This window comes from Exiguobacterium sp. E4787 (genome assembly GCF_018618375.1).
Lineage (GTDB): Bacteria > Bacillota > Bacilli > Exiguobacteriales > Exiguobacteriaceae > Exiguobacterium > Exiguobacterium chiriqhucha.
Genome location: NZ_JACSLY010000002.1, coordinates 401,825 through 456,879 on the forward strand (window position 1 = coordinate 401,825; position 55,055 = coordinate 456,879).

The window sequence follows — 55,055 nt, forward strand, 5'->3', positions numbered from 1 at the left end:
GCGGAACGCGGAGAAATCGAATATTGGGAACCAGAAACAATTGGTAACGTCATCTTCCATTATTGGGACTAACAAAAAGCGCCTCTCGCAAACACTGCGAGAAGCGCTTTATTGATTTAGTTACCGAGCAGCTCATCCATTTTCGCTTTCGCCTCAAAGGCGAGCGCATGGTCCGGTTGCAACTCGAGCACGCGTTCAAGCTCGGCGTACGTCTTGTCTTGTTCTCCGAGGAACGCGTAAGCGATCGCCAAGTTGTAGCGGGCGTCCGTATGGCTCGCGTCGAGGTCGAGCGTATGCCCGAGCGCTTCGACGGCCATATCGAGCTGTTCGTTCTGTGCGAGCGCGAGCCCGTACTGGAACGAAATCTCGACGTCTTCTGGCGCCTGCTTCATCGCCTCGCGAAGACGTGGCAACGCCCGGACGAAATCGCCCATCGCCTTGTACGTCAAGCCGAGCATGAAATGAAGGTCGGCGTCGTCCATCCCGGCAAGGAGCGCCTGACGAAGCGAAGCCTCCGCCAAGTCGAGCTGTTCGAGCTCATAGGCGAGCGCTCCCTTCGCATAATGCGCCGCGCCGAACGCGTTGTCGAGTTCGAGCGCCTTATCGTAAAAGACGATGGCCCGTTCATGGTCACCGATTGCTTGCAGGAGCGTACCCATATTGACGTAACCAGTCGGGTCGGTTGAGTCCGCTTCGATGGCAGCGTTGAACTGCTTGGCCGCCTGTTCGAACTCACCTTGTTGCATCGCTTGGATGCCTAATTCGTTTGCGTTCAAAATCATCACCTCATCCGATATAGTCGAGTCGTTTTCCGTTTCGATACGCTTCGTCAATCGTCGCACCGCCGAGGCAGATGTCGCCATCATAGAAGACGACCGCTTGGCCTGGTGTGATGGCGCGTTGCGGCTCATCAAATTTCACGAGCACTTCGCCATTTTCAAGTGGTGCGATCGTCACGGGTACGTCTTGTTGACGGTAGCGGAATTTCGCCGTAGCCCGGAACTCACCTGTTGGGACGGCACCTGTCCATGACAACTTCGAGGCGAGCAGCGCGTCCGAATAGAGCGCGTCATGATGGAACCCTTGGCCGACGTAGAGGATATTTTCTTCGACGTTCTTGCCGACGACGAACCATGGGTCCCCGTCGCCGCCGATGCCGAGACCGTGGCGTTGACCGAGCGTGTAATACATGAGCCCGTCATGGTTTCCTTTTTGTTCCCCATCGAGCGTCTGCATGATGCCTGGTTGTGATGGCAAATACTCCGAGAGGAACTCTTTGAAGTTTCGCTCTCCGATAAAGCAGATGCCCGTCGAATCTTTTTTCTTCGCTGTCGCGAGTCCCGCTTCTTCGGCGATGACACGGACGTCTTTCTTGTCCATATGACCGATCGGGAACATCGTCCGCGCGAGTTGGTCTTGTGACAACTGGTTCAAGAAGTACGTTTGGTCTTTATTGTCATCTTTCCCACGAAGGAGTCGATGCTCACCGTCGACATACTCGACCCGTGCGTAGTGCCCGGTTGCGACAAAGTCGGCGCCGAGACGAAGCGCGTGATCGAGGAACGCCTTAAACTTGATTTCCTTGTTACACATGACGTCCGGGTTCGGCGTCCGTCCGAGACGGTACTCGGCCAAGAAGTATTCGAATACGCGGTCCCAATATTCTTTCTCAAAGTTGACCGCGTAATAAGGGATTCCGATTTGGTTCGCGACCGCGATGACATCTTCATAGTCTTCGGTCGCCGTACAGACACCGTTCTCGTCCGTATCATCCCAGTTTTTCATAAAGATTCCGATGACGTTATAGCCCTGCTCTTTCAGCAGATGGGCCGTCACCGATGAATCGACGCCGCCTGACATCCCGACGACGACCGTCGTCTCAGCAGGGGCTTTTGTGCGTAAGTTCATTCGTTATCTCACTCCGTTCGTGAATGTCGAGACGACCTCAGAGAGTCGTTCGGCGAGCCGTTCCACGTCTTCGACCGAGTTGCCGTGTCCAAAGCTGATGCGGACGGACTGTTTCGTCCGTTCCGACGTCCCGAACATCGCCGTCAATACGTGTGACGGTTCGATCGACCCGGCAGTGCAGGCACTGCCGCTCGAGATGGCAAAACCGCGCATGTCCATCATGATCAGGAACGGTTCGAGCTCGATGCCCGGGAGATACAAGTTGACGATGTGCGGCAAGCGATTCGCCCCGTTCACGTCATACTCGACTCCAAGTTCATCGAGTCGCCCGAAGAGCGCCTCAGCCATTTGCTGATACGTGTTCACCCGTTCGGCCCGTTCGATTTTGGCCAGTTCGGCTGCTTGTTGGAACCCGACGGCACCCGGAACGTTTTCCGTGCCGGCTCGACGTTTCCGTTCTTGTTGTCCTCCAAAAGAACGCGTCGCTAATTTTACACCTGTTTTCATAAAAAGAAAACCGATACCTTTCGGGCCGTTGATTTTATGGGCCGAGGCCGACAATAAATCGACACCGAGCGCCTTAACGTCAATCGTTTCCGTGCCGAGCGCTTGGACCGCGTCCGTATGGAAATAGGCCTGATGGTCGGCGAGGAGCGCCCCGATTTCCGCAATCGGTTGCAATGTGCCGACCTCGTTGTTGCCGTACATGACCGAGACGAGAATCGTATCGTCCCGGAGTGCGGATCGGACTGATTCAAGCGTCACCGCACCCGTCGCGTCGACATCGAGATACGTCACGTCGAAGCCTTCCCGTTCGAGTTGCTCCATCGCGTGCAGGACGGCGTGGTGTTCGACTTTCGTCGTAATCAAATGTTTGCCTTTATGTTGATTCGCGTACGCCGCGCCGAACAACGCATAATTGTCCGACTCGGTCCCACCCGACGTGAAGACGATCTCGTTCGAGGTCGCCCCGATCCACGTGGCGAGTGTCCGGCGTGAAGCGTCTAACGCGGCGCGGGCCGTCCGTCCGATGCCGTGGATGCTCGACGGATTGCCGTATTGCTCGAGCAAATACGGCGTCATCGCCTCGAGCACCTCCGGACGCATCGGCGTCGTTGCGGCATGATCAAAGTAGTTCATGTTCGTTCACCTCACCTTTAAATATAGAACATATAGCCGTCTGAATTTTCTTCAGCAAGATCGGCAAGTGTCGTCTCTTCGAGCACTTTCTCGATCGCGGCTTTAATCTTATCCCATAGCTTCCGTTTCACGGCATCGTCCGCTTCCGAGTCTTCGACGATCGTGAGCGGGCCTTCGAGCAGACGGATGATTTCTCCCGCCGTGATGTCAGTCGCCGGTTTGACGAGCTGATAGCCGCCATACGCCCCGCGGACGCTCTTGACGAGACCACCGTTGCGGAGTGGACCGATCAATTGCTCTAAGTAATGTTCCGGCAGTTCATGCCGGGCCGCAATCTTTTTCAAGCTGAGCGGTTTGTTGTCCGTTTCCCGAGCCAGTGCGATCATGATCGTCAATCCATAACGACCTTTTGTAGATATTTTCATCTTCATGTCTCCTTCTGCTATACTAATCGAACAAACGTTTGTCGAAAGGAATGTGTACGTATGAGTGATTTATTTCAGCAATCGAATAGCGGCCCACTCGCCAATCGGATGCGGCCGGAAACGTTAGACGAAGTCATCGGTCAACGCCACATCATCGGCGAAGGCAAATTGTTGCGCCGGGCCATCGAGGCAGACCGTCTCGGCACGATCATCCTGTATGGACCGCCGGGAACGGGCAAGACGACGCTCGCCCGCGTCATTTCAAATTATACGAAAGCGACGTTCGTCCAATTGAACGCCGTCACGGCCAAACTTGATGAACTACGAAGTGTCATCCGTGAGGCCGAGTCCCGGTTCGACTTCGAACAAGAACGAACGATTTTATTTTTAGACGAGATTCATCGTTTCAATAAATTGCAGCAAGACGCCCTGCTCCCGGCACTCGAGGCCGGAAAGCTCATCTTGATCGGGGCGACGACCGAAAACCCGAGTTTCGAGGTCAACGCGGCGTTGCTGTCGCGCGCGACCGTGTTTCGGCTCGAACCGCCTGGACCAGACGAACTTCGTGTCGTTTTGGAACGGGCTCTAGCTGATAAAAAAGGACTTGGCAATTATCCGGTCAAGATTGAGGAAGCCGCCGTGGACCATTATATCAAAATGGCGGACGGTGACTACCGCGTGCTGTTGAACGCGCTCGAACTGGCCGTGTTGACGACACCCGAGATTGACGGCAAAATCGACATCACGCTCGAAGTCGCCGAAGAGTCGATTCAACAAAAAGCAATCAAGTACGACAAGACGGGCGACCGGCATTATGACGTCATCTCGGCGTTCATCAAGTCGATTCGTGGCTCAGACCCGGACGCGGCTCTATACTGGCTCGCCGTCATGATCGAGGCCGGTGAATCACCGCGCTTCATCATGCGCCGGCTCTACGTCCATGCGGCCGAAGATATCGGGCTCAGTGACCCGAACGCGCTCGTCATCGTCGATGCGGCCGCCCGCGCGAGCGAACATGTCGGTTTCCCGGAAGCGCGCATCCCGATGGCACAGGCCGTCCTTTATCTTGCGACGGCACCGAAATCGAACGCGGTCATCACCGCCATCGACAAGGCGATTCATCACGTCCGTACCGTCGAGGGCGGTCCGGTCCCGATCCATCTCCGCGACGCCCACAGCCCGGGTGCCCGTGAGCTCGGCAACGGTGCCGGCTACAAATACCCGCACGACGAGAAAGATGGCTACGTCCCGCAAAACTATTGGCCCGAGAATCTGGCCCGGAAACGTCCTAAATATTATACACCGACGAGCCGTGGCTTCGAGCAACAGCTGCAAAAACGGCTCGACTATTGGGAAAAACGACGCTGACTCTAATGAGCCGGCGTCGTTTTTTCATTTCTGGATGCGGTTGATCTCGACACCCGCTGTCTCGAGCATTTGATTGATGACATAGCCCGCAGCGACGAGGCCTGCGACCGAAGGGACGAACGCGTTCGAACTCGGCGGCATCTTCGCTTTACGGATCGGGGCATCTTTCTTTCCGACGACCTCGTTCACGTCTTCGCGTGTCACGATCGGTGACTCGTCCGAGAAGACGACCGGGACGCCTTTATGGATACGCTCTTTACGGAGACGTGTCCGGACCATCTTGGCGATCGGGTCGTACGTCGTATCCTTGATGTCGACGACTTTGATGCGCGTCGGGTCCATCTTGTTGGCCATGCCCATGCTCGAGATGACCGGGATGCCCCGGCGTTTGCACTCGACGATCAAATGAATCTTATAGATAATCGTATCCGAGGCGTCGATGACGAAATCGAGGTCTTGGGCGAAGAATTCTTCGAACGTCTCTTCTGTATAGAACATTTTCAGTTTGACGAGCTCGAGCTCCGGGTTGATGTCGAGGAGACGTGTTCCCATCGCTTCGACTTTCGGTTGCCCGACCGTCGACAAGAGCGCGTGGATTTGGCGGTTGACGTTCGTGATGTCGATATCGTCCTTATCGACGAGAACGATGCGTCCGACTCCGCTCCGGGCGAGTGCCTCGGCCGCGAACGACCCCACACCGCCGACACCGAGAATGGCGACCGTCTTACCTTTTAATGCTTCTAAACCTTCTTGACCGATGGCCAACTCATTACGTGAAAACTGGTGTAACATACTCTTCCTCCAAATGAATCCTATTTTCTCACACTATTTTACTCGGAATTATAATCAAAAAAAAGACGTCTAGCGACGTTTTTACAATAAAATCGATAGGACCCGGAGTGCCGTGACGATGCCCTGCTTTTGAACCTGCTTAAGCAGGTGGGTGACCTAGCGTCCCCTTCACAAGTCCTCCTGCACGTGATGAGGCAGTTGATCTGGATGGCAGTTCGGTCTCCCGTATTCAAAGTGTTGGCTCAAAATAACGAAGGCGGCTCTCGTACACCTCAGGTATCCCATCTGTTGCCCTTACTATAGCACTGTCTGTAAAAAGAAGTCAATCAGAAACGACGACTTCTTATGACAGTTTCGTCACAACCAGCTGTTACGAAACGCACCGGTCGGGTCGTACGTATCTTGTTGCCGCGTGACGTTGAAACGGCGATCTCGCGAGTCGTTGCCGACGCCGGCCTGATACGCCCAATTACCGGTATTGCTGGCCACATCATAGTCAATCAGCATCGATTCGAAATACGACGCACCGATGCGCCAGTCCTGTCCGAGCTCTTTCGCAAAGTAACTCGCGACGATTTGACGACCCCGGTTCGACATCCATCCCGTCGTGTTCAATTCGCGCATGAACGCATCGACAAATTCGACGCCCGTCTCACCCGCTTGCCAACGGCCGATGACGTCATCGTCTACGCGCCATGTCTTCTGTTTTGAACGGATGCCTTGGGCGCGGAACAGTCGTTTTCCTTGCTCGAGGGCGACCCATTGGAAGAACTCGCGCCAAAGCAGTTCGAAATAGAGCCAATACGTCGACTCGTTCGCCCCGTGTGACCGCTCATATTGCTCGAGCTCGTGCAGCACCCGGCGCGGTGACAACGAGCCATTGGCAAGATAAGCCGACAGTTTCGATGAGTCGTCGACCCCGAAGCCGTTCCGTGTCTCTTTATACGTCCGGACCGGACCGGCCAAATAGGCTGCGAGCCGTTCCCACCCCGCCCGTTCCCCGCCTCGAAACGGAAACGCAGTCCGTGCGTCATGCTCCGGCTGATCATAGGTGACCGGAAAATCGACCGCACGCAGTTCCTTCGCAGGTGAGCGCTCAATCAAGCGGTCCGGTCTTGCATCGGCTTCCATCGCTTTCCGAAACTCGGTGAAGAGGAATGGCATTTTCTCGAACGGAATCTCGTCGCGTGGATAGAGCGTGAAACCGTCGAACGCCTGACAATCCCCCCGCCACGCGGTCATGACCTCACGTTCGCGTCTCCGTTCGTTATAGCCGATCGACCGTTGGAACAACAAGCGGTCAGTCGGTTCGAACATGTCGAGCGGATGACCGACATGGACGAAGAGCGGGATGCCGAGCGCTGCGAGCGAACCGGCCAAGTCGTCGAGTGACTCGTTCAAAAACTGAAGTCGCCGTGGTCCGCGCGGCGTATGGCCGAACCGGTTTTCAATGAGTTCTTCTTGTGGAATGATGTAGTGACCTTCAATCGGATCGTCATGCCGGAGCGCCTCCTCGAGCGGACGATGGTCGTCGACCCGTAAATCATTTTGATACCAGATAATCGTCTTCATATAGTTCGCCTCCTCCCCTCATTATGGAACATGAATCCCGGTGTTCGCTTAGACGAAACTGTACGAAACATGTTTTCATTTCTGGAACGGGTGGAATATACATCATTAGAACAGAAAGGGGTGCAGCAACATGGCTAGAAAAGGTAAATTTGGTACACTCATTAAAGTCGCGACGGCGGTCGCACCGTTTGTCTACGATTACTATAAAAAGAACAAAGCAAAAAAAGCATCGACACCTAAAAAGTGAGCCAAGCGCTTCGGACCTCGTCCGAGGCGTTTTTTTCTTGTCGTGAAACCAGATATGATATGATGATGGAACATTTTAGGGAATCGAGGCGACCATCATGCACGCGGTATGGGTACAATCTTTACGAATCAGTTTGAAGTGGGCGTTATTCATGGGTGGTCTATTCTTGCTCGCCCTCGGATCTTCGATGATGATCACGGCCGATCTCGGCGTATCGACATGGGACGTGCTCCATCTCGGGCTCGCCCGTCACACCCCGATTTCTGTCGGGACGATCATCTTGCTCGTCGGTCTCCTGCTCGTCTTCTGCAAGTACATACTGGACCGGATTCGGCCCCAGTTCGGGACGCTCGTCAACGCCGTCTTCGTCGGCGTGTTTATGAACTTGATTCTCGACCATCAGTGGTTGCCGCAACTTGACGGCATCGCACTCAATATCGCCTGGCTTATCCTTGGCATCTTCGTCATCGGGATGGGTGCCGGCTTGTACGTCGCCATCGGCTATGGGGCCGGCCCACGGGACGGGTTGACGCTCGCTTTGGCCGACCGATTCAACACATCGGTCCGTATGATGCGGACATGGATGGAACTGACGGCTTGCCTCATCGGTTGGGTGCTCGGCGGACCGGTCTTTTTCGGAACGGTGCTGTCAATCTTCTTGATTGGCCCGTTCTTCCAGTTTTGGCTTGAACAGTTCCGGCGCCTCGTCTCGGTCATCGACCGGGCGAAAGTGGCCGCATAAAAAGAGAGGAAATCGGACACAGTCCGGTCTCCTCTCTTTTCTTTACGTTATGGGACGAGGACGATTTTTCCGAACTTGCCCCGTTGCTTGAAGTACGTCTGCGCGTCCCGTGCCTCAACGAGCGGGAACGTCCGGTCGACGAGTGGCCGAATCTTCCCGGCTTCAATCGCCTCGAGCATCGCTTGGAACTCGGCCCGCGTACCGAGCACGGATCCATACATGGTGATATGTTTCAAATACATCGTCCGGAAGTCGAGGTTCGTCTGTTGCCCACCGGCCGATCCGGAAATACAGAACTTGCCGCCATTTTTCAACACCTCGAGCGACGTCGTGAACAAGGCGTCGCCGACGACATCTAGCACGGCATCGACCGGCCCGCCGTTCGCCTCAAGAATCTCATCGGCGAGTGTCTCGGAGCGATATGAAAAGACACGGCTCGCTCCAAGTTCTTTCAGCTTCGCTTCATCTTTCAAATCGCCGACGATAGCAAATACGTTCGCGCCATGCACGTTCGCCGCGATTTGGACGTTGAACGAACCGACCCCGCCGCTCGCAGCGGTGACGACAATCGTCTGCCCCGGCTGAATCTCAATCTGTTCATTCATATGCCACGCCGTCAACCCGCTCACCGTGAAGACGGCGCTATCGACGAAACTGTCGAGCGGCATATCGTAACAGAGTGCGGCCGGCCAAGCGACATATTCGGCATAATCGCCATCGTACTCGGAACCGATGAACGACATATCGTCAGCGATATGCTCTTCCCCGTCCTGCCCGCTCGATGTGAACGGGAACAGGATGACACGACGTCCTACCATCGTCTCCTCGACCCCGCTGCCGACTTTCACGACTTCCCCGGTGATATCTGAACCCGGGACCCGTGGGAACTGGACCCCTTCCGGCCGCCAGCCTGACTCTTTGTCCGTCCCATACGCCCCTTCTCGCATCCAAATCTCGGTATTGTTAATCCCGCACGCCTTCACACGCACGAGCACTTATCCTTGTTTTAGGCTCGGAATCGCGACATCGACGACTTGTAATTGATCGACGTCACCGTAACCGATGACCTGTATTGCTTTCATCACTTGTTTTCCTCCTCATCACAACTATATTCCTGTCTATACCCCACTAACGCACGACAGCCACCAAAAATTATTGGTGGCTGCCCATTCCTTATAGTTGTTGGCGTCTGAGCAATCCGGCGAACACGCCGCCTTTCATGCTCAATTCATCGTGCGTCCCGTCCTCGACGATGCCGTCAGCGGTGACGACGAGGATACGGTCGGCATTTTTCACCGTCGCTAAGCGGTGGGCGATGATGAGCGTCGTCCGGTCGGCCGCGAGTTCATTGAGCGAGTCTTGAATGATCGCTTCCGTCTCCGTGTCGAGCGCGGACGTCGCCTCGTCCAAAATCAAAATCGGTGGATTTTTGAGGAACATCCGGGCGATGGCAATCCGTTGTTTCTGTCCGCCCGACAGCTTCAAGCCCCGTTCCCCGATTTGCGTATCGAGGCCGTACTGCAACTCGTCGACGAGCGAGTTCAGATGTGCTTTCTCGACCGCATGCATAATTTCCGCGTCGGTCGCGTCCAGCTTCCCGTAAGCGATATTCTCACGGAGTGTTCCCGCGAACAAGAACACGTCCTGTTGCACGATTCCGATTTGGCGTCGCAGACTCTCTTTCGTCATATCGCGGATGTCCATACCGTCAATTGTGATGGCGCCACTCGTCACGTCATAGAAACGCGGGATGAGCGAACAAATCGTCGTCTTCCCGGCCCCGCTCGTCCCGACGAGGGCGACCGTCGTACCCGACTTGATGTCGAGGTCGATGTCGGTCAACACTTGGCGATAGTCCGAGTAGCCGAACGAGACGTTTTGGAAGGCGATGTCGCCTTTCAGTGCCGTGACGTCGACGGCGTCCGGACGGTTCTCGATGTCCGGCGCCTCGTCCAATAGTTGCGTGAATCGTTTGAAGCCGGCCATCCCTTTCGGATACATCTCGAGGAGGGCTGTGATTTTCTCGATCGGCTTGATGAGCAAGTTCATATAGAGGATGAACCCGACGAGTTGCCCGTAAGACAGTTGACCTTGATACGTCAAATAGGCGCCGTAAACGAGTACGAGCAGCGTCATGAGCCGCGTCGTAATATAAATGCCCGCAAGCGATTTACTCATGACTCGATACGCCTCGATTTTCGAGCCGCGGTAGAAGTTATTGTCTTTCTGGAATCGGTTGATTTCGAACGTCTCGTTCGTGAACGATTGGACGACACGCGCGCCGGAGACACTGTCCTCGACACGGGCGTTCACTTCACCGATGTTCGTATACATCTTTTGCCACGCCTTGTTCATGTTTTTGTTGGCGTACGTGATCATGATGACAAGGAATGGCACGGCGACGACCGTCACGAGCGCGAGTTGCGGGTCGATCGAGAACATGATTCCGAACGCACCGAGCAGTGTCATGATGGCGATGAAGAAATCTTCAGGACCATGGTGCGCCACTTCGCCGATATCGAACAAGTCGTTCGTCACCCGACTCATTAGATGGCCGGTCTTATGATTATCGAAGAACCGGAACGACTGTTTATGGATGTGGGTGAACAGCTCTTCCCGCATATCGGTCTCGATATTGATGCCGAGCTTATGCCCCCAATAGTTGACGACGTACTGCATCATCATGGCGAGTATGTAAAGAATCAATAGGCCGATGCTGATGATGATAATCCAATTCCATTCCCCACCCGGCAACAGGTCATCGATGAACCATTGCACAGCGAGCGGAAAGCCTAGCTCGAGCAGGCCGACGAGGATGGCGAACGAGAAATCGAGAATGAATAACTTCTTATGTGGACGGTAATAACTAAAAAAACGTGAGATCATGTCGTTTCCCCCTTCTAAACAAATAGTTTACGCCTTTTTTGCAGGAAGTGGAAAACGGGAAGCACGTCTTTTTCAATCTTTTTTCCAGCGAGGTATAATAGACATAAGGAGTGATACCCATGAACGTACAAATTACAGAACGCGCTCAGGCGCGGATTGATGCCTTAAAAGGCGACCGTGACGGACAGATGCACTTGTTTTATGAGACGGAAGGTTGCGGCTGTGGCAATAGCGGCATCTTCGAGATTCGCTACGTGACCGAGACGACACCAGAAGATGTCGAGATTGATTCGAACGTCGGCCCGATTCTCATTAAGAACTGGACGAAAATCTTTTTGGACGAGGACATGATCATTGACTATCGTGACGATAAACGGACGCTCGTCTTGAAGAGTAACGGCCAAGTGTTCAACTCGAACTTACTCGTGACCGATGGGACCGGTTGCCAGTTGAACGTCCCGAGCCGATGAAGCAGGCGTTACGCGATCATCCGAGCCTCTGGCTTTGGTTTATCCTCAGCTTCGGGCTCGGCCTGTCCGGCATTTACCTGGCGTTCGCGGACTCGGTCTACACGATGACGGCCGTGATCGCCTCGCTGTTCGCCTTCGGATTCGCGCTTCAGCGAACGGCGAAAAAGATGAATGACCAAGAGGAAAACTAACAACAGATAAAGAAATGAAGAGAAGGTGTCGGACAATTCGGTCGACCCTTCTTTTTTAATACATACGATTTGGAGGAATTTGAAATTGAAACGCTATATGATTCATTGCCAGGACATCGATGTCCGCGTCACCGAATGGGGCGAACGCGACAAGCCAGTCATCTTTTGTTTGCACGGCCTCGGCAGTACAGCACTCAGTTTCATCGAAGTTGCGGACAAACTACAACACCACTTCCGCATCCTTGCGATTGATGCACCGGGTCATGGGATGTCCCAATCTTTTCAGGATGACCATGCATACGACTTCCCTCGCTTTTGTGAGTGGCTGAATCAAGTGCTCGACATGCTTGATGTGAACCGTTTTTATTTCCTCTCCCATTCCTGGGGGTCTTTCATCCACCTCTACTATTTGATCGATCAAGGCGACCGCGTCGACGGTTCAATTTTGATCGATGGTGGGTATCAAAGTAAGCGGCTGCGCGGACGCTCTTCAGAGAAAGAGGCGGCGTATTACGAAACAGATTTTGAAGTTTTCTGTGAGACGTGGGGCGAATTCGAATCGATGGCGGTCTACGATGGGATCTCGAGACGTTCCCCACTCCTAGATTTGGCCGCGCAAGACCTTGCCGTACATAGAGACAACCGCTACTATTGGCACGCTCGCGGAAAAACTGGTGCAGCCATCATTCGATCGATGTATCGCGATGAGGTGCTCGATTTTTCAAGCCGGGTGCAATCGAACTCAATCATCTTGTTGCGGGCGACGCTTCCAGAAGCAGATGGGTCATTTAAAATCGATGCATCGAATCAAATCGCCGAATTGACCGGTGCCGTCGTCAAAGCCGTCCCATCCGCTTCACACATGCTCCATTGGGAAAATCCAGATCGTGTCGTTCAAGAAGTCAAAGAAAACTGGGTCACATCTGTTTCCGTGTAAGTAAAAGGAGGTTCGCCGCGGCGAACCTCCTTTTGATTGCTTATTTCTTCTCTTTCAATGCGGTACGAATCGACAACTCCTCGAGTTGTGCATCCGCGACCGGGCTTGGTGCTTGTGTGAGCAAGTCGCTCGCCGACGCCGTTTTCGGGAAGGCAATCGTGTCACGAAGGTTCGAACGACCCGCGAGGATCATGACGAGACGGTCGAGACCGAGGGCGATACCTGCGTGCGGCGGTGTACCGTATTCGAACGCTTCGAGCAAGAAGCCGAACTGGTCGACCGCTTCTTGTTCTGTGAAGCCGAGCAATTTGAACATGCGCTCTTGAATGTCGCGCTCATAAATCCGTTGCGAGCCGCCGCCGAGCTCATACCCGTTCAAGACGAGGTCATAGGCGAGTGCGCGTACGCTCGCTGGGTCCGTCTCAAGCAAGTGGAGGTCTTCACGGTTTGGCATCGTGAACGGGTGGTGGTTGGCATAGAAACGGCCGTCTTCTTCTTCGAACGTGACGAGCGGGAAGTCCGTCACCCAAAGGAAGTTGAACTTCGACTCGTCGATGAGCCCGAGCTCATGACCGAGCTTGACGCGAAGCGCGCCGAGGCTGTCGGCGACGACAGTCGGTTTTGACGCCACGAAGAGGAGCAGGTCGCCCGCTTCCGCGTTCGTCGCTTCCATCAACTTCTGGGCGTACGTCTCATCGAAGAACTTGGCGATCGGTCCGTTCAAGCCTTCTGGCGTCACTTTGAGCCAAGCGAGGCCTTTCGCGCCGTAGACGGCCGTGAATTCTTGAAGCTTGTCGATATCTTTACGCGAGAACTTGTCCGCCTCGCCTTTGACGTTGATTGCTTTGACTTGTCCGTTCGACTCGAGCGCCATGTCGAACACTTTGAAGCCGGCCCCTGTGACGGCGTCCGCGACGTCGATCAGTTCAAGACCGAAACGTGTGTCCGGTTTGTCTGAACCGAAACGGCGCATCGCTTCTTCGTGTGTCATCCGTTCGAACTTGGCTGGCGTGTCGGTGCGACCGAGCGTCGCTTCCATGACTTGCGCCATCATCGATTCCATCATCGCCATCAAGTCTTCAACGTCCATGAAGCTCGTCTCGATATCGACTTGTGTGAATTCCGGTTGACGGTCGGCCCGAAGGTCTTCGTCACGGAAGCAGCGTGCGATTTGGAAGTAACGGTCGAACCCGGCCACCATGAGGAGCTGCTTGAACAACTGCGGTGATTGCGGGAGCGCGTAGAATTCGCCGCCGTGGACACGGCTTGGGACGAGATAGTCACGCGCGCCTTCTGGTGTCGACTTCGTCAAGATCGGCGTCTCGACTTCGAGGAACTCCTCTTCCGTCAAGAAGTTACGGATCGTGTTCGACGCCTTCGAGCGGAGACGGAACGTCTCTTGGAGCGCTGGACGACGGAGGTCGAGGTAACGGTATTTGAGACGGAGGTCTTCCGATACGTTCTCGGCCTCGTCACCGATTGGAATCGGCGTCATCTTCGCCGCGTTCAAGATGTTGATTTCAGAGGCGATGACTTCGATGTTCCCGGTCGGCATATTCGGATTCTTGTTCTCACGTTCGAGGACAGTTCCCTTAATATCAAGTACGTATTCGCTGCGGATCGACTCGGCGAGCTTGTGCACCGCTTCGTTTTCTGGGCGAACGACGACTTGGACGATGCCTGTGCGGTCACGAAGGTCGATGAAGATGAGGCCTCCGAGGTCGCGACGTTTTTGTACCCATCCTTTAAGTTGTACGTCTTGGCCGATGAGTGATTCTGTCACGCGGCCGTTCATATGTGTGCGTCCAATCATTGTCCTGCTCCTTCCGATAGTTCACGAATTTTGTCTGCGACAGCCGATAGCGGCACGTCGACTTGTTCCCCGGTCGCCATGACCTTGAGGGAAGCCGATCCGCGCTCGACTTCATCGTCTCCGAGGATGACGGTGAACTTCGCGTTCAAGCGGTCGGCTTGTTTGAATTGTCCTTTGAACTTGCGGCCGAGATAGTCACGGTCCGCCTTGAAGCCTTCGATGCGAAGCAGTTGCAACAGGCGTGTCGCCGTCACTTCGACTTCTGATCCGCCTTGGGCGACGACGAAGACGTCAAGTCCCGTCTCGAGCGCTGGGAGCACCCCTTCGTTCTCGAGAGCGAGGATAAGACGCTCGATCCCGATCCCGAAACCGATGCCCGGCATGTCCGGTCCACCGATGTCTTGGACGAGACCGTTATAGCGTCCACCGCCGCATAGCGTCGTGATGGCGCCGAAGCCTTCTGCCTCTGACATAATCTCGAACGCTGTGTGCGTATAGTAGTCGAGTCCGCGGACGAGCGTCGGGTCAACCACGTAGGCGACACCGAGCGCGTCCAAGTGTGCGAGGACTTTCTCGAAGTACGTCTTCGACTCTTCGTTCAAGAAGTCGAGAATCGACGGCGCCGACTTCATCGACGGGTGGTCGCGGTCGACTTTACAGTCGAGGACGCGAAGCGGGTTCTGGTGAAGCCGCGTCTGGCAATCTTGGCATAACTCGTCTTGGACCGGCTCGAAGTGACGGATGAGCGCTTCGCGGTGAGCGTTGCGGCTCTCGGCGTCACCGAGCGAGTTGACGACGACTTTGATTTTTTTGAGGCCGAACGATTTGTAAATCGTGTAGGCGAGGCTAATGACCTCGGCGTCAACGGCCGGGTCGCTACTGCCGATCGCCTCGACACCGTATTGGTGCAGTTGGCGGAACCGTCCTTTTTGTGGACGTTCGTAGCGGAACATCGGTCCCATGTAGTACAGTTTCGTCGGCTGGTCAGGGCTACCGAACAGCTTGTTCGTGACGAAGGCGCGGACGACCGAGGCCGTCCCTTCCGGACGGAGCGTATACTCGTCCTTGCCTTTCTTTACGAGTGTGAACATCTCTTTTTGGACGATGTCCGTCGTCTCGCCGACGCTTCTTGTGAATAGGTCGGTCGTTTCAAAAATCGGGGTACGAATCTCTTTATAGTTGTAACGGGCGCTGATGTCGCGTAGTTTCTCTTCGACATACTGCCACGTCTCGACCGTGCCCGGAAGCAGGTCTTGTGTGCCGCGTGGTGCTTTCATCCAATTTCCCTCCTTAGAATACAAAAAGGCCCTCGTCCGCAAAGGGACGAGAGCCTGTTAAAGTTTCCCGTGGTACCACCCTCGTTGCAGAGCCAATACTTGAAACTCTGCCACTCGAAATCGGTTAACGCCCGATGAAACGGCTCCCCCTACTAAGCGTTCAAGGAAGCACCTCCAAAGTGTCGTTCGGGTCATCATCCAGTCGATGCTTTCAGCCTAGGCATCGCTCTCTTTGCTGGTGGGGTGACCGTACTCTTCTTTATCGCAGGTGTTAGGTTATATGGTTCATGATGCCGAATCGTGCCCGCTTCTGTCAAGCGTTTTTTTCGAGCATGAGCGTGACCGGTCCGTCATTGACGAGCGCGACGTCCATCATCGCCCCGAACTGCCCGGTCTCGACGACGAGCCCGTGCGTCCGCAAACGATCGTTGAATTTCTCGTAAAGCCGTTCCGCGATGTCCGGCTTCGCCGCTTGCGTGAACGCGGGACGACGGCCTTTCTGCGTGTCGCCGTACAGCGTGAACTGTGATACGGACAATACTTTCCCGTCGACGTCTTGAATCGATAGGTTCATCTTCTCGTCCGCGTCCTCAAAGACACGGAGCCCGGCCACCTTGTCGGCGAGCCAGTTTACTTCCGTCTCGGTGTCCTCGTGGGTCACCCCGACGAGGAGCAGATAGCCGGCCTCGATTTGGCCGACCGTCTCCGCGTCGACGGTGACCGAGGCTTGTTTCACTCGTTGCAACAATACACGCACTGAAATCTTCCTTTCGTTACGTCATCATGACTCGGCTGACCGAGTACACGTCCGAGATTTGCTTGATCCGGTCGACGACTTTTTGCAGATGGTTCACGTTCGGAATCGAGATTGTCATCGAGATGCGGGCCTGTTTGTTCTGGTCTCCGCGTCCACTCACGGCCACGATGTTCGTGTTCGTCGCCGAGACGGCTTGAAGCACGTCGTTCAAGAGCCCTGAACGGTCGTAGCCTGTGATCTCGATGTCAACGTTATAGTTTTTCTCTTTTGCTTGCCCGGCTTCCCACTCGACCGTGAGGAGCCGCTCCGGATGCTGCTCATTGATGATGTTCAAGCAGTCTTTCCGGTGAATCGACACGCCGCGTCCGCGCGTGATATACCCGACGATTTCGTCGCCCGGTACCGGGTTACAGCACCGGCTCATGCGGATGAGCATGTTGTCGATCCCTTTCACCGAGACGCCGGCCTCGGCCGTCTTCTTCTTCGGTGACTGACTGACTTTCAATTCGTTGATCGCGTCCGACAGCTCGAGTTTCGGTTCTTTCCGCTGCTTCTCCGTCAACTTGTGGGCGACTTGCGCCGCCGTGATGCCATGATACCCGACCGCGGCGTACATCTCTTCTTCGTTCCCGAAGTTGAACTTCTCGACGACGACGGCAAGCGACTGGTCATCGATCACTTCTTTCGGTTCGAAACCGAGCTTCTTGATTTCGACGTCGACGAGCTCTTTGCCTTTCTCGACGTTCTCTTCACGCTGTTGGCGCTTGAACCATTGGCGAATCTTGTTCTTCGCCTGGCTCGAGACGGCGAGTTTGAGCCAGTCCTTGCTCGGTCCATAGCTATGTTTCGACGTGATGATCTCGATGATGTCACCTGTCTCGAGTTTATGGTCGAGCGGCACCATCCGTCCGTTCACTTTCGCCCCCGTCATCCGGTGACCGATCTCGGTATGGATGCGGTAGGCGTAATCGATCGGGACCGAGCCTTTCGGTAACTCGAAGACGTCCCCTTTCGGTGTGAAGACGTAGAGCATATCGCTGAAGAAATCGACTTTGAGCGATTCCATGAACTCCTCGGCGTCAGTCGTATCTTTTTGTAGCTCTAAAATCTCGCGCAGATGGGCGATTTTTTCATCGAACCCGTTCGTCGCGACACTCTTTCCTTCTTTATAGGCCCAGTGCGCGGCAATTCCGAACTCGGCGATAAAGTGCATGTCCTTCGTGCGGATTTGCACTTCGAGCGGCTCACCCTTCGGTCCAATCACCGTCGTGTGGAGCGACTGATACATGTTCGGTTTCGGCATGGCGATATAATCCTTGAACCGGCCCGGCATCGGCTTGTATTGCGTGTGAATGATACCGAGGACGGCGTAGCAGTCACGAATCGAATCAACGATGATGCGGACCGCCATCAAGTCATAAATCTCATTGAACTCTTTCTTATGCTTCACCATCTTGTTGTAAATCGAGTAGATGTGCTTCGGACGACCGTTGACGTCGGCCTCGATGCTCACGTCCTCAAGGACGGTGTTCACTTCCGTGATGACCGAAGTGACGAGCGCTTCGCGTTCGGTCCGCTTCTGTTTCATCATCGAGACGATTTTATAGTATTGCTGCGGGTTGATATAACGTAACGAAATATCCTCGAGCTCCCATTTAATCGTCGAAATCCCCATCCGGTGGGCGAGCGGCGCGAAGATCTCGAGCGTCTCTTCCGCTTTTTGAACTTGCTTCTCTTTCGGCATATGTTGAAGCGTCCGCATGTTATGCAGACGGTCGGCGAGTTTGATCAAGATGACACGCACGTCTTCAGCCATCGCGAGAATCATCTTACGGTGATTCTCGGCGAGTTCTTCTTTTTTCGATTTATATTTGATTTTACCGAGCTTCGTCACACCGTCGACGAGCATGGCCACCTCGACCCCAAACTCGTCAGCGAGTTGTTTGAGCGTGATGTCCGTGTCTTCCACGACATCATGAAGAAGCGCACCGATAATCGTCGTCGCGTCTAACCCGATATCAACGAGAATACCGGCCACTTGGACCGGATGCAGAATGTAGGGTTCGCCGGAACGTCGGAACTGACCGGTATGATGCAGTTTTGCGTATTCGTAAGCGCGTCTCACTTCGGCAATCTCGTCTTCACCCATATACTCCCCGAGCGCGTCGAGAAGGTCCTCAATACTTACGATTTGTTTTTTGGTCATAACATTCGACACCCTTTTTCTTACCGCTCCAATCGACTTGGACTCGTCGCAGCATGGTAGTAGTTAACGTGCATGAGTAATGTAATTTTACTTACTATTATCGAAAAAATCTGACGACCTGTCAAAGGTTGTGGGTTATTTTCCTCAAAAACTATTCAAAAACGGGAAGCTAATCGCTTCCCGTCTAGGTCAATCTTCGTAACGGATGAGTGAGAACACGTCGTATCCTTCGAGACGCTCACGTCCACCAAGTCCATCAAGTTCAATTAAGAATCCAATCCCGGCAACGACGCCGCCGAGTTGTTCAATCATTTTGATTGTCGCTTCAATCGTGCCGCCTGTTGCGAGCAAGTCATCCAAGATGACGACTTGTTGGCCCGGTTTGATTGAATCTTTGTGCATCGTCAAAATGTCTGTGCCGTATTCGAGGCCGTATGCGACGCGAACTGTCTCACGTGGCAACTTGCCTTCTTTACGGACCGGGACGAACCCGAGTTCAAGTGCGTACGCTGCCGGGCAACCGACGACGAATCCGCGTGCTTCCGGACCAGCGATGAGTTCAGCACCACGCTCCTGGGCGTAAGCGATGAGCTCGTCGACCGCTTTTTTGTAAGCCGGTCCGTCTTGCATGAGTGACGTGATGTCCTTGAAGCTGATTCCTTCTTTCGGGTAATCCGCTACTTCTTTAATATGCTGTTTGAAATCCATTTTATGTGTAAGCCTCCTGCATCTTGTTCGATCGCAATGATTGTAACCGCTCTTTCAGTTCTGCCAATGACGCATAAATGAAACGCTCCTCGAGTTGGACTCGTCCGACCCGGCGCTTATAACATGGCGCTTCGGTCAAATCACGTTTCGGCGCTTCTGGATTCACTCCAGGCAGTCCGTCTTCCATTGTAACAAGAAATTCGAGTTCAGAGAATACTTGATGCATAAATTGAATCGTATTTTTTGACCATTTTCGTTCGATTGACAATCGAATCAAGTTTTCGCGCAGGTTTTTCCGTTCGCATGTCGCCATATGGACGTAGTATGTTCGGAAATCTTCTCGAGTCGGCAACTTCTCAAAAAACGAGCCGCCTTGTCCGAATGCACAATAGACGCGTTCGACGTCCTCTGTTAACAAGTTCGCCAATACGTCTTCCTCGTCCGGCAAATCGAGCAAGACGACGAACGGCTTGAGCGGAATGTCGAGATCATGAAGTGGGAAGTCGTCGCGACCTTGAAACGATATGAACGACGTCGTGTCGCCCGGCAGTCGTTTTAATTCGTCAAGCGAGTTTTTCTTACCTCGATAATCGAACACTTGAAATCCGTCGACACAGATGTCTTGAATCATAAGCTGCGGTTTACGCATCCCGTTCCATTCATTCACTTGCAAACTGCCCATGACCGAGACGTTTGCCATCTTCGAGATTTCAGAGACGACGTGACCGAAACCGAAGCCGATGCCATCAAGTTCCCGTTTGTCCCCGGCGAGCTGAACCTTCAAATGGGTGTTGTCGCGCCCGATTTGACGGATGTCGCGAAGTCTCGCGTCTGCCACGACGACACGCGGTGACGGATTGCCCATCCCGAACGGGGCGAGCTTGCCAATCTCCGAAATCAAGTCGAGCGACACATCGTTCACATCGAGCTTCAAGTCGACGTTGACGCGGGCGACGAACGTCTCGTCTGGAATCGATTCGGCTTGTTCGTTCAGACGACGGCGCAATTCGGCCACATTCTCCGATAACAGCGTCATCCCGGCTGCGGCCGGGTGGCCACCGAAGTGCGGCAAGATGTCTTCGTTCTTCGATAGTTCTTTGAACAAGTCGAAACCGTCGATTGAACGGCCCGATCCCTTCGCCTTCCCTGTTTTCGGGTCATGGCACAAGAGGATGACCGGACGATAATACGCCTCGACGAGCCGTGAGGCGACAATCCCGACGACGCCTGGGTTCCACCGTTCACTGGCGACGACGAGGACGCGGTCGTTCGTCATCGAGGCTTCGACAAGTTCTGTCGCTTCCTTGGCGATCGTCTTGACGATGTCTTGGCGTTCTTTATTCTGTTTGTCGAGCTTCTGGGCCAGTTCGAGCGCTTCCTCGACATTCTCGGCAAGCAACATCTGGAGCGCCGGCATCGCCGAGTCGAGACGACCAGCGGCGTTGATGCGCGGACCGAACGCGAACCCGACCGATTCCTCGTTCAATGTCCCGTCCGTCAACGCACACACTTCACGGAGCGCCAAAATACCCGGGCGTTTCGAATCATCGAGCGCCTTGAGTCCGAGCTTGGCGAGCAGACGGTTCTCCCCATCGAGCGGGACGAGGTCGGCGATCGTGCCGAGGACGGCCAAGTCGAGAAGCTCGTCCGGCATCCGGTCGAGCACGGCGTGCGCCACTTTGAGGGCGACGCCTGCCCCGGCGAGTTTGTCGTACGGATACGACGGGTCGATATGAGGATGGATGATAGCGAACGCATCCGGTAACGTCTCTTTCGGTTCGTGGTGGTCGGTGATAATCAAGTCGACCCCGAGCTCTTTTAAGAGCGCTGCTTCTTCAATCCCCGAGATGCCGCAGTCGACCGTGATGATGAGGGTGAACCCTTCACCAGCGGCCCAGCTGAACGCCTCTTTGTTCGGTCCATATCCTTCGGTGAACCGGTTCGGGATATAGCATTCCGCCATGACGCCAATCTCCGTCAAGGCGTGCCACATGACGGCCGAGGCGCTGACGCCATCGACGTCATAGTCGCCATAGATGAGCACCATCTCGCCTTCGTCGGCCGCCCGTTTCAAGCGTTCGACGACTTTTGGCATCTGTTCAAATAAAAACGGGTCGTGGAACGTCAATTCATCCTCGACGTATAAAAACGCCTTGGCCGCCTCGACGTCGCGGTGTCCCCGTTGTGTGAGGAGCGTCGCGAGCTGCTCCGATATATTCAATTCTGTCTGTAACTGTTCAACCGCCTCTGCATCCGTCTCCGGATACACCCAACGTTTCTTCGCATGATACATAATGCCTCACTCCAATCAATTGTAAATTATATCAGAACGAACGAGTGAAGTGCCGTCTTGACATTCAAAAAGGTCCCCCGATTGATTCGGGAGACCAGTGGTTACGCCTCTGGGGCAGCTGTTTTCTTTTTGTTGAGCGACATGCCTTTGATGAGCAACCAAAGGTATGAAGCGATGAAGATTGACGAGTACATCCCCATGACGAGACCGATCAAAAGAGCGAGCGCGAAACTTTGAATCGATTCGGCACCAAAGACATAGAGCGCCACGACTGTAAAAATAACTGTTATGACGGTATTAATGGACCGGACAATCGTCTCTTGAATCGCTTTGTTCACGAGCGTACGATATTCGTCCATCGACTTGATTTTCCGTTCTTTCTCATACGCTAGAATGTTCTCGCGCACCCGGTCGAACGTCACAATCGTGTCGTTGACCGAATACCCGATAATCGTCAAGATGGCGGCGACGAAGTACAAGTTGACTTCGATGCCAAAGATTGAGAACGCCACGAGCATGAAGAACGCATCGTGAAGCATGGCGACGACGGTCGCGACACCGTAGGAGAACTCGAAACGGAACGTGATATACAGGATAATCCCGAGCGAGGCGAGCGCGACGGCGTAAATCGCGTTACGAGCGATGTCTCGGCCGACTTCGGCTGAGACGGTACTGATGTTCGGGTCGTTCCCGAACGTCTCTGTGAATACAGTCTTCACCGATGCGACTTCCTCTTGGGTGAGCTGCCCGACGAACGTCACGTTCGCGAGCGTCCCGCCTTGCGCATATTGAACAGAAGAAATGTCTTCGTCCACGCCTGCCTCTGTGAAGGCGGCCGCTAACTCGTCTTGCGATACTTGCGACTCGGTCTGAACTTCGACACGCGTTCCAGATGCGAAGTCGATTCCGAGGTTCAACCCGCGGAATAACAAGATGCCGAGTCCGATGATGACGACGGCACATGAGATGAGGAACAACGTGCGCATCGGTTTAATATAGTTTAATTCAGTGAGCTTAAAGTTCACGGATTTCACTCTCCTTCACACCAAACCAGCCTTTGCGCTTGTCGAAGAGACGACTTGCGACGAGGAGGTGCATCAAATAGCGCGAGATGAAGACGTTCGAGATGAACGTCATCGCGATCGAGATCATGAGCATGAGCGCGAACCCTTTGACGGAACTCGTTCCGAAATAGAACAAGACCGCTGCCGAGATGAGCGTCGTCAAGTTGGCATCGATGATCGTACTGAGCGAGCGACGGTTACCGGCACGGAACGCCGATAGGACCGACTTCCCTGAGCGGAGTTCGTCTTTAATTCGCTCGGCCGTGATGATGTTGGCATCGACTGCCATACCGATACCGAGGACGAGACCGGCAATCCCCGGGAGCGTCAAGACGGCGTTAATCCCGTTAAAGAACAACATAATCAAATTGATATACAAAATGAGTGTGATGATCGAGACGAGACCGGGTAAACGATAGAAGAACAACATGAACAAGAAGATAGCGACGACACCGATGACCGAAGCGAACACGGTCTTCTCAAGTGCATCTTGACCGAATTGGGCCGAGACCGATGTCGAGTAAATCTCTTCAAGTTTGACCGGGAGTGCCCCGGCGTTCAAGATGTCAGCGAGACGTTGACCACTCTCGGCGTCGATATCCCCACCGGAGATGATGGCTTTATCCGAAAGAATCGGTCCGTTGACCGAAGCGTCCGAGACGATTTTCGAGTTCTCTTTTTGAATCTCTTCTTCGTACGAGTCACCTTCCTCATAATCGAGCCAGATGACAAGGCGGTTTTCCGGTGCCGGGCGCTGAGCAATCTCAGACGTCACTTCACCGAACTGTTCTGCCGATTGGAGCGTCAATTCAACGACCGGGTTGCCTTGCTGATCGTAGCTGATTGAGGCACCGCGCGGCGCGAGATCTTTTCCGTCGAGCAGGACGTTGTCATCGATGTCGCGGAACGTAAGCTGCGCCGTCGACGAGAGCACTTCTCGGGCATCGTTTTGGTTCGATACACCCGCGAGTTGGACACGGATCCGGTTATCATCCTCAATCCGAATGTCCGGTTCAGACACACCGAGCACGTTGACCCGGTTGTTGATAGCGCGAACGGTTGCATTCATCGCAGATTGATCGATGACATCGCCGTCTTCAAGCGGCTGGACTTCGTACAGCACTTCAAATCCGCCTTTGAGGTCAAGGCCAAGGTTCGTGTTCTTCACGACCCATGGTGTCGTCAAGACGGCGAGTAGGATCGTTGCAATCATGATGACCGCAAAGATCGCGATATTCCCTTTTTTGTACATACGACAAATTCCTTTCTAAACACATGTTCTCGTAAAAAAACTTCTCTCGTTAACATTACAAATATTCTAAACATTTATCAATCGTTTTCCTAAAATTGTAACACGGGAGCGTTGATTTCCCACGCTTTTTTGCGTATGCGACTAAAAGTTGCATTAGGGCAAAACTTGAGCTATGATGTGATTATCAACTTACACTACACGTAAAGGAGTCCTTTTCAATGGATAGCACGATTATCTATGCCTTTTTACTGACGTTGTTCGCTGGACTCGCGACGGGGATCGGAAGTATGATCGCCTTCTTCGCCAAACGGACCAATACAGCTTTCTTGTCGGTGTCCCTTGGCTTCTCAGGCGGGGTCATGATTTACGTATCCTTTATCGAGATTTTCCCAAAAGCGCTCGATGAACTCGTCGGCGCCCATGGCGAGCAGACCGGGACACTTTATACGGTCCTCGCGTTCTTCGGCGGTATGCTGTTGATCGCCTTGATCGACAAGTTCATCTCGACTCCCGAGAACCCGCATGAAGTCAAATTCGTCGAGACGATGCAAAACGACCCGTCGTCCCAAGAACTCGCGACGACGGCGACCGAACGCGTCCCATTGAATCACGAGACGAAACAGCGGCTTCATAAGATGGGAATCTTCATGGCACTCGCCATCACCATCCATAACTTCCCGGAAGGTTTGGCCACGTTCATCTCGGCTCTCGATGACCCGGCCGTCGGTTTAGCGATCGCCATCGCTATCGCACTGCACAACATTCCGGAAGGGATCGCCGTCTCGGTCCCGATTTACTACGCGACCGGCTCTCGGAAGAAGGCTTTGAAACTGTCCTTCTTGTCCGGACTCGCCGAACCGCTCGGAGCGGTCGTCGGTTTCCTGTTGTTGATGCCGTTCTTGAGTGACACGGTGTTCGGCCTCTTGTTCGCGGCCGTCGGCGGCATCATGGTGTTCATCTCGCTCGACGAGTTACTCCCAGCTGCCCGTGAATACGGACGGGCCCACCATGCGGTGTACGGCATGGTCGCCGGTATGATGGTCATGGCAGCCAGTCTGATTTTGTTAATGTAACGAACTGAGTAATTCGCGAAATTTTATGAGGCCGTGGACACGAATTGATTGTGTCCACGGCCTCTTTTTATAACTTAAGTTCAATTAGGTACAAAAATTATGAAATACAAATCTACTATTCCATGTTTTCACTTTTTATCATGCTTATCGCTTCTAACAAAGCGACTCCTGTCAGTAATGCTAACTTCTCACGACTTACTTGGTTATGTGCAATCCAGATTTGCGCCAACGATTCTCCGCAGCTTGCTCGGATCATTTCATCAGTCTTTTCGTCATTGGCAACTGTCAACAGGGCGGCTTCCACATCCTCATCTTCTGAGATATAACCCAAATCGATGGCAGCGTCATCTCGCTCTGCATCACTCGCCGTTTTATCAAGTAATATCTCAATCAATGCAAGTGTATGGTTCACCTTTAGACTTCTTGAGATGGTGAAGTCGACGTCTTAAACAAGTGGACGAGGTCTTTCAACTCGACCGACATATGACTCATCGTCTCGGCGATGCCGTTGATTTCTTGAATCGCGGCGAGTTGCTCTTCGACGTTCGCGCCCGCCTCTTCGACGCTTCGTTGCGTTGAGACGGCGTTCGTTGACATATCTTCGACCGAGACGGCGACCTCGGTCGTGTTCGCACTTACTTCTTCTGTCGCTGCCGCAATCTCACTCATTTGACGGGACGTCTCTTGAATGACGGTGACGATTTCACGGAACGCACCGGCGACTTCGCCCATTTGGATCACACCGCTTGTCACATGCTGGCTCGTGACATCGAACGCCGCCTCGACTTCCGACGTGTCGCGCTGAATATCGACGACGACCGCTTGAATCTGTTTTGCCGACTGTTTCGATTCTTCGGCCAGTTTTCTGACCTCGGCCGCGACGACGGCAAACCCTTTGCCGTGTTCCCCGGCCCGAGCCGCTTCAATCGCCGCGTTCAAGGCGAGCAGGTTCGTCTGTTCCGTGATGGCCGTGATGGAACGAGTGATTTTCTCAATCTCGAGCGATTGATTCGATAAGCGCTCGACCATCTGTTGCGTCAAGTCGTTCGCTTGTTGAATCTCCCGCATCTGCTGCTCGGCCAACTGAATTGTCTCCAGTCCCCCACTCGCCGCTTCGAGTGTATGAATCGTCTGCTCGTTCACGCCTTGCGAGGCAGCGGCGATTTGGTTCAAGCCGACGACGGCTTGATTGACGCCGGACGTCCCTTCTTCGGCCCGTTTCGCCGACACTTGGGCGGCAAGGTTCATCTGTTCAAATAGACCGGCTACACCTTGCGTCGTCGTGGCGACGTGGTCCGTGCTAGCATACAGTTCTTCCGAGTAGGCCGTCACTTTGTCTGAGGCCGCCCCGACTTGACGAATCAAGCCGACAAGGTTGCGTTTCATATCGTTGAACGCCGTGACGAGGTCACCGAGCTCATCGTTCGAACCGACCTCGATATCACCCCCGGTCAAATCACCTTCGGCGACGACGCGCGCTTCGTTCACGAGTCGATTGATCGGCTTCAAGAACAACTTTTGGAGTGCTACTAATGAAAGTAGACCGACAGCGACGCCGATGATGCTGATGACAACCATCCAGATGATCGACTGCCCGGCACTCGCCTGGACCGCTTCCGACTCAGCTGCGAGCGCTTCGCCTTGATACGTGACGAGGTCGGTCACCGTCATCCGGACGCGATCCGTCGTCGGTGTCACGCTCGTATTGAGCACCGTCTTGTATCCGATCTCGTCTTGTTGTTGACGGAGGTCGATGACGCGCGCCATTTCCGTGTCGAGATGTTGATTGAACTTCTCAAGATCACCGATCCAGGCGATGACTTTCGAATCTGACGACGACTGCTTGAGCGTATCCATCAGTTCGTCACGTTTTGTCTGCGCCGCTTCGAGACTAATCAGTGTCTTCGGGTTCGAGACGAGCAGATAGTAGTTCAAATAACGCTCGGCATCGGTCACGGTCAACGCCAAATCTTCGGCGACGAGCATATCTTGGAGCCGCTCGTTCAAGACGCGGTCATACTCTGACGTCGCATTCTGTAATTGATACGAGCCGAGCGCACCGACGATCAATAAGGCGATCAGTGTCGGCACGAGCGCCATCGCCATCTTACGGCGCATCGACGAGCGTCCTTTCACGCGGTCAGGGCGACGTCGTACCTTCCAATTTTTGAGTGGGCGTAGCAATCGTTTCACATCCATGTCTTCTTCTCCTTCTTTCCAATTCTTCTCAACTTGACGATAATGCAAACGTTTTCACGATTCAATTTGATTTTTGGAAATAAGGTGGATGATTCATCGGATTGACGAAGTTTGTCAAAAATAAATCATTTTTCAAAGTATGACAAAAAAAAGACGCCTGACCAGGGATGGTCAGGCGTGGTTTGGTTACTCAGCGAATGATGAGTTGCCTTTTTTCGTCACTTCAGCAATCGCACTGCGATTGAACTTGAGGAGTGACTGGTCACATTTCAATGTGACTTGTGTGTCTTCGATTTGGTGGACGACGCCGTGAAGGCCGCCGATTGTTACGACGTGATCCCCACGCTCAAGCGCGTTTTGCATCGATTGTACTTCCTTCTGACGTTTCGTCTGCGGACGGATCAACAAGAAGTAGAACACGACGAAAATAAGGATCATCGGTAATAGTGCTACGAGAGTTTCCATGCGTAAAATTCACCCTTTCCTTCAATATCAGGTTCATTATACCGTGAAACTGAAACGTTGTCACATAATCGCTGTTAGAACAATTAGAAATTCTTGGCGTTTGGTTTGTTATACCCATATTCTTCGAAAAACTCTTCCTTGAAGTCCAAAAGACGGTCTTCGCGGATGGCTTGACGTACTTGACTCATCAAGTTCACGAGGAAGTGAAGGTTGTGTGTCGAACAGAGGTGGAGACCGAACATCTCGTCGGCACGAATCAAGTGGTGGACGTACGCACGTGAATAGTTCTTACACGTGTAGCAGTCGCACTTCTCGTCGATTGGGCCGAAGTCCGTCTTATGTTTCGCATGTTTGATCGTGACACGGCCTTTCGATGTCATGAGCGTCCCGTTGCGGGCGATTCGGGTCGGCAAGACGCAGTCGAACATGTCGATGCCGCGAATCGAGCCTTCGATCAACGCATCCGGTGAACCGACGCCCATCAAGTAGCGCGGCTTGTTCTCCGGCATGAACGGTGTCGTGAACTCGAGCGCGCGGTACATGACATCTTTCGGTTCGCCGACCGATAATCCACCGACGGCATAACCTGGGAAATCAAGCGAGACGAGGTCGGCCGCACTTTGACGACGGAGATCTTCGTACTCGCCGCCTTGGATGATACCGAACAATGCCTGGTCTTCCGGACGTTCGTGTGCCGCGAGGCAACGCTCAGCCCAACGGCTCGTCCGCTCGACCGATTTCTTCATGTACTCATGTGTCGCCGGGAACGGCGGGCACTCGTCGAACGCCATCATGATATCCGAACCGAGCGCGTTTTGAATCTCCATCGCTTTCTCCGGTGACAAGAACAACTTGTCGCCGTTCAAGTGGTTGCGGAAATGGACGCCTTCTTCTTGGATGTTGCGCAGATCGGCGAGCGAGAAGACCTGGAAGCCGCCCGAGTCCGTCAAAATCGCGCCGTCCCAGTTCATGAACTTATGAAGGCCGCCGGCTTGTTTGACGACTTCGTGTCCTGGGCGAATCCAAAGGTGATACGTGTTCGAGAGGATGATGTTCGCTCCCATCGCCTTGACTTGTTCCGGGGCCATCGTCTTGACGGTCGCCTGCGTGCCGACCGGCATGAAGACAGGTGTCTCGAACGAGCCGTGCGGCGTATGGACGATTCCGTGCCGCGCTCCCGTCTGTTTACATGTGTGGATATGTTCGTATGTGACTGCGTGTTTGGTCATTTGTTCTCTTCCTTCCTCGTGATGAGCATCGCGTCTCCAAAGCTGAAGAAGCGGTAACGTTCTTGTACCGCCGTGCGGTACGCGTTCAAGATGATGTCGCGCGACGCGAACGCCGAGACGAGCATGACGAGTGTCGACTTCGGCAGATGGAAGTTCGTGATCAGTCCATCAATCGCCTTCAACGCGACGCCTGGGTAGATAAAGATGTCCGTCCAGCCCGATGACTCGACGAAATCCCCATGGTCGCGCACGATTGTCTCGAGCGTCCGGGTCGATGTCGTCCCAACTGCGAAGACGCGTCCGTTATTTGCACGGATGTCACGGAGTGCCTCGGCCGAAGCGGCCGACAGCTCGAAATACTCACTGTGCATCGTGTGTTCTTCAATCGTATCCGCCGTGACGGGACGGAACGTACCGAGCCCGACGTGGAGCGTGAGCGGAATCAACTTGACGCCTTTCGCCTCTGCCGCTGCGAGCAGTTCTTCCGTGAAGTGAAGACCTGCCGTCGGTGCGGCCGCACTCCCGCGTTCACGGGCGTACACCGTCTGATAACGGTCTTGGTCGTCGAGCTGTTCACGGATGTAGGGCGGGAGCGGCATCGTGCCGAGCTCATCTAAAATCTCATAGAAGATACCGTCGTAATCGAACTTGAAGCGGCGTCCCCCTTCCGGCAGCTCTTCGACGCATTCGGCCCGGAGCAATCCGTTGCCGAACTCGACGATGGCGCCGACGCGGACTTTCTTCGCCGGTTTGACGAGCGCTTCCCAGACATCATCTTCCGTCTGCTTCAAAAGAAGAAGTTCGACTTTCCCGCCCGTCTCTTGCTTCGCCCCGAACAGTCGAGCCGGGAGCACGCGCGAGACGTTGACGACGAGGGCGTCGCCTGCCTGCAAATAGTCGAGCACGTCGCGGAAGTGACGATGCTCGATGTCGCCCGTGTCGCGGTCGAGGACGAGCAGTCGTGAGCTCGTCCGATCGAGGAGTGGTACTTGGGCGATCAGTTCTTCCGGTAAGTCAAAATCATAATCGTTTACGTTCAATTGAATGTCTTGCATATCGTTTACTCCTCTTCATAGCCAAAATGCGTCTTTGCGTACTGGGTGATCATGCGGCCGCGCGGCGTCCGTTGCAGGAAACCTTGTTGCAACAAGTACGGCTCATACACGTCCTCGATCGTTTGGGCATCCTCCCCAATCGTCGCGGCGAGCGTCTCGAGTCCGACCGGTCCACCGCCGAACCGTTCGACCATCGCCCGTAACAGCCGGTGGTCGACTTCATCGAGCCCGAGGGCGTCGACGTGTAACCGGTCGAGCGCGTCCGAGGCAAGCACCGGATCGATTTCTTTCGTTCCTGCCACTTGGGCGAAATCACGAACCCGGCGTAACAGCCGGTTGGCAATCCGCGGCGTTCCGCGTGCACGTTTCGCGATGGCACCGCTCGCCTCTGGTGAAATCGACAGGCGGAACAGTTGGGCCGTCCGACTGACGATGGCGGCGAGCTCATGCGTCTCGTAGTATTCGAGCTTTAAGGTGACACCAAAGCGGTCACGGAGCGGGGCCGACAACATGCCGGCCCGCGTCGTCGCGCCGACGAGCGTGAACGGTGGCAAGTCGATGCGGACGCTTCGCGCCATCTCGCCTTGTCCGTAGACGATGTCGAGACAGTAGTCCTCCATCGCCGGATAGAGAATCTCTTCGATCGTGCGGCTCAAGCGATGAATCTCATCGATGAACAGGACGTCGCCCGGTTCGAGCGTCGACAGAATCGCGGCCAGGTCTCCCGGACGTTCAATGGCCGGGCCGGCCGTCGTCTTGATACCGACGCCCATCTCATTGGCGATGATTTGGGCGAGCGTCGTCTTTCCGAGTCCCGGGGGACCGTAGAGGAGAACGTGGTCGAGCGTCTCGCTTCGTAGCTTCGCGGCTTGGATGAAGATCGACAAGTTACCTTTCGCCTTCTCCTGTCCGATATATTGCTCGAACTTTTGCGGACGCAAGCTCCACTCTTCAGAGTCTTCATATTGTTGATGGGATTGTGACAACAATCGTTCGTCCATGGTCTCCTCCTTATTTCAATAGCAATTGCAGGGCGCGCTTTATGTAAGCGTCTGTCGTCAATATTTCTGAATTCAGTTCCTTGCGGACACGGGTGATCTCACGCTCTGAGTAACCGAGCGCAACGAGCGCTTCGCACGCCTCGTCGAGTTCGGACGCGCCTTGGGCGAACAGTCCGGTGTTCGGCACGTAGTCCGGAGCGAGCTCGGATAATTTGCCTTTCAAGTCGAGCGCCATCTGTTTGGCCGTCTTCTTGCCGACTCCTGGGAACTTCATCAAATACTTCTCGTTCTCGGTCTCAATCGCGTCGATGAGCGCATCCATATCACCCGAGGCGACGATGGCGAGCGCGCCTTTCGGTCCGATGCCGTTGACGCCGAGCAGTTTATTGAACAGTTCGCGTTCACGACGTGAGCGGAAACCGTACAACGTCTGTTGGTCTTCACGCACGTAATGATGCGTAAACACGATTACATGTTCGTCTTGTTCACGATAAAAAAACGGGTTAGGCACATGTACTTTGTAGCCGACGCCCGAAACATCCAACGTTATATATTCCGCGCACACATAGGCGACGGAGCCTTTTACGAATTCAATCACGGTCATATCTCCTCTTCATGGGAAAACTGCATTCATTGTACCATAACCGTCGCCACGAAAAAAGGACAGGCGATTGCCTGTCCTTAGCGTGCGAGCATCCGCTCGAGGGCGAGTGTCGCCCACTTCGTCGTCTCTTCGTCGACGCGAATAATATTGACGGGATCGGTCTCGAGTGACTCGAGCGCCCAGAGCAAATGAGGCAAATCGATTCGGTTCATCGTCAAGCACGGGCACATGTACGGGTTGAGCGAATTGATGTCGAGCTCAGGGTGCGTCGCCGCAAGTCGATTGACCAAGTTCATCTCGGTGCCGACGGCCCACTTCGTCCCCGGCGCGCTCGCCTCGATTTGGTCGATGATATATGACGTCGACCCGGCCTCGTCCGCCGCCTGCACGACATCGAACGTGCACTCGGGATGGACGATGATGCGTCGTTCCGGGTCGTTCTTCCGTAACGCCTCGATTTGGGCGACGTTGAACTTCTCATGGACCGAGCAATGCCCTTTCCATAGAATGACGCGGACGTCCTCAATATCGCCTTCATAGACGAGTCGTTCCCGGAGCGGGTCCCAGACGGCCATCGCCTCGAGCGGCACGCCCAAGTCATATGCCGTGTTGCGTCCGAGATGCTGGTCCGGTAAGAACAAGATCCGTTCGCCCGCTTCGAGTGCCCAACGCACGATGTCATGGGCGTTCGACGACGTGACCGTCGCCCCGCCATGCTTGCCGACGAATGCCTTGATCGCCGCCGTCGAGTTGACGTATGTGATCGGGACGATACTGTTGCCGAACGTGTCCGTCAATTCTTCCCATGCGATTTCTGTTTGATCGATATCAGCCATGTCGGCCATCGAACACCCGGCCCGCATATCCGGTAAGATGACGAGCTGGTCGTCACGCGTCAACATGTCGGCCGTCTCGGCCATGAAGTGGACGCCGCAAAAGACGATGAATTCGGCCTCGTTCATCTGTTCGGCGAGCCGTGCGAGCTGGAGCGAATCTCCGGTCGCGTCCGCGAACTGGACGACCTCGTCCTTTTGATAATGGTGGGCCGGTAAAAACAGGCGGCTGCCGAGCCGTGCTTTAACGGCTTCAATCCGTTGTTCCATCTGTTCAACCGTCAAGTCAGCGTATAGCGCTGGCATCGTTCCGAGTAACTGCATATTTGATTCCTCCTACGAGATTTAAACTACAATCGAGTGCCGTCACCGAATGGGTCAACTGCCCGATTGAGATGACGTCGACGCCCGTACCGCGATACGAGGCGATCGTCTCGACCGTGATGCCGCCTGACGCTTCCGTCTTGATATGACTTGGGACGAGCGCACGCCACGCCTTCAGTTCTTCTGGCGTCCGGTTGTCGAACATGATGATGTCGGCGTCCGCCGCAATCGCCTCATGCAACTGTTCGAGCGTCTCGACCTCGACTTCAATCGGCGTCGTGTGGCCAGCAAGCATCCGGGCCCGGGCGACCGCGTTCGTGATCCCACCGAGTGCCGTGATGTGGTTGTCTTTAATCATGACGGCATCGTCGAGCCGGAGCCGGTGGTTCTTCCCACCACCCGAACGGACGGCATGCTTCTCGAGCATGCGGAGTCCAGGTGTCGTCTTGCGCGTATCCGTGACGGCAATCGTCGGGTCATTGAGCTGTTCGACGCAGCGCCGCGTCATCGTGGCGATCCCACTCAAATGTTGGATGAGGTTCAACAGCACCCGTTCCGTCTCGAGGAGCGTCCGTGTCTTGCCCCGTAACGTGAACAGTTCATCTCCAATCGAGACGACCGTGCCGTCGGGTTGGCATGACTCGACGACGAGCCGTTGCATCTGGGCCAGCTCCAGGACGACATCCATGCCACAGAACACCCCATCCATTTTGGCGGTGACCGTGGCGAATGACGTCTCGCGCTGATCAATCAGTCCGCTCGAGATATCGCCGAAGCCGATGTCCTCATGTAGAAATGCCGTCAGCTGTTCGCGCAAAGCGATCTTGTTCATAACCATCCTCCGTCCTCATCATGGCACGAGCCAAAAGCCGTGCCGCTTCTATACTCAATGTCTGTTCACTTAATTGTCTTGTCACGTGTTTCGTCCGTGGCAGTTGTTGGGTATTTTCTAAGAAACTTACGATTTTGCCGAGTTGCGGCGAGATTGTCAGCCATTCCCCAATCTGTTGCCGATAGCGGCCGAACAGATCATCTGAAACCTCAAATACGGTCGTCTCGTTCACTGTGAACGGCTTCTCCTCCAAAGTCATCGTCGCCGCCACCCGCTTTCCGAACACCCAGCATTCGAGTAACGAATTTGACGCCAGTCGATTTTTCCCGTGGACGCCCGAATCGGCGACCTCACCAACCGCATATAACCCAGCGACGGTCGTCCGCCCGTCTACGTCGACGTCCACACCACCCATATGAAAATGTAGTCCGGGCCGCACTGGGATCCGCGTCGCGTCGAGCCCATACATCCGGCACGTCTCGACGAGTTTCGGGAACCGTTCATCAATTCGCTCGACGCGACTCGTATCCAAGTAGACGGTGCCGTCATGACGCGTGAGTGACCGAGCGACCTCGTCCCTAGGGGCGAGGCTTCCGAGTGGATGGTGAGCCATCACGTGACGTCCTGACGCATCGACGAGCGTCGCGCCTGCTCCTCTTAACGCTTCCGTGACGAGGTGGGGCGAATCGACCGCGAGTAACGTCGGGTGGAATTGGATACGAGACAAGTTCTTGAGTCTCGCCCCGACCTCGTCCGCCAAGACGAGCCCGTCCCCCGTGACCGAGCGACAATTCGACGTCCAATCGATGAGTCCACCGATTCCCCCGGTCGCGAGGACGACGGCCCCGGCCTGAACGTGGAGGCGCGTCTCACCGTTGAAGCCGGTCGCCCCGCTCACACGGCCATCGCTTTTCGTCAACGTATCGATCAGGACATGCTCCATGACGGTCACGTTATCCGGCAATTGACGACGAAGCGTAGCCATCACGTGACGTCCGGTCTCGTCCCCGCCGACGTGAAAGATTCGATTCATGCCATGCGCCCCTTCACGTCCGACGGCGTACTCAGCACCCTCCCGGTCGAAGACGACACCGAAGCGCTCCAAATCGCGGATCGCGCTCCGTCCTTCTTCGACGAGTGTATAGACACGGTCGGGCACGGCTGCGAGTTTCGAGGCGACGAGCGTATCCCGCTCATGGTCGACACTCGACGGCTCCAAATACGAGCTCGCAATCCCGCCTTGGGCCAGATCTGAGTTCGCACTCGTCACTTCATGCTTGGCGACGAGCAGGACGTTCAACGTCCGGGGCAGATGGAGGGCGACCGTCACAGCGGCCAAACCGGCCCCGATAATCAACACATCGACCCGTTCAAACTGTAAAGACATATGTATATCACCTGTTTTTCATATGTAATGTTGACTTGTAAACTAGTTTCGCATAATTTTGTGAAGAAGACAACATAAGAAAAGGGGAACTTTACGATGAACCGTTACTTTGATTATGCGGCGACGCACCCGATGACAAAATCCGCCCTCGACCATTACGTCGCCATGGCGCGGAGCGTATACGGTAATCCGTCTTCCCTCCACACGCACGGATATATGGCCGAAGATTACTTGACCGAGGCAAGGCGTTTGGTGAAGCAGGCTCTCGGGCTCGACATGCTCCGCGGGAAGCTGCTCTTCACCGGGAGCGGTTCGGAGAGCAACTATATTGCGCTAACGAGTCTCCGTAAACGCATGAAAGGCAGTGAAGTCATCACGTCGTGGCAAGAGCACGACTCGGTCGCCCTCCTTCTCGACGAATGGGAAGCGGAAGGCGTGACCGTCCATCGCCTGAAACTGAAAGACGGTCGCTTCGACCAAGAGACGTTCACGCGTCTGCTCGACCGTGATATCGGGCTCGTGACGTTCCAGCACGTCAACTCCGATACCGGATGGACGCTGCCGCTCCACAACATCCTCTGCCAATTGAAATATAAGAAAGTGTTGCTCCACATCGACGGCGTCCAGGCGCTCGGCAAGATTCCTGTCTCGGTCGACGGGATTGACGCCTATTCGTTCAGCGCCCATAAGGTCGGCGGGCCAAAAGGCGTCGGCGGGCTCTATATGGAACGGCTGTTGCCGCCGCCCTACTATCCGGGGCACCACCAGTACGGAATCCGTCCCGGCACAATCGACGTCCCCGGCATCTGCGCGTTCGTCAAGGCGTTCACCGACCGGCACGAGGCACGGACACGTCATGAAAGAAATTTCCTTGTATTTCGTGCTATCTTGAAAGAGAAGACATCGTCTTACGTGGACTGGCTCGAGTTCGACCAGCAGAGTCCCGCCATCTTCTCGTTCGTGTCGAATCAGCGGGACGGACAATGGTGGATGACCGAACTTGACGGGCTCGGCTTCCAAGTCTCCGCAGGCTCGGCCTGTCGGGCCGGCCAGAACGGACCGAACCGGATGCTCGAGTCACTCGGCTATGAGACGAGCGCCTGCCACGGCCTCGTCCGCATTTCCTTCGGCGAAGACACGACCATCGAAGCCACGATGGCGCTCGCCGAAGCCATCGTCACTTTAGCAAGGAGAGTAGGATCCTATGAACAAACGCTTAGCCGGTGAAGAACGCCGGCGCACCTTATTGGAATTGATTGAACAGAGCAAGGAGCCGATCACCGGCTCCGAGCTCGCCCGGCTCGTCTCCGTCAGTCGGCAAGTCGTCGTCCAAGACTTGTCGCTCTTGAAGGCAAAAGGCCATCAAATCGTCGCGACGGCCCGCGGCTACGTCTATCTACTAGGCGAGTCGTCACCGTCCGCCTACACCCGTAAAATCGTCTGTCGTCACGAGGCCGAGGACATGGAAGCCGAAATGAACGCCATCGTCGACGAAGGCGTCACGATTCGGGACGTCATCATCGATCACCCGGTGTACGGTTCGTTGACGGGCCAGTTGATGGTGAAGAGCCGTCGCGACGTCCGTGCTTTCCTCGAACGGGTCGAGGCGAACCAGGCCGCCCCGCTGTCGCATTTGACGGGTGGCTTGCATATCCATACGCTCGAAGCCGATAGCGAAGACGCGATCGATGCCGCCGTCTCGGAACTCGAGCGGCTCGGCGTCCTCGTCTCCGAGCTCGACTAAGATGTCACAAATACGTGACATCTTTTCTTTTGCTTTCGGCCGATGTCCGTTATACTGATGGATGGAACGAAGACCGTACAAAATTTGGAAAGGAGGGAGTCGTCATCTGGCATTTCCTCGAACAAATCCTGCTCGGCTGCGGCGTCTTTAGCGTCCCGCTCGGCATCTTCATCCAATTCATCCCGAACGAGCTCGTGCTCGCTTACGGGGGCCACTTGATCGGCTCCCTCGATACATCGTTCCTATTCGTTTTCCTCCTCGCGTGGTCGGCGTTCGTCCTCAGTCAAATCGTTCTCTATTGGATTGGCCGTTATGGCGGTCGGCCCGTCGCGCTCCGGCTCTATCGCTCGTTTCGTATCAGCGAGATGAAGCAACAACGCGCCGAGACGTGGTTCGAGACGTACGGGGCGTGGATCGTCTGCCTGAGCGTCGTCTGGCGTCAACTGTTCGCCATCAGTGCCGGCGTCATGAAACTGTCATTCAAAAAGTTTGTGACGGTGACCATCATCGCCTTCGGTGTCTGGTCATTCCTATTTATCAAGCTCGGGATGATGCTTGGTGAGAACTGGCGTCATATCGGTGACATCACTCACGGTTTCCTGCCGTACCTGATTGCCGGCATCGGACTGTTCATGCTCATTCGTTATCTTCGCGCGAATCCGCACCTATTTAAAAAGTCAGCCTGAGCCGATCGGCTCGAGCTGACTTTTTTTGAATAGAGGGAAAAACGGATCCGGTACCGAATAAAGAACAGTGAGGAAAGCGTTTTTTTCTCGGAATCGTGAAAGCCACCTTCAAAGGAGGAATTACCATGTTCCATCGTCGAAAAACGTACACCATCCGTCCTGAACGCTTAGATGAATTCACCGAGTTTTTCCATACATACCTGTATCCGATTCAGGTATCGCACGGCGCCCGTCTCGTCGGTCGTTGGGTGACCGATGACAAGAGCGAGGTCATGGCCCTGTGGGAATACCGTGACCGCGAGCATTACGAACAAGTCGAACGCGATTACCGCTCAAGCAGCCTCCGCCGCGAGGCGATGAAGAAGCGGGCCCGTCTCGGCAAAGATTTATATATCAAGTCGAGCGAGGAGTTCATGATGCCGACCGGTCACTACACACCGCCGCGCACCATCGTCTCCGTGACGGCTTACGTCACGAACGCCGACGGCGAGGTGCTCCTCGTTCAGAACACGCACCGGAACGATACGTATGAGATGCCGGGTGGACAAGTCGAGGAACATGAGTCGATTGTCGACGCCGTGCATCGCGAAGTAAAAGAAGAGACCGGGATTGACATCGAGGTCGATGGGATCACCGGCATCTATCAAAACGTGTCCTCGCGCGTACTCTGTGTCACGTTCCGCGCCCGCTATGTCTCGGGCGACCTGCAACCGCAAGAAGGCGAGACGCAAGAAGTCGGCTTCTTCAAGGTCGACGCCTCGAACGTCGGCGACTATATCAAGCGCGATCATTTCCAGATGCGCCTGCTTGATGCGATCGACCCGACGTATATGCCGCACGCCATCTATAAAGTACGCCCTTACGAGTTGCTCGAACGCGTCGAGCGCCATCATACTGTATAAACAAAAGGAGGGACCGCCGGTTGGCGATCCCTCCTTTGTTCGTTTACGCTTGTTCCGCCGCTTCGGATTGACCCGTTTCGACGAGCAATTTGCGAATCCGACGCTTTTCGACGTGGAGAACGGTGAACGTCATGTCTTCATACGTGACACGCGCACCTTTCTCTGGAATGTCTCCTAACAGTTCGACGATCCAACCACCCATCGTGTTGGCATCTACTTCAGGTTCTTTAATTCCCATCTCATCCGCAAATTCATCGACATCCATGTCGGCCATACACTCGTAGACCCCGTCACGGAGTCGTTTGAGATAGACGATCGACTCATCGTGCTCATCCCAAATGTCTCCGACGAGCTCCTCGAGCATGTCTTCGAGTGTGATGAGGCCGGCCGTCCCACCGAACTCGTCGAGGACGATCGCCATGTGCGATTGTTTTTGCTGAAGGACTGGGAGCAGTTCAATTAATTTTGTCTGCGGTGATACGTATGTGAGCGGACGAATGAGCGAACGAACGTCCGTCACTTCATCCCGCATCATCGAACGAAGGAAATCACGTTCTGACAACACCCCGATGACGTTGTCAATCGAGTCTTTATATACCGGTAGACGAGAATGCCCACCGCTAAAGATCGTGTCTTTGATTTCTTCGAGCGTATCGTCGATGTCGACGGCGAGGATATCAATCCGCGGCGTCAACACATCGTCGACAGTGATGTCGTTGAAGGCGAAGGCGCTATGCACGAGTTCCGCTTCGGTCTCGCCGAGCACCCCTTCTTCTTCTCCCATATCAACGAGCACTTTCAACTCTTCTTCCGTCACCGACGGTTCTTTTTCGTTCATCCCGATCATCCGGAGTACCAACTTCTTCAAGCCAGTGAAAATCATCGTCACCGGTTTCAAGATTTTGACGAGGAACAGCAAGATGCCGCTGATGAGAAGCGAATACTTCTCGGCGAACTCTTTCGCGAGCGACTTAGGTAAAATCTCACCGAAGATCAAGATGATGACGGTCGTCACGAACGTCGAGATGACGAGGCCAGTCCCGCCCGAGTAAATACTCGTGGCGATGGCTGTCGAGACGGTCGCTGCCCCGATGTTGACGATGTTGTTCCCGACGAGAATCGTCGAGAGCGTATCGTCGAAGCGGTCGACGAGGTGAAGGACGCGCTTGGCGCCCTTGTCCCCATCTTCCGACATACGAATCATCCGGACACGGTTCACACTCGAAAGCGCGGTCTCGGCAGAAGAGAAGAAAGCTGACAACATAACTAAAACTACATAAAGAATTAAACTAGACGAGGGCACAGGGTCCACGTTTACTTCACACTCCATTTCCTAATTAAAAAGATTATTCGACGAATTCGAATTCAAAGTCCAAGATGGCGACGACGCTACCGTCTTCGGCACCTAATTTGCGAAGGTCGTCATCGACGCCCATTTGACGCATTTGACGCGCAAAGCGCTTGATGGATTCGTCGTGATCGAAGTTCGTCATCTTGAAGAGCTTCTCGATACGAGGCCCTGTGATCACGAAGCGTTCGTATTCATCAATATGAATCTGATACCCCTTCTCTTCCTTCTCGTAACGATAAACGACACGTGGTGTGGCCGTCTTCTCTTCGAGCTCTTCGAGTGGGAACTCAGGTGTCGAGTCTACAAGATTAGCTACTTCGATGAGCAGGTTGCGAAGTCCTTCTTTGGCGAGTGCCGAGATCGGGAAGACTTTGACGTCGTCTCCGATTTTCTTCTGGAATTCTTCAAGTAATTCCGGCGCATCCGGCATGTCCATCTTGTTGGCGACAACGATTTGCGGACGCTCGAGGAGACGTAAGTTGTACGACTCGAGCTCGCGGTTGATCGTCGTGTAGTCTTCGAACGGGTCGCGCCCTTCCATGCCGCTCATATCGATCATGTGAACGATGACTTTCGTCCGCTCGATGTGACGCAAGAATTGGTGACCGAGGCCGACGCCTTGGCTCGCCCCTTCGATGAGTCCAGGAAGGTCGGCCATGACGAAGTCACGGTCGTCTGCCGTCTTGACGACACCGAGGTTCGGTGTGATCGTCGTGAAGTGGTACGCGCCGATTTTCGGGCGTGCCGACGAGACGACTGACAAGAGCGTCGATTTCCCGACTGACGGGAATCCGACAAGACCGACGTCAGCGAGCAATTTCAACTCAAGGCGCAATTCACGCTCTTGACCTGGCTCCCCGTTCTCGGCAATCTCTGGTGCCGGGTTAGATGGCGTCGCAAAACGACAGTTCCCGCGGCCCCCACGTCCACCTTTGGCGATCGTGGCCCGTTGGCCGTGCTCGGTAAGGTCGGCGATGACCGTATCTGTTTGTGCATCGAACACGATCGTACCTGGTGGGACTTTGACGACGAGCGGCTTCGCTTTTCGTCCGTGCATGCCTTTCGACATCCCTTTTTCACCGTCATGGGCGATGAACTTTTTCGAGAATCGGAAATCAACGAGTGTACGTAATCCCTCTTCTACTTCAAAGACGACGTCACCACCGTGACCTCCGTCTCCTCCTGCTGGTCCACCGTCTGGAACATACTTCTCGCGGCGGAATGCAACCATCCCTTTACCGCCGTCTCCAGCTTTTACAAAAATATTAACCTGATCGACAAACATTTAATTCCCCTCCTTTATAACGAACGTAGAACATTCTACTGTTTGCTCGTACACTTCATCTGACGTGAACACGTCGTCCGGTACATGACCGAAGACGCGGACCATCAGTCCGTCCGTGAACGTCACATGAATCGGTCCATCCGTTCCTGACAGAAGACGGACAAGCTTGTCCGCCACGCGCGCATCGTCTAGTGACACGCGGTCGGCCGATACCTTATAGGTCAACCGCCCTTCCCAGTTCGCTTGCATGAGGACGAGACTCGTCGTCGGCATGTCCAAGCGAATGAGCGCACTCTCCTCGTCGGCGTGCTGACGATATCGCTCGTACAGCTCCTCAAGTTTTTCAGGCTCGAGCGCCACGTACAAGGAGATCATCTGAAGCCGATTCATCCATTCGTGACGGACGGTCGATAATAGTTTCAGTGCTGCTTGTGAGTTCATGCAATCCTCTCCTAGTAAAACTAGTAAAAAAGACTCTAACCAAATAAGTGGCTAGAGTCTTCTGCGTGGTTCTACTTACGCAACTGGGTAAACGCTCACTTGTTTCTTGTCGCGACCAAGACGCTCGAAGCGTACTACGCCGTCAACTTTTGCAAACAATGTGTCGTCGCCACCACGGCCGACGTTTTCACCTGGGTGAATTTTCGTACCGCGTTGACGGTAGAGAATCGATCCAGCTGAAACAGTCTGTCCGTCAGCGCGTTTAGCGCCGAGGCGTTTCGAAATCGAGTCACGACCGTTTTTAGTCGATCCTACTCCCTTTTTCGATGCGAAGAACTGAAGGTTCAATTGTAACATGAGGTCCACCTCCTATTGTTCAATTTGGATATAATCACCGTAACTATGGGCGATCGTGTCTAGTTGCACGAGCATCCCTTCTAATAACAGTTGGGTGCGAGTCATGTCCTCCGGTGATACGTCAGGATATGTCTCGACATAAAAGTAGCCACCCTCTGTTTTGTCTGCCATTTCTACAAGAAGCGATTGACCGGCAAGTACCTCGACAGCGTTGTATGCCCCAAAGATGATGGCAGAAACGCCGGCACAGACCAAATCAGAACCGGGTTCAGCAAAGTTGGCGTGACCTGTCACTTCAACGGAACGAATCGACTTCGTCTCGTCTCGTCTGACCATTACTCGAATCATAGCTTACGCTTCGATTTTCTCGATGCGAACTTTCGTGTAAGGCTGACGGTGACCTTGCTTACGACGGTAGTTTTTCTTAGCTTTCATTTTGAAGACAGTGATCTTCTTCGCGCGACCGTGTTTAACGACAGTTGCTACGACTTTAGCGCCCTCTACGAGTGGAGCTCCGACTTTAACATCGTCACCACCAACGAAAAGAACTTCACCGAATTCTACAGTACCCTCGACATCAGCATCGAGTTTTTCGATGTAGATCTCTTGACCTGCTTCAACTTTGATTTGCTTACCACCAGTTTTGATGATTGCGTACATATACGTGCACCTCCTTATTAAACTCAGACTCGCCATCCAGGGCAGGGCGAAACCATTTCAACCCGTTCTGTGCGGTTGTAGCCATTTGGGTGCTTCCAAACGAACTAACGTTATAGATAATACCACTCTCGTTCAATCGTTGTCAATGACGAGATACGAAATTCTGACATTCCTCGAGTGTCCCATAGAACGCCACATCCGGTTCTCCGTCGACGAGCAAGACCGTGCAGTCAAAACCGTCCCACGACGCGTCATGCCACTTGCTCGGGAGTGTCACGACGACACCCTCGGCTTGAGGCGCGAGCTCCATCAGCGTCCGCTCCAGCTGCGAGAAGACGGCAAGCTTCGACGGGTTACCGTTATAGGTCATCCGGTCTTGCATCGAACGTCCGGTCCGTTCTCGCGACAGCTCGAACAAACCCATGCGCGTGAAGCCGTACACTTCGACACGGCGAGGATCGCGGGCACCGAGCTCTTTCATCTTCTTCAAGAGCCGGGCTTGTCCATCCTTTGACCCCCTCAAGAAGTCGATGACGACCATACCGCCGATATTGCGTAACCGGAGCTGTTCCATGACGGCGTAGAGCGCGGCCTCGTTAATCGTGTCGGCGGCGCGACCCTTGTCTTTGACAGCGACGTTCTTGCCGCTGTTGACATCGATGACGGTCATCGTCTCGACTTGTTCAATCAAGACGTACGAACCGCCTTCGAGCCAGACGACACGCTGGCCCAGCTTCTCGATTGCCCCGTCGAGCCGGACCGCTTCTTTCATCCGGCCTTTGCCGATGTGACGTTCGACGTTGACCTCGAGCCGCGTCAACCGGTCCTGCGCTTCCTTGTCATTCAACACGACCGATTCGACCGCATGGCGTCGCACGAACTGTTCGCACAACAGCTCATCCTGTCCCCCGCGTGCCGTGATGACGTCCATGGCACGCGTCCGGAGCAAGTCGAGCTCTTCTTGAAGGTCTTCAGGGCTTGCCTGCCCCGACTCGGTCCGGAACAACACCCCTTCTGCCTCTTCGAGGTCGAACACTTTCGATAACCGGTCCTGGGTGACGAAATCGAGCTTGCGGCTATACAACTGGCGCCGACCATAAGGGAAGTAGACGATATGTCGTCCGCCGAAGCGGATGTTCTCCGTCACTTTATGGTGTTTGCCGTTGATGCCTTCTTTCGTCACTTGGACGAGTCGCTTCTCACCGACGACGGCCGCCTGACCGATGGCTGGCACGTCCGGATACGCCTCGAGCGATTTCAGCGTCTCGGCAATCGGCAAGAAGAGCGTCGTCTCGCCGGTCGTCAAAAACGCGGCGCCGAGCGACGGATGAATCCGTTCGATCGCGGCCTCGAGAATCGTCCCGATCGACAGTTGGTCGATGAAGCGTTCCTCGACTTCGAGCAGACGCTCTCCATCGACGAGCATGGCCCGTTCGATGGACGGGGTCCGTTCATAGATCAATCGCATATGCGTCTCTCCTTTCGACACAAAAAGGCAACTTTCGTTGCCTTAGGCTTTTTTCATTCCAAATTTCATCATGAGTCGTGTCCAGAAGCCGACCGGTTTTTGTTCGGTCTGAATCGACATGAGCGGCACCGACTCCCCAAGAATCCGGCGCGTGATGTTGCGGTACGCTTGTCCGGCATTGTTGTCCGGGTTCATCGTGACTGGCACCCCGCGGTTCGCGGCGGCGATGACTTCTTCATCGTCAACGACGACGCCGAGCAGGTCGATCGACAAGATGCGCATGATGTCATCGATGTCGAGCATGTCCCCTGATTCGACGAGGTGGTTTTTGACGCGGTTGACGATCAATTTCGGCGCAGCGACATGTTCCGCTTGCTCGAGCATCCCGATGATCCGGTCCGCGTCCTGAACGGCCGCCTTCTCAGGCGTCGTCACGACGACGGCCTCATCGGCGCCGGCGATGGCGTTCATGAAGCCTTGCTCGATGCCTGCCGGGCAATCGATCAACACGAAATCATATTCTGTCTTCAACTGGTCGATGATTTCTTTCACTTGCTCCGGTTGGACCGATGTCTTGTCTTTCGACTGGGCCGCAGGCAAGAGATACATCTCTTCGAACCGCTTGTCACGGACGAGCGCCTGATGCAATTTGCATTGGCCGTTGATGACGTCGACGAGGTTATAGATGCTGCGGTTGTCGAGTCCTAAGATGATGTCGAGGTTACGAAGACCGATATCCGTATCGACGAGACAGACCGAGTGACCAGACAATGCGAGGCCGGTCCCGAGGTTCGCGGTCGTGGTCGTCTTCCCGACGCCACCTTTCCCCGACGTCACGACGATGGACCGACCTTTCTTCACTTCTTTCGCTGTATGTACAGGCTCTACTACTTGCTCCATCAAACTCACCCTCTCTGTAATTCCATTGCATATGCGTCTTTCAGCCCAGTCATGACTTGACGGAGACGCGTCATTTCAATTCCCTGATTCGTCTGATATGCGCATCCCATCTCGATCTCCGGAAGCTCTTCGCCGTCGTCCGACGCAAGCACGTGTTCACCAATCGCTAAAAACTTCGGATGGAGCAGACTGGCGGTGATGACCGCTTCCTCCCATCCTTCGACACCGGCACGCACATTTCCTCGTATCGTCCCTAAACAATAGATACTTCCCGTCGCCCGAACCTCGGACCCCGGGTTGATGTCTCCGATAATGAGCACCGAGCCATCGAAATCGAGCACTTGTCCGCTTCGAATCGTCCCGCTATGGTAGTGGAACGTCTTTTTGCCGTAGGTCGCTTTCGCTTCTTCGGTCAACATGACCTCGCTCGATAGCTCCTCGATATAAAAAACGCCATGACGAGCGACGACTTCACGAATTTGACGTGACAGCTCCTCGTCTAAATAACGAGTACCCGCGTGCAATTTGAGTGCAATCTTCCCAGAGGGCGGCTCCATTTCTTGTAACGTGGCCTCAAGCTCTCCGAGCACCTCATCGATGCCACTCCGTGGATTGAAGTGGATTGCAATACCGTTGCGATGTCCTTTTATCGTAATATGTCGTTTACGCTCCATCATGGCTACCCTCTTTTCGCTACAGGTCGCGGCGCCACGTATCGTGTCATCGGCACGTATAACAATGCGATGGCGACAGCGTTAGCGACGAGCGTCCCTGGAATCTGTTCAACTAATAGTGTTTGAATGGTCATGGTCGTCCCACCGACCGCCGTCATGACGCTAAAGATCCCGAAGGAAAACACGAGAATCATGAACGTGAACGTGATGACGACCGAGAAGAAGTTCTCACCTATATATTTTAACACGAAGCTGACTAAGAGAGGAATGAGTGAAAAAGTAAATAAGTAAATTCCGAGCAAGTCGGTATAGACGATGTCATACAACAGTCCAAAGACGAGTCCGAATCCGAACGCCGCCTCGAAGCGACCATACAAACCGACGTACATCAAGCCGATCAATGTCAAATACAAGAACGGCGTCACATAGTGCCATGAGAAGATGGCGGCCCATGTCCCTTCAATAAGAAAGAGGAGGAACAGGGCGATGAACACTTTCATGTTACTCACCCGCTGCTCCTCCTTCCTCGGGACCCGTCAAGAACGGTTCGTCGAGCGTTCGATTGATGACGAACATTTGCGAGAACTCATTGAAGTCCGCTTCTGGTTTGATGCGGGCGACTTGAGATACGCCATATTCATCCGTCTCGATCGACTCGACCGTTCCGATGACAAGACCGGCCGGATAACGGCCACCGAGACCTGACGTCGACACGATTTCGCCTTCTTTCAACTTGACGCTGTTCGAGACCTTCGTGAAGAAGAGCTCGTTCGTCTCGCTGTCGAAGCCGTCAATCGTCCCGTACGTCGCTTTGCCGTCCTCGTCCTTGACGACGGCCGAGACATTGTTCGTCCGGTTGTTGTCCGAGAGGAGTTGCACTTGCGACGTGTAGGCGCTCGTTTGAATGACGCGACCGACCATGCCGCCGGCGGCCGTGACGGCCATGCCTTTCTCGACACCGCGCTCTTCCCCGACGTTGATCGTCACATAGCGCTGCCAGTCGTTCGGCGTGCGCCCGATCACTTCGGCGGGAATCAAATCGAAGTCACGGAGCGATGTATCGGCCGCCTCGACCATTTGTCGCAATTCTTCGTTCTCGCGGCGCAGGTCATCGGCTTCGACCGACACTTCCGCGTATTTCGTCAAATGTTGTTTCAATTGACGGTTCTCTTCATAAATATCGCGTACGTTCGAAATCGAGGACACGGTACTGTCCATCCAGCCGATCGGCACCGTGAACACCCGTTGGAACGTTCCGACCACATCACGCGTGACGTCTTGGTACCAAGCGGATTCCGACCGTCCTCGAATCGAAACCCCTAAAATCACTACGAATAAGATGATACCGATCAGCGTGATGATGAGCTTTTTATTCCGTACGAACCGGCTCATCGTGTGTCACCACTCATCGACGCGACGAGATGCCTGATTTTGAACGGAGGACGTCCATCATTTCAAGAGATTTTCCTGTCCCGATGGCGACGCAATCGAGCGGCTCATCCGCGACGAGTGTCGGGATGTGTGTCTCATCTGAAATCACGTCATCCAAGTTTTTAAGGAGTGCTCCACCGCCTGTGAGGACGATGCCGCGGTCCATGACGTCAGCCGCAAGTTCCGGTGGCGTCTGCTCGAGCGTTTGTTTCACGCCAGCAAGGATCGCTTCGACCGTATCCGAGAGTGCTTCACACACTTCAGCAGCCGATACTTCGATTTGTTTCGGAAGACCTGTCACGAGATCGCGACCACGGATTTCCATTTTCTCATTTTCGTTCGAAGCGTCGATGCGAGCCGAACCGACTTCCATCTTGAGCGTCTCTGACGTCCGCTCCCCGATCATGAGGTTGTATTTGTTTTTGATGTAACGAATAATGGCGTCATCCATTTCGTCACCGCCGACACGGATCGATTGGCTCGTCACGATGCCGCCGAGTGAAATCACTGCGACTTCGGTCGTACCGCCACCGATATCCACGACCATCGAGCCTGTCGGTTCCCAAACTGGGAGACCGGCACCGATTGCTGCCGCGAACGGTTCTTCAATCGTGTACGCTTCACGCGCGCCCGCTTGCTTGGCTGCGTCTTCCACGGCACGTTTTTCGACTGACGTGATGCCGCTTGGCACACAGATCATGACGTTCGTCTTCGATGAGAACAAACCACTCTTCGATTTCTGCGCTTGCTCCATGAAGTATTTGATCATCGTCGCTGTCGTTTCGAAATCGGCGATAACCCCATCTTTCATTGGACGGCGTGCCGTGACGTTACCCGGCGTACGTCCAATCATATCCTTGGCCTGGTTACCCACGGCCTCAATTCTACCTGTATCTGTACGGAACGCCACTACGGACGGTTCACGAACAACGATGCCTTGACCTTTTACATAAACGAGCGTATTTGCCGTTCCAAGGTCGATTCCGATTTCTCGGTTAAAACTACGAAACATACGTGCTGCTCCTCTCTTGGTTACACTATTTTTTATTATAACGGAAAAATCATGTTTGAAAACGTTCATTCGATTACAGGTTATTTACAATAACGTTCATCTCAGTCCTGTCTCACCGTATATTAGTGTGCCTTCTTTTCGACAAAAAGGCAAATCAAAAAGCAAGCGCGTGAAAGCGCCTGCTTGGACTTCGTCACATCTGCTTCAACGTTTCAGACACGGCGGTTTGAAGCGTCGGTCGATTCGTTTCACTCAATTTCACGAAAAAGCTCTTCAGAAACGTTTTCACATTGTGGACGACGTGCCAATACGGCTCGGGCTCAAGTTGTTGTTTTTGGACACTCAATCGGGCAGGTAAATCCTCTAACAGAACGATGAGCTCCTGCTCGTCCATCCCGCGCTCGAGCAAGGCGAAGATGGGATTTAACAGCCGTTCATCCTCGTCATGCACGTATAAGCTCGGAATCATCACCTTGTCCCACAGCGCCTCGAGCATCTCGCCGAACTCTGTCTCGTCGAGGTGCGGATGCAGGACGAGCTCGTCGAACGCGTCGGCCACATGGGCAATCGAATGGGCCCAGCCTTTTCCGGGCACATACCCTCTCGTGTCGATTTCACAATCGAGATAGGCTAGGAGCTTCGCCTTCAGCATGTCGAGATCCGCTTCCGATAAAAATTCACGTTGACGGTCCTGATACACGATCAAGGCGATCAACAGCGTCGAGAATGCCCGCGTAAAGACGGTGTCCGATGCCGTCTCCCCGATGCCATGGAACAAGTGGTATTTGAGCGTCGTATTGAATAGATCAGTCAGTTGTTCGTCCGTCAGGTGATCGTCTTCGATGATGAATCGATAGAATAACGTGTAGATCAACTGATCTCGAAGTTCGGGATCCGTCGAGCCAATGTGATGGAGCATGGATTGGATGACCCGCTCCTCATCTAATTCCTGTAAACGAACCGTCCCGTCCTTGATGTCTATCAATATAAGCTTCAAATCAAGTTCCTGATAGATGGTTTCTTCATTCATGATTGATCACATTCCCTCTTCGTAGGTCGTATGTAAACGTATACTCTCGGAGTTCGACGTTGTGTTTGATGACTCCTTCAAACACAAAAAGCAGGCACGGATGCGCCTACTTCGTTCGAATAATACTTAGAGACCCGGTTGGAGCGGGAGCAAAAGCATCGCTCCGTAAAAGAATACCGTGAAAATCAATACCGGGCGAAAGAACCGCGACGGTTTTTGTCGCGTCGCTCCCGCCATGAAGCTCGCCGTCGTCACGACGAACAAGTAAATCCCGGCATACATGAAGACGAGTTGCGGGATGACTCGCCACACTTGAAGGTCAATCGTTGAATTGAACCAGGCGACAAATAGAGCCGCATACGCGATCCAAGCACCAATCCCGATGCCTACACCGACGAGCGGCGAGACCCGGTCGAGCCAATGGTCTTCTCGTTGGAACCGTTGAAACAGCGCCCCACTGATGAAGACGAATAACGCGAATACGAGAAGTGATAGCATGAGCGGGTTGAGCGGGACGAAACTAGCGACGAGCGCGACAACCAGCATCAATAACCAAATCATTTTTTCCATATGAACACCTCAAGGAAGAGTATACCAAACCTTTAACGCCTATGGAAAAAACCTCCTAACCTTCAACCGTTCATATTTCCCCGTTGCTTCATGCTGACGTAATGATCCTCCCCGATGATGACATGGTCGAGACAAGCGATGCCGACGATATGACCGGCATCAACAAGACGCTCCGACACTTCGATGTCTTCCCGGCTCGGGGTCGCGTCCCCGCTCAGATGGAAATGCTCAAGTTCAATTCCGTCAAGTTCAAACATCAACATATTATATAGTAGTTATACGCAATTAAACTAATAAACAAACAAGCAGACCGATAGCTATCGGTCTGCTTGTTTGTTTATTTTGAGTAGAGATTTTGTTTAACGTTAATATTACCGACACTTAATCCGTACTTTAAAAATTTATAGCGAATGTATAACGATACATTATCTTCATGAGTAGAAATCACCAATTGTCTGTCATTGAAATCGTTTCTTAGTAGTTCTACAAATGACGCCATATTCATTTCATCCATTGTTTGAATCGGATCATCAATTAATAATGTCATAATACCGGAATTACCGTAAACCTTATTTAGAGCAAGTGTAAAGGCAATCACAGTTGATGAAAGTTGACCAGAACTAAATGAATGAACTATGTCATGGTCCGTATCTACTGGAGGAATAAAACTAAGTGAATTAATTTCAACTTCACCCGTCGGGGATTCTTCTTTCTCCTCTTTAATAAACACCCCGGTCCCACGTTGATGACTTTGTATTATTTTACCACAATAAATATAAAATGGTATTTCAATGTCGCTCAACATTTTAGCACGATGTGTGTTAATTTTACTTTTATACTTTTGTAACATGCTATTAATTATTGTAATTATATTATCAATTTTTTTGATTTCACCTTCTAACTTCTTTGATTCCTTAAAGTTTTTACTTGTTTTAATAAAATATTGTAAGTCGATATATTCTTTTTTTTCTTTAATTGCATCAAATGAGATTTGATTTAGCAGATTCCAATCATTCACTAAATAATCTGAAAAAATTCTTTTGAATCGAGTAATATTGTCCCTACAAACTTCACTTACTACTATTCTTCTCTTAACCAGTTCTGATTTTAATGCTCTAACTCTAGCATCAATATCATTAACGTATTCTTCATTATAATTTATAAGTTTTTCAATTTTAATACCATTTTCAATAAACCAATTCTTGCCCTTATCTATATCTGATATCACATTTTTATATTCTAATAATTGTTTAAAAAACTTAGAGTCAATTTGGTTCACTATTAACCATTCTTCAATTTTCTTAATAATCGTTAGAATATATTTGTCGTAAAAATCGTTAAACATTTCTTCATGTTTCTTTGAATCAGCATCTAGTGATTCTTTAAGTAATTCAGTCCTTTTGTTTATTTCAAAAGTTAATTCTTCAATGCTATTTTTAGGATCACCACAAAGTGGACACTCAACAGTTTCTTGGGTACTAACATCTTTATAAGATTTATATTGGTTCTCTAGTCTATCTCTTGTTTCAATCATTTTTGCGACTATTGAAGAAATATGATCCGAATTTTTATTATAAGAATTAATTAATTCTATGTTTTGTTCAATGTATGTCTTATTAAAAGGTAAGTCCATATATTTAAATACAAAACTCCAATCAATTGATTTCCGAATAAATTCTTTTTCTTTTAGTCTTGATAGAATTAAATTAAATTTCTCTTGAGTATCATATCTACTTTTAAGTTCTTCAAATTTAACGTGGAAATGACCTAATACTATTAAAGCTATTAGTTTCTTTTCAGCGTTAATTACCTTCTCAATCTCTTCGTTAAATAATTCGTTTTTAAAATCGTTTTTATTACTTACCATAAGTTTTATGGTGTCTATTTCAGACATGTATACTTCCTTCACATTTGAATCAAGTGGGAGAATATCTTTTCTATCCCAAGGAACATTTATTACTTTTCCAGGACCTATAAGTGGCTTATATTCCAATTCCTTACTGGTAAATTCACTCTCATTGGAGATTGTTTCAAAATCCTCTTTCTTATGATTACCTTCTATATTTTCAAGGTTTCGGTTTAACATTTTTTTGTGGGAAATCAGTTTCCCCTTCACCTTTTCAAGATAACTTTTCTGAGCAACTTCTTCTTCAATATTAAACAGTTTTGATATCAAATTCATTCTGTCTTTGTCTGTTTTTTTAAACAAATATGTACTTTCTTCTTGCTCGATATACTGATATAAATTGAATTTTTCAATCATATCTTTCATACCAAATATCTGATCTAATTCATCATTACTTAATTGTCTTTTCTCAGATTTATCGTCAAAACTATTTAATTTATATAGAGCATAGTGTACAAAGTTGTGAGGTCTTTTTTGACTTCTGTTCATTTGATCAGGAGCTGACATAATACGCTGTAATACTAACGTTGTATTGTCATCTATGTTATTAAACTCTATAGTGATTTCAGTTGATTTTGATTGATCTTTACTGAATAAATGGTCTTCAAATCCTTTATTTCCAACTACTATTTTATTTGACTCAACTCGTCTTATGGACCCAGTTAATAATAATTGAATAGCGTCATAGATTGTTGTTTTACCAAATCCATTAGGACCGTCTAAAACGTTAAGGTTCTTTCCATCAAACTCAACTATTGCTTCATCAATGGATTTGAAATTTTGTAAATATAGTCTTCTAATCATAAATTTACTCATTTTCGGTTACCCCTATCACTTCTAGTACTTTTTGAATGGCAGGATCATCTCCTCCATTATCTTTTAGCTCCAATAATTTATTCAAAATTTCTCTTTCTTCTTCAGTAAAACTCTCATCAATTTCGGTCATCAATGTGTGGATTTCTTTATCTTGATTAATTATATTAAGATAAGGCAGCTTAATAAATAATTTCGAAACTATATCGTATAACAGATATTCTTCACAATCCTTCTTGCTCTTAAATATTGAAAATTTTTCTGAATCATATAAAATATGATTTAAAAATTTTAAAACTTCATTTTCATCGTAATACCCTAACTGTTCAGTAAAAATATCTTCTTGCTTGTCTGTGTATGAAAGAATGTACTTTTTAAACATAAATGGATCTTCTTCAATATCAAAAATAAGAGATTGAATTTTAGTAGAAATATCTATTGAATCTACTTTCAACATTATTAGCAGTGAAAGGTTTTTATCCCATCCCATTTTAAGGTCATCTTGCTGCGAGAATTCTTTAAACAGTCTCTCAATGTATTCATTTAAGATACCCTTTGAAAATTTCTCTTCGTCTAGAAATAGAACTGTTAAAAAATCAAAACCGAAACTATCAGTTCGATCTGCTTGAAGTGCTTCTTCAATGCCGAAAGGTTCATTCTTAGTTAAAAAATCGTTTTCCTCTAATATTTTCCGTAAAATATCTCTCATGATTTAAAGGTCTCCTTCGCATTTTCAACATCCATAAACCATATTTGTTTACGTTCAACTATACTTTCTTTTAACTCAAAATTAGGTATTGTTTCTATGTAATCATCTCCTGGGTCAATAATTTTGCCATCAAAATGCCCTTCTATTTCATTATTAATGAACACTTGGACATCATATAGTAGTTCAGCTAAATCGTTGTCATCTTTTAATGATTGATAGATTTTCTTCCCTTGAGTAACAGCCTCATTCTCCCCCCATGTTTCTGCAATAGTAGTAATTAAATGGTAGACGCCGTCCTTATTTAAAACGAATATTTCTTTTAGTCCTTCTGTTTCAAGCGTAAAGCCTTCTGCTTCTAAAATTAAAGGGAAGAAAGTTTTATGAACCCCCGCTTTAACAACTAGTTCTCTCAAAGAATATGCTTCTAAGTCGCTAACATTTATATTCGTTGTTGGTGAAATTTTTTTGCATAATAATAAAAAATCATTATCACTCTGTTCAAGAATCCATTTCCATTTTCCTGTCCACGCTTTACACTGTGTCTCGGAATCAAAACCCATTTTTCGGCAATATTCATCGAAGTAAATCGAAAGAGAGTTTTTTAAAGAACTTGCGGCAGTTTTTATACTATATCGATACACGTATTCAGTTTTAAGAATCTCTAAAATTTTTGAGAATGGTATTTTAGCTTCTGATGTTCCGTCACAATGTCCAGCGGCAACTAAAAGACTAATTTCATAAATAAAGTTAAAGTATAAGTAGTTTATGTTTTCCGTTGTTTCAGTAAATTCGAATCGCAAAAGCTCGCGTTTTTGACTTAAAAATAATTGGATTTGTTTTTTAATTTGAACTTCAATATCAGTTCTTCCTATGACACTTTGGCATTCTTGATCTCTCAAAATATTTAATTTTAATTTTTGTCTTGCTTCATCATACTTTTCTTGTTCAAATAATAAATTACTAAACTCTTGAAACTGGTCTTTTTTCTTATTTGGAACTATTTTTTGAAGTTGATCTTTTAACTCAGAATCTCCAGGAAGGTTAATCGGAATTAATGTATGAAGGTAACAAGAATTAATAGTTGGATATTTAGCCACTTTACCCAATAAATCAAAAATTGGCCTTTTATATTTTGAAAATGATGAATCATGCATGTATGCTTTAACTTGATGAATACTAATTGGGAAACCGTTTTTATTAATACTAAAATCTTCTAAAGATTCTATTTGTAACTCGTATTCGTCGACACTGTTTATGTCAATACGATTTAATTTCATCAAAGCATAATATATTGAAACTTGACCTTGATAATCAAAACCACTCCAAGTTGGAATTGCTCTATCTATATCTGCTGAATCCACTACTCTCTCAGTCATCTCTTCTAACACTCTCCTTTTTATTATCATGTTTATGGAATATATCACTTTGATGTTAACAAAAATTATTATTTTTTTGTAATAAATTTCTTTTGTTAGTTGACGATTTTTATTAATGTGGGAGTATCAGAAATTTAATAAAGGAGCACGCATCATCATCAGTGTTTTCTTTGACTTCTTGCTTGTTAGTAACATGTTTGGTGAATCAGAGGATAACCAGCCTGATACAACCGCTGTCAAAGAAGAGAAAACTAAAACTGTAGATGTGGAAGCTGAGACTGCAGAACCAACTGCTGAAGAAATAGCTGCAGCTGGACAAGCGGCTAAAGAGAAATGTAAAGAAGTTTTTTCTCTTAGCGGATCAGGACAACAGGCCTCCAGTAAATTCACTTTAGAAGATGGTTTCGTAGATATCAAATCTACTCATAATGGTGGATCAAACTTTGCTATGGAATTGCTTGATGAAAATGCTAATGTGGTACAGCTCGTAACGAATGAAATCGGTTCATACAATGGATTACAAGTCTTTGCAATTGACGCTGAAACATATCAGTACAACGTCATGTGTAATGCAAAATAGGAGTGCAGAAGTGTGCAACGGAAACGTACACAACTCTGCACTCCTATTTTTGAAAAGAAAAAGGACTTGCCAGCAATCATAATCTCACCCTAACGTTTAAGTTGCGACAC

The 55,055-nt window shown here is 51.9% G+C and carries 55 protein-coding genes, 1 other RNA gene, 1 pseudogene and 2 other annotated features (1 of these 59 cut by a window edge); of the genes and pseudogenes, 12 read left to right on the forward strand and 45 right to left on the reverse strand.

Translation table 11 applies throughout. The annotated features are described in order from the left end of the window. Positions 1–72 carry the 3' end of a hypothetical protein gene (locus tag KNP80_RS04570; RefSeq protein WP_214833797.1) on the forward strand. The gene continues 375 nt to the left of window position 1, outside the view, so 72 of the gene's 447 nt are visible here — the last part of the coding sequence; the start codon falls outside the window, past its left edge; the stop codon is at positions 70–72. Between the two features lie 44 nt (positions 73–116). Here the strand turns inward: KNP80_RS04570 and KNP80_RS04575 are convergent, their stop codons facing one another. Genes KNP80_RS04575 through cymR form a run of 4 tightly spaced genes read right to left on the reverse strand, consistent with a single transcriptional unit; the run spans position 117 to position 3,473 of the window. Beyond that, positions 117–782, reverse strand: a complete 666-nt coding sequence (locus KNP80_RS04575; protein ID WP_214833800.1) for a tetratricopeptide repeat protein — start codon at positions 780–782, stop codon at positions 117–119. A gap of 4 nt (positions 783–786) precedes the next feature. Then, the gene (gene mnmA / locus KNP80_RS04580) at positions 787–1,908 is read right to left on the reverse strand and encodes a tRNA 2-thiouridine(34) synthase MnmA (protein WP_034776905.1); all 1,122 of its coding nucleotides are present in this window, start codon (positions 1,906–1,908) and stop codon (positions 787–789) included. 3 nt (positions 1,909–1,911) lie between these two features. Further along, complete coding sequence (locus tag KNP80_RS04585) at positions 1,912–3,048, reverse strand: cysteine desulfurase family protein (protein ID WP_021066921.1); 1,137 nt, start codon at positions 3,046–3,048, stop codon at positions 1,912–1,914. 17 nt (positions 3,049–3,065) lie between these two features. Further along, positions 3,066–3,473 carry a cysteine metabolism transcriptional regulator CymR gene (gene cymR / locus KNP80_RS04590; protein ID WP_214833803.1) on the reverse strand — a complete coding sequence of 136 codons (408 nt, stop codon included), beginning with the start codon at positions 3,471–3,473 and terminating at the stop codon, positions 3,066–3,068. 60 nt (positions 3,474–3,533) lie between these two features. Here cymR and KNP80_RS04595 point away from each other — a divergent pair, with 60 nt between their 5' ends. Next, positions 3,534–4,841, forward strand: coding sequence for a replication-associated recombination protein A (locus KNP80_RS04595; protein WP_214833806.1), 1,308 nt, complete (start codon positions 3,534–3,536; stop codon positions 4,839–4,841). A 24-nt stretch (positions 4,842–4,865) separates the two neighbouring features. Here KNP80_RS04595 and KNP80_RS04600 read toward each other — a convergent pair whose 3' ends face one another. From KNP80_RS04600 to KNP80_RS04610, 3 genes are all read right to left on the reverse strand, one after another. Then, the gene (locus tag KNP80_RS04600) at positions 4,866–5,633 is read right to left on the reverse strand and encodes a tRNA threonylcarbamoyladenosine dehydratase (protein ID WP_021066918.1); all 768 of its coding nucleotides are present in this window, start codon (positions 5,631–5,633) and stop codon (positions 4,866–4,868) included. A gap of 95 nt (positions 5,634–5,728) precedes the next feature. Next, positions 5,729–5,915: non-coding RNA, 6S RNA (ssrS, locus tag KNP80_RS04605), on the reverse strand. A 75-nt stretch (positions 5,916–5,990) separates the two neighbouring features. Beyond that, the gene (locus KNP80_RS04610) at positions 5,991–7,205 is read right to left on the reverse strand and encodes a DASH family cryptochrome (protein ID WP_214833809.1); all 1,215 of its coding nucleotides are present in this window, start codon (positions 7,203–7,205) and stop codon (positions 5,991–5,993) included. A gap of 344 nt (positions 7,206–7,549) precedes the next feature. On the opposite strand from KNP80_RS04610, the gene KNP80_RS04615 reads away from it, so the two are divergent. Continuing rightward, positions 7,550–8,194, forward strand: a complete 645-nt coding sequence (locus tag KNP80_RS04615) for a YczE/YyaS/YitT family protein (RefSeq protein ID WP_214833812.1) — start codon at positions 7,550–7,552, stop codon at positions 8,192–8,194. 47 nt (positions 8,195–8,241) lie between these two features. Here the strand turns inward: KNP80_RS04615 and KNP80_RS04620 are convergent. Together KNP80_RS04620 and KNP80_RS04625 are read right to left on the reverse strand one after the other, a co-directional pair. Next, positions 8,242–9,276 (reverse strand): annotated as a pseudogene (locus KNP80_RS04620) (zinc-binding dehydrogenase). Positions 9,277–9,367: 91 nt separating this feature from the next. Continuing rightward, the gene (locus tag KNP80_RS04625) at positions 9,368–11,080 is read right to left on the reverse strand and encodes an ABC transporter ATP-binding protein (protein ID WP_214803096.1); all 1,713 of its coding nucleotides are present in this window, start codon (positions 11,078–11,080) and stop codon (positions 9,368–9,370) included. Positions 11,081–11,199: 119 nt separating this feature from the next. Here KNP80_RS04625 and KNP80_RS04630 point away from each other — a divergent pair, with 119 nt between their 5' ends. The 3 genes from KNP80_RS04630 to KNP80_RS04640 all read left to right on the forward strand — a co-directional run bounded on the left by KNP80_RS04630 (position 11,200) and on the right by KNP80_RS04640 (position 12,678). Beyond that, a complete protein-coding gene (locus tag KNP80_RS04630) occupies positions 11,200–11,550 on the forward strand; it encodes an iron-sulfur cluster biosynthesis family protein (RefSeq protein ID WP_021066911.1) in 351 nt (116 codons plus the stop codon). Beyond that, complete coding sequence (locus KNP80_RS04635) at positions 11,547–11,741, forward strand: hypothetical protein (RefSeq protein WP_214833815.1); 195 nt, start codon at positions 11,547–11,549, stop codon at positions 11,739–11,741. Before KNP80_RS04630 ends, KNP80_RS04635 begins: the two co-directional genes overlap by 4 nt. A 97-nt stretch (positions 11,742–11,838) precedes the next feature. After that, positions 11,839–12,678 carry an alpha/beta fold hydrolase gene (locus tag KNP80_RS04640; protein ID WP_214833818.1) on the forward strand — a complete coding sequence of 280 codons (840 nt, stop codon included), beginning with the start codon at positions 11,839–11,841 and terminating at the stop codon, positions 12,676–12,678. Between the two features lie 40 nt (positions 12,679–12,718). Here the strand turns inward: KNP80_RS04640 and aspS are convergent, their stop codons facing one another. The 8 genes from aspS to secD form a co-directional block, all read right to left on the reverse strand. Then, positions 12,719–14,491, reverse strand: coding sequence for an aspartate--tRNA ligase (gene aspS / locus KNP80_RS04645; protein WP_214833823.1), 1,773 nt, complete (start codon positions 14,489–14,491; stop codon positions 12,719–12,721). After that, positions 14,488–15,768, reverse strand: a complete 1,281-nt coding sequence (hisS, locus tag KNP80_RS04650) for a histidine--tRNA ligase (protein WP_214833826.1) — start codon at positions 15,766–15,768, stop codon at positions 14,488–14,490. The genes aspS and hisS overlap by 4 nt, the downstream gene beginning before the upstream one ends. Before the next feature lie 39 nt (positions 15,769–15,807). Next, positions 15,808–16,043, reverse strand: a binding site (T-box leader). A 38-nt stretch (positions 16,044–16,081) separates the two neighbouring features. Beyond that, positions 16,082–16,525, reverse strand: a complete 444-nt coding sequence (gene dtd / locus KNP80_RS04655) for a D-aminoacyl-tRNA deacylase (protein ID WP_138859728.1) — start codon at positions 16,523–16,525, stop codon at positions 16,082–16,084. A 16-nt stretch (positions 16,526–16,541) separates the two neighbouring features. Then, entirely contained in the window at positions 16,542–18,674 is a 2,133-nt protein-coding gene (locus KNP80_RS04660; protein ID WP_483297738.1) for a RelA/SpoT family protein, read from the reverse strand. Between the two features lie 246 nt (positions 18,675–18,920). Continuing rightward, positions 18,921–19,439, reverse strand: a complete 519-nt coding sequence (locus tag KNP80_RS04665) for an adenine phosphoribosyltransferase (RefSeq protein WP_021066904.1) — start codon at positions 19,437–19,439, stop codon at positions 18,921–18,923. A gap of 1 nt (position 19,440) precedes the next feature. Continuing rightward, positions 19,441–21,732: a single-stranded-DNA-specific exonuclease RecJ gene (gene recJ, locus KNP80_RS04670; RefSeq protein WP_214833832.1), complete on the reverse strand. Its 2,292-nt coding sequence runs from the start codon at positions 21,730–21,732 to the stop codon at positions 19,441–19,443. 101 nt (positions 21,733–21,833) lie between these two features. Further along, complete coding sequence (gene secF, locus KNP80_RS04675; RefSeq protein WP_214833835.1) at positions 21,834–22,757, reverse strand: protein translocase subunit SecF; 924 nt, start codon at positions 22,755–22,757, stop codon at positions 21,834–21,836. Beyond that, positions 22,747–24,048 carry a protein translocase subunit SecD gene (gene secD / locus KNP80_RS04680; protein WP_131471102.1) on the reverse strand — a complete coding sequence of 434 codons (1,302 nt, stop codon included), beginning with the start codon at positions 24,046–24,048 and terminating at the stop codon, positions 22,747–22,749. Before secD ends, secF begins: the two co-directional genes overlap by 11 nt. Before the next feature lie 218 nt (positions 24,049–24,266). On the opposite strand from secD, the gene zupT reads away from it, so the two are divergent. Continuing rightward, complete coding sequence (gene zupT, locus KNP80_RS04685; protein WP_214833838.1) at positions 24,267–25,121, forward strand: zinc transporter ZupT; 855 nt, start codon at positions 24,267–24,269, stop codon at positions 25,119–25,121. Between the two features lie 115 nt (positions 25,122–25,236). Here the strand turns inward: zupT and KNP80_RS04690 are convergent, their stop codons facing one another. From KNP80_RS04690 to KNP80_RS04735, 10 genes are all read right to left on the reverse strand, one after another. After that, the gene (locus KNP80_RS04690; RefSeq protein WP_214833841.1) at positions 25,237–25,533 is read right to left on the reverse strand and encodes a hypothetical protein; all 297 of its coding nucleotides are present in this window, start codon (positions 25,531–25,533) and stop codon (positions 25,237–25,239) included. A 2-nt stretch (positions 25,534–25,535) separates the two neighbouring features. Beyond that, the gene (locus KNP80_RS04695) at positions 25,536–27,320 is read right to left on the reverse strand and encodes a methyl-accepting chemotaxis protein (protein WP_214833844.1); all 1,785 of its coding nucleotides are present in this window, start codon (positions 27,318–27,320) and stop codon (positions 25,536–25,538) included. 186 nt (positions 27,321–27,506) lie between these two features. After that, on the reverse strand, positions 27,507–27,785 hold the full coding sequence (gene yajC / locus KNP80_RS04700; RefSeq protein ID WP_021066898.1) for a preprotein translocase subunit YajC: 279 nt from the start codon (positions 27,783–27,785) through the stop codon (positions 27,507–27,509). Positions 27,786–27,868: 83 nt separating this feature from the next. Further along, a complete protein-coding gene (gene tgt / locus KNP80_RS04705) occupies positions 27,869–29,014 on the reverse strand; it encodes a tRNA guanosine(34) transglycosylase Tgt (protein ID WP_021066897.1) in 1,146 nt (381 codons plus the stop codon). Beyond that, positions 29,011–30,054: a tRNA preQ1(34) S-adenosylmethionine ribosyltransferase-isomerase QueA gene (gene queA / locus KNP80_RS04710; protein WP_214833920.1), complete on the reverse strand. Its 1,044-nt coding sequence runs from the start codon at positions 30,052–30,054 to the stop codon at positions 29,011–29,013. Before queA ends, tgt begins: the two co-directional genes overlap by 4 nt. A 20-nt stretch (positions 30,055–30,074) precedes the next feature. Further along, positions 30,075–31,070 carry a Holliday junction branch migration DNA helicase RuvB gene (gene ruvB, locus KNP80_RS04715; protein ID WP_021066895.1) on the reverse strand — a complete coding sequence of 332 codons (996 nt, stop codon included), beginning with the start codon at positions 31,068–31,070 and terminating at the stop codon, positions 30,075–30,077. Between the two features lie 10 nt (positions 31,071–31,080). Then, the gene (gene ruvA, locus KNP80_RS04720) at positions 31,081–31,668 is read right to left on the reverse strand and encodes a Holliday junction branch migration protein RuvA (RefSeq protein ID WP_021066894.1); all 588 of its coding nucleotides are present in this window, start codon (positions 31,666–31,668) and stop codon (positions 31,081–31,083) included. An 83-nt stretch (positions 31,669–31,751) separates the two neighbouring features. Further along, positions 31,752–32,831, reverse strand: a complete 1,080-nt coding sequence (gene nadA, locus KNP80_RS04725) for a quinolinate synthase NadA (RefSeq protein WP_214833847.1) — start codon at positions 32,829–32,831, stop codon at positions 31,752–31,754. Then, complete coding sequence (nadC, locus tag KNP80_RS04730; RefSeq protein ID WP_214833850.1) at positions 32,794–33,663, reverse strand: carboxylating nicotinate-nucleotide diphosphorylase; 870 nt, start codon at positions 33,661–33,663, stop codon at positions 32,794–32,796. The genes nadA and nadC overlap by 38 nt, the downstream gene beginning before the upstream one ends. Further along, on the reverse strand, positions 33,617–35,050 hold the full coding sequence (locus tag KNP80_RS04735; protein WP_214833853.1) for an L-aspartate oxidase: 1,434 nt from the start codon (positions 35,048–35,050) through the stop codon (positions 33,617–33,619). Before KNP80_RS04735 ends, nadC begins: the two co-directional genes overlap by 47 nt. A gap of 96 nt (positions 35,051–35,146) precedes the next feature. Between KNP80_RS04735 and KNP80_RS04740 the strand changes: the two genes are divergently transcribed. From KNP80_RS04740 to KNP80_RS04755, 4 genes are all read left to right on the forward strand, one after another. Next, the gene (locus tag KNP80_RS04740; RefSeq protein WP_214833856.1) at positions 35,147–36,277 is read left to right on the forward strand and encodes a cysteine desulfurase family protein; all 1,131 of its coding nucleotides are present in this window, start codon (positions 35,147–35,149) and stop codon (positions 36,275–36,277) included. Beyond that, on the forward strand, positions 36,255–36,794 hold the full coding sequence (locus KNP80_RS04745; RefSeq protein ID WP_214833859.1) for a transcription repressor NadR: 540 nt from the start codon (positions 36,255–36,257) through the stop codon (positions 36,792–36,794). Before KNP80_RS04740 ends, KNP80_RS04745 begins: the two co-directional genes overlap by 23 nt. Before the next feature lie 14 nt (positions 36,795–36,808). Next, complete coding sequence (locus KNP80_RS04750; RefSeq protein ID WP_353047968.1) at positions 36,809–37,480, forward strand: DedA family protein; 672 nt, start codon at positions 36,809–36,811, stop codon at positions 37,478–37,480. Between the two features lie 125 nt (positions 37,481–37,605). Beyond that, positions 37,606–38,382: an NUDIX domain-containing protein gene (locus KNP80_RS04755; RefSeq protein ID WP_214833862.1), complete on the forward strand. Its 777-nt coding sequence runs from the start codon at positions 37,606–37,608 to the stop codon at positions 38,380–38,382. Positions 38,383–38,425: 43 nt separating this feature from the next. Here KNP80_RS04755 and KNP80_RS04760 read toward each other — a convergent pair whose 3' ends face one another. The 18 genes from KNP80_RS04760 to KNP80_RS04845 form a co-directional block, all read right to left on the reverse strand. Continuing rightward, positions 38,426–39,712, reverse strand: a complete 1,287-nt coding sequence (locus KNP80_RS04760) for a hemolysin family protein (protein WP_285801582.1) — start codon at positions 39,710–39,712, stop codon at positions 38,426–38,428. A 16-nt stretch (positions 39,713–39,728) separates the two neighbouring features. Continuing rightward, positions 39,729–41,018 (reverse strand): GTPase ObgE, encoded by a 1,290-nt coding sequence (gene obgE, locus KNP80_RS04765; RefSeq protein WP_021066885.1) that lies wholly within the window; start codon positions 41,016–41,018, stop codon positions 39,729–39,731. After that, on the reverse strand, positions 41,019–41,459 hold the full coding sequence (locus tag KNP80_RS04770; RefSeq protein WP_214833868.1) for a Spo0B domain-containing protein: 441 nt from the start codon (positions 41,457–41,459) through the stop codon (positions 41,019–41,021). A gap of 75 nt (positions 41,460–41,534) precedes the next feature. After that, positions 41,535–41,816 (reverse strand): 50S ribosomal protein L27, encoded by a 282-nt coding sequence (gene rpmA / locus KNP80_RS04775; protein ID WP_016508537.1) that lies wholly within the window; start codon positions 41,814–41,816, stop codon positions 41,535–41,537. A 12-nt stretch (positions 41,817–41,828) separates the two neighbouring features. Beyond that, positions 41,829–42,164 (reverse strand): ribosomal-processing cysteine protease Prp, encoded by a 336-nt coding sequence (locus KNP80_RS04780; protein WP_031200131.1) that lies wholly within the window; start codon positions 42,162–42,164, stop codon positions 41,829–41,831. Between the two features lie 3 nt (positions 42,165–42,167). Beyond that, positions 42,168–42,476, reverse strand: coding sequence for a 50S ribosomal protein L21 (rplU, locus tag KNP80_RS04785; RefSeq protein ID WP_016508528.1), 309 nt, complete (start codon positions 42,474–42,476; stop codon positions 42,168–42,170). A 15-nt stretch (positions 42,477–42,491) separates the two neighbouring features. Continuing rightward, positions 42,492–42,563 (reverse strand) — a sequence feature (ribosomal protein L21 leader region). 55 nt (positions 42,564–42,618) lie between these two features. Continuing rightward, positions 42,619–43,944, reverse strand: coding sequence for a ribonuclease E/G (locus tag KNP80_RS04790; RefSeq protein ID WP_214833871.1), 1,326 nt, complete (start codon positions 43,942–43,944; stop codon positions 42,619–42,621). 42 nt (positions 43,945–43,986) lie between these two features. After that, positions 43,987–44,844: a septum site-determining protein MinD gene (minD, locus tag KNP80_RS04795; RefSeq protein ID WP_021066881.1), complete on the reverse strand. Its 858-nt coding sequence runs from the start codon at positions 44,842–44,844 to the stop codon at positions 43,987–43,989. Positions 44,845–44,849: 5 nt separating this feature from the next. Beyond that, positions 44,850–45,518, reverse strand: coding sequence for a septum site-determining protein MinC (locus KNP80_RS04800; RefSeq protein ID WP_021066880.1), 669 nt, complete (start codon positions 45,516–45,518; stop codon positions 44,850–44,852). A gap of 5 nt (positions 45,519–45,523) precedes the next feature. After that, positions 45,524–46,018: a rod shape-determining protein MreD gene (mreD, locus tag KNP80_RS04805; RefSeq protein WP_052013683.1), complete on the reverse strand. Its 495-nt coding sequence runs from the start codon at positions 46,016–46,018 to the stop codon at positions 45,524–45,526. A gap of 1 nt (position 46,019) precedes the next feature. Next, positions 46,020–46,910 carry a rod shape-determining protein MreC gene (gene mreC, locus KNP80_RS04810; RefSeq protein WP_021066878.1) on the reverse strand — a complete coding sequence of 297 codons (891 nt, stop codon included), beginning with the start codon at positions 46,908–46,910 and terminating at the stop codon, positions 46,020–46,022. Positions 46,911–46,923: 13 nt separating this feature from the next. After that, positions 46,924–47,961 (reverse strand): rod shape-determining protein, encoded by a 1,038-nt coding sequence (locus tag KNP80_RS04815; RefSeq protein ID WP_021066877.1) that lies wholly within the window; start codon positions 47,959–47,961, stop codon positions 46,924–46,926. A 193-nt stretch (positions 47,962–48,154) separates the two neighbouring features. Next, complete coding sequence (locus KNP80_RS04820) at positions 48,155–48,991, reverse strand: DUF2785 domain-containing protein (RefSeq protein WP_214833874.1); 837 nt, start codon at positions 48,989–48,991, stop codon at positions 48,155–48,157. A 126-nt stretch (positions 48,992–49,117) separates the two neighbouring features. Next, positions 49,118–49,561: a hypothetical protein gene (locus KNP80_RS04825; protein WP_251132327.1), complete on the reverse strand. Its 444-nt coding sequence runs from the start codon at positions 49,559–49,561 to the stop codon at positions 49,118–49,120. A 62-nt stretch (positions 49,562–49,623) separates the two neighbouring features. Then, complete coding sequence (locus KNP80_RS04830; protein WP_214833877.1) at positions 49,624–49,824, reverse strand: JAB domain-containing protein; 201 nt, start codon at positions 49,822–49,824, stop codon at positions 49,624–49,626. 74 nt (positions 49,825–49,898) lie between these two features. Further along, positions 49,899–52,283 carry an AAA family ATPase gene (locus KNP80_RS04835; protein ID WP_214833880.1) on the reverse strand — a complete coding sequence of 795 codons (2,385 nt, stop codon included), beginning with the start codon at positions 52,281–52,283 and terminating at the stop codon, positions 49,899–49,901. Beyond that, complete coding sequence (locus KNP80_RS04840) at positions 52,276–52,989, reverse strand: ABC-three component system middle component 1 (RefSeq protein ID WP_214833883.1); 714 nt, start codon at positions 52,987–52,989, stop codon at positions 52,276–52,278. Before KNP80_RS04840 ends, KNP80_RS04835 begins: the two co-directional genes overlap by 8 nt. Beyond that, positions 52,986–54,377, reverse strand: coding sequence for an ABC-three component system protein (locus KNP80_RS04845; RefSeq protein WP_214833888.1), 1,392 nt, complete (start codon positions 54,375–54,377; stop codon positions 52,986–52,988). Before KNP80_RS04845 ends, KNP80_RS04840 begins: the two co-directional genes overlap by 4 nt. Positions 54,378–54,480: 103 nt before the next feature. Between KNP80_RS04845 and KNP80_RS04850 the strand changes: the two genes are divergently transcribed. Continuing rightward, positions 54,481–54,945 (forward strand): hypothetical protein, encoded by a 465-nt coding sequence (locus KNP80_RS04850; RefSeq protein ID WP_214833892.1) that lies wholly within the window; start codon positions 54,481–54,483, stop codon positions 54,943–54,945. Positions 54,946–55,055: the final 110 nt, after the last annotated feature.

Bases quoted from the DNA above. Each gene is read 5' to 3' on its own strand.
- KNP80_RS04575 (WP_214833800.1), bottom strand. From the start codon at position 782: ATGATTTTGAACGCAAACGAATTAGGCATCCAAGCGATGCAACAAGGT.
- mnmA (WP_034776905.1), bottom strand. From the start codon at position 1,908: ATGAACTTACGCACAAAAGCCCCTGCTGAGACGACGGTCGTCGTCGGG.
- KNP80_RS04585 (WP_021066921.1), bottom strand. From the start codon at position 3,048: ATGAACTACTTTGATCATGCCGCAACGACGCCGATGCGTCCGGAGGTG.
- cymR (WP_214833803.1), bottom strand. From the start codon at position 3,473: ATGAAAATATCTACAAAAGGTCGTTATGGATTGACGATCATGATCGCA.
- KNP80_RS04595 (WP_214833806.1), top strand. From the start codon at position 3,534: ATGAGTGATTTATTTCAGCAATCGAATAGCGGCCCACTCGCCAATCGG.
- KNP80_RS04600 (WP_021066918.1), bottom strand. From the start codon at position 5,633: ATGTTACACCAGTTTTCACGTAATGAGTTGGCCATCGGTCAAGAAGGT.
- KNP80_RS04610 (WP_214833809.1), bottom strand. From the start codon at position 7,205: ATGAAGACGATTATCTGGTATCAAAATGATTTACGGGTCGACGACCAT.
- KNP80_RS04615 (WP_214833812.1), top strand. From the start codon at position 7,550: ATGCACGCGGTATGGGTACAATCTTTACGAATCAGTTTGAAGTGGGCG.
- KNP80_RS04625 (WP_214803096.1), bottom strand. From the start codon at position 11,080: ATGATCTCACGTTTTTTTAGTTATTACCGTCCACATAAGAAGTTATTC.
- KNP80_RS04630 (WP_021066911.1), top strand. From the start codon at position 11,200: ATGAACGTACAAATTACAGAACGCGCTCAGGCGCGGATTGATGCCTTA.
- KNP80_RS04635 (WP_214833815.1), top strand. From the start codon at position 11,547: ATGAAGCAGGCGTTACGCGATCATCCGAGCCTCTGGCTTTGGTTTATC.
- KNP80_RS04640 (WP_214833818.1), top strand. From the start codon at position 11,839: ATGATTCATTGCCAGGACATCGATGTCCGCGTCACCGAATGGGGCGAA.
- aspS (WP_214833823.1), bottom strand. From the start codon at position 14,491: ATGATTGGACGCACACATATGAACGGCCGCGTGACAGAATCACTCATC.
- hisS (WP_214833826.1), bottom strand. From the start codon at position 15,768: ATGAAAGCACCACGCGGCACACAAGACCTGCTTCCGGGCACGGTCGAG.
- KNP80_RS04660 (WP_483297738.1), bottom strand. From the start codon at position 18,674: ATGGGTGAAGACGAGATTGCCGAAGTGAGACGCGCTTACGAATACGCA.
- KNP80_RS04665 (WP_021066904.1), bottom strand. From the start codon at position 19,439: ATGGATTTCAAACAGCATATTAAAGAAGTAGCGGATTACCCGAAAGAA.
- recJ (WP_214833832.1), bottom strand. From the start codon at position 21,732: ATGTATCATGCGAAGAAACGTTGGGTGTATCCGGAGACGGATGCAGAG.
- secD (WP_131471102.1), bottom strand. From the start codon at position 24,048: ATGTACAAAAAAGGGAATATCGCGATCTTTGCGGTCATCATGATTGCA.
- zupT (WP_214833838.1), top strand. From the start codon at position 24,267: ATGGATAGCACGATTATCTATGCCTTTTTACTGACGTTGTTCGCTGGA.
- KNP80_RS04695 (WP_214833844.1), bottom strand. From the start codon at position 27,320: ATGGATGTGAAACGATTGCTACGCCCACTCAAAAATTGGAAGGTACGA.
- yajC (WP_021066898.1), bottom strand. From the start codon at position 27,785: ATGGAAACTCTCGTAGCACTATTACCGATGATCCTTATTTTCGTCGTG.
- tgt (WP_021066897.1), bottom strand. From the start codon at position 29,014: ATGACCAAACACGCAGTCACATACGAACATATCCACACATGTAAACAG.
- ruvB (WP_021066895.1), bottom strand. From the start codon at position 31,070: ATGGACGAACGATTGTTGTCACAATCCCATCAACAATATGAAGACTCT.
- nadA (WP_214833847.1), bottom strand. From the start codon at position 32,831: ATGCAGTTACTCGGAACGATGCCAGCGCTATACGCTGACTTGACGGTT.
- nadC (WP_214833850.1), bottom strand. From the start codon at position 33,663: ATGAACAAGATCGCTTTGCGCGAACAGCTGACGGCATTTCTACATGAG.
- KNP80_RS04735 (WP_214833853.1), bottom strand. From the start codon at position 35,050: ATGTCTTTACAGTTTGAACGGGTCGATGTGTTGATTATCGGGGCCGGT.
- KNP80_RS04740 (WP_214833856.1), top strand. From the start codon at position 35,147: ATGAACCGTTACTTTGATTATGCGGCGACGCACCCGATGACAAAATCC.
- KNP80_RS04745 (WP_214833859.1), top strand. From the start codon at position 36,255: ATGAACAAACGCTTAGCCGGTGAAGAACGCCGGCGCACCTTATTGGAA.
- KNP80_RS04755 (WP_214833862.1), top strand. From the start codon at position 37,606: ATGTTCCATCGTCGAAAAACGTACACCATCCGTCCTGAACGCTTAGAT.
- KNP80_RS04760 (WP_285801582.1), bottom strand. From the start codon at position 39,712: ATGGAGTGTGAAGTAAACGTGGACCCTGTGCCCTCGTCTAGTTTAATT.
- obgE (WP_021066885.1), bottom strand. From the start codon at position 41,018: ATGTTTGTCGATCAGGTTAATATTTTTGTAAAAGCTGGAGACGGCGGT.
- KNP80_RS04770 (WP_214833868.1), bottom strand. From the start codon at position 41,459: ATGAACTCACAAGCAGCACTGAAACTATTATCGACCGTCCGTCACGAA.
- rpmA (WP_016508537.1), bottom strand. From the start codon at position 41,816: ATGTTACAATTGAACCTTCAGTTCTTCGCATCGAAAAAGGGAGTAGGA.
- KNP80_RS04780 (WP_031200131.1), bottom strand. From the start codon at position 42,164: ATGATTCGAGTAATGGTCAGACGAGACGAGACGAAGTCGATTCGTTCC.
- rplU (WP_016508528.1), bottom strand. From the start codon at position 42,476: ATGTACGCAATCATCAAAACTGGTGGTAAGCAAATCAAAGTTGAAGCA.
- KNP80_RS04790 (WP_214833871.1), bottom strand. From the start codon at position 43,944: ATGCGATTGATCTATGAACGGACCCCGTCCATCGAACGGGCCATGCTC.
- minD (WP_021066881.1), bottom strand. From the start codon at position 44,844: ATGGAGCAAGTAGTAGAGCCTGTACATACAGCGAAAGAAGTGAAGAAA.
- KNP80_RS04800 (WP_021066880.1), bottom strand. From the start codon at position 45,518: ATGGAGCGTAAACGACATATTACGATAAAAGGACATCGCAACGGTATT.
- mreD (WP_052013683.1), bottom strand. From the start codon at position 46,018: ATGAAAGTGTTCATCGCCCTGTTCCTCCTCTTTCTTATTGAAGGGACA.
- mreC (WP_021066878.1), bottom strand. From the start codon at position 46,910: ATGAGCCGGTTCGTACGGAATAAAAAGCTCATCATCACGCTGATCGGT.
- KNP80_RS04815 (WP_021066877.1), bottom strand. From the start codon at position 47,961: ATGTTTCGTAGTTTTAACCGAGAAATCGGAATCGACCTTGGAACGGCA.
- KNP80_RS04820 (WP_214833874.1), bottom strand. From the start codon at position 48,991: ATGAATGAAGAAACCATCTATCAGGAACTTGATTTGAAGCTTATATTG.
- KNP80_RS04825 (WP_251132327.1), bottom strand. From the start codon at position 49,561: ATGGAAAAAATGATTTGGTTATTGATGCTGGTTGTCGCGCTCGTCGCT.
- KNP80_RS04830 (WP_214833877.1), bottom strand. From the start codon at position 49,824: ATGTTGATGTTTGAACTTGACGGAATTGAACTTGAGCATTTCCATCTG.
- KNP80_RS04835 (WP_214833880.1), bottom strand. From the start codon at position 52,283: ATGAGTAAATTTATGATTAGAAGACTATATTTACAAAATTTCAAATCC.
- KNP80_RS04840 (WP_214833883.1), bottom strand. From the start codon at position 52,989: ATGAGAGATATTTTACGGAAAATATTAGAGGAAAACGATTTTTTAACT.
- KNP80_RS04850 (WP_214833892.1), top strand. From the start codon at position 54,481: ATGTGGGAGTATCAGAAATTTAATAAAGGAGCACGCATCATCATCAGT.